The sequence below is a fragment of the Catenulispora subtropica genome, assembly GCF_039531675.1.
GTDB classification, from domain to species: Bacteria; Actinomycetota; Actinomycetes; order Streptomycetales; family Catenulisporaceae; genus Catenulispora; species Catenulispora subtropica.
Map to the genome: position 1 here is coordinate 305934 of NZ_BAAAQM010000001.1, position 56636 is coordinate 362569.

At 71.6% G+C, this 56636-nt stretch carries 52 protein-coding genes and 1 tRNA gene (1 of these 53 only partly in view); 33 read left to right on the plus strand and 20 right to left on the minus strand.

Annotation, left to right across the window (positions count from 1 at the left end; genetic code table 11):
• Positions 1–76: 76 nt before the first annotated feature.
• Positions 77–1354 carry a serine--tRNA ligase gene (gene serS, locus ABD466_RS01310; protein ID WP_344655010.1) on the minus strand — a complete coding sequence of 426 codons (1278 nt, stop codon included), beginning with the start codon at positions 1352–1354 and terminating at the stop codon, positions 77–79.
• A gap of 109 nt (positions 1355–1463) precedes the next feature.
• On the opposite strand from serS, the gene ABD466_RS01315 reads away from it, so the two are divergent.
• Positions 1464–1787 (plus strand): rhodanese-like domain-containing protein, encoded by a 324-nt coding sequence (locus ABD466_RS01315; protein ID WP_344655011.1) that lies wholly within the window; start codon positions 1464–1466, stop codon positions 1785–1787.
• Here ABD466_RS01315 and ABD466_RS01320 read toward each other — a convergent pair.
• Positions 1753–2472, minus strand: coding sequence for a glycosyltransferase family 2 protein (locus ABD466_RS01320; RefSeq protein ID WP_344655012.1), 720 nt, complete (start codon positions 2470–2472; stop codon positions 1753–1755). The genes ABD466_RS01315 and ABD466_RS01320 overlap by 35 nt on opposite strands.
• Positions 2473–2502: 30 nt before the next feature.
• On the opposite strand from ABD466_RS01320, the gene ABD466_RS01325 reads away from it, so the two are divergent.
• On the plus strand, positions 2503–3105 hold the full coding sequence (locus tag ABD466_RS01325) for a TetR/AcrR family transcriptional regulator (RefSeq protein WP_344655013.1): 603 nt from the start codon (positions 2503–2505) through the stop codon (positions 3103–3105).
• A 216-nt stretch (positions 3106–3321) separates the two neighbouring features.
• A complete protein-coding gene (locus ABD466_RS01330) occupies positions 3322–4506 on the plus strand; it encodes a hypothetical protein (protein WP_344655014.1) in 1185 nt (394 codons plus the stop codon).
• Positions 4507–4579: 73 nt separating this feature from the next.
• Here the strand turns inward: ABD466_RS01330 and ABD466_RS01335 are convergent, their stop codons facing one another.
• Positions 4580–5563, minus strand: coding sequence for a DUF5926 family protein (locus ABD466_RS01335; protein WP_344655015.1), 984 nt, complete (start codon positions 5561–5563; stop codon positions 4580–4582).
• Between the two features lie 277 nt (positions 5564–5840).
• Here ABD466_RS01335 and ABD466_RS01340 point away from each other — a divergent pair, with 277 nt between their 5' ends.
• Entirely contained in the window at positions 5841–7874 is a 2034-nt protein-coding gene (locus ABD466_RS01340) for an anthranilate synthase family protein (RefSeq protein ID WP_344655016.1), read from the plus strand.
• 21 nt (positions 7875–7895) lie between these two features.
• Here ABD466_RS01340 and ABD466_RS01345 read toward each other — a convergent pair whose 3' ends face one another.
• Both ABD466_RS01345 and ABD466_RS01350 read right to left on the minus strand, forming a co-directional pair.
• Positions 7896–8690: an ATP-binding protein gene (locus ABD466_RS01345; protein ID WP_344655161.1), complete on the minus strand. Its 795-nt coding sequence runs from the start codon at positions 8688–8690 to the stop codon at positions 7896–7898.
• 82 nt (positions 8691–8772) lie between these two features.
• On the minus strand, positions 8773–9618 hold the full coding sequence (locus ABD466_RS01350) for a glycerophosphodiester phosphodiesterase (RefSeq protein WP_344655162.1): 846 nt from the start codon (positions 9616–9618) through the stop codon (positions 8773–8775).
• Positions 9619–9978: 360 nt separating this feature from the next.
• On the opposite strand from ABD466_RS01350, the gene ABD466_RS01355 reads away from it, so the two are divergent.
• The 8 genes from ABD466_RS01355 (at position 9979) to ABD466_RS01390 (ending at position 16845) form a co-directional block, all read left to right on the plus strand.
• The gene (locus ABD466_RS01355; RefSeq protein ID WP_425558503.1) at positions 9979–10407 is read left to right on the plus strand and encodes a YbjQ family protein; all 429 of its coding nucleotides are present in this window, start codon (positions 9979–9981) and stop codon (positions 10405–10407) included.
• 75 nt (positions 10408–10482) lie between these two features.
• A complete protein-coding gene (locus ABD466_RS01360; protein WP_344655017.1) occupies positions 10483–10803 on the plus strand; it encodes a hypothetical protein in 321 nt (106 codons plus the stop codon).
• Positions 10804–10812: 9 nt separating this feature from the next.
• Complete coding sequence (locus tag ABD466_RS01365) at positions 10813–11460, plus strand: thymidine kinase (protein WP_344655018.1); 648 nt, start codon at positions 10813–10815, stop codon at positions 11458–11460.
• 53 nt (positions 11461–11513) lie between these two features.
• Positions 11514–11599 (plus strand) — tRNA-Ser (locus tag ABD466_RS01370).
• A gap of 277 nt (positions 11600–11876) precedes the next feature.
• Entirely contained in the window at positions 11877–13241 is a 1365-nt protein-coding gene (locus tag ABD466_RS01375; protein ID WP_344655019.1) for a serine hydrolase domain-containing protein, read from the plus strand.
• Between the two features lie 157 nt (positions 13242–13398).
• A complete protein-coding gene (locus ABD466_RS01380; RefSeq protein ID WP_344655020.1) occupies positions 13399–13935 on the plus strand; it encodes a hypothetical protein in 537 nt (178 codons plus the stop codon).
• A gap of 192 nt (positions 13936–14127) precedes the next feature.
• The gene (locus ABD466_RS01385; protein WP_344655021.1) at positions 14128–15750 is read left to right on the plus strand and encodes an ABC-F family ATP-binding cassette domain-containing protein; all 1623 of its coding nucleotides are present in this window, start codon (positions 14128–14130) and stop codon (positions 15748–15750) included.
• Positions 15751–15846: 96 nt separating this feature from the next.
• Entirely contained in the window at positions 15847–16845 is a 999-nt protein-coding gene (locus tag ABD466_RS01390; protein ID WP_344655022.1) for a MerR family transcriptional regulator, read from the plus strand.
• Here ABD466_RS01390 and ABD466_RS01395 read toward each other — a convergent pair.
• Entirely contained in the window at positions 16835–17509 is a 675-nt protein-coding gene (locus ABD466_RS01395; RefSeq protein ID WP_344655023.1) for a hypothetical protein, read from the minus strand. The two genes, ABD466_RS01390 and ABD466_RS01395, sit on opposite strands and share 11 nt — an antisense overlap.
• Before the next feature lie 108 nt (positions 17510–17617).
• Here ABD466_RS01395 and ABD466_RS01400 point away from each other — a divergent pair, with 108 nt between their 5' ends.
• The 7 genes from ABD466_RS01400 to ABD466_RS01430 all read left to right on the plus strand — a co-directional run bounded on the left by ABD466_RS01400 (position 17618) and on the right by ABD466_RS01430 (position 24908).
• A complete protein-coding gene (locus tag ABD466_RS01400; protein WP_344655024.1) occupies positions 17618–19237 on the plus strand; it encodes an efflux RND transporter periplasmic adaptor subunit in 1620 nt (539 codons plus the stop codon).
• Between the two features lie 125 nt (positions 19238–19362).
• Positions 19363–20055 (plus strand): ABC transporter ATP-binding protein, encoded by a 693-nt coding sequence (locus ABD466_RS01405; protein ID WP_344655163.1) that lies wholly within the window; start codon positions 19363–19365, stop codon positions 20053–20055.
• Positions 20052–21281, plus strand: a complete 1230-nt coding sequence (locus tag ABD466_RS01410) for an ABC transporter permease (RefSeq protein ID WP_344655025.1) — start codon at positions 20052–20054, stop codon at positions 21279–21281. The genes ABD466_RS01405 and ABD466_RS01410 overlap by 4 nt, the downstream gene beginning before the upstream one ends.
• Before the next feature lie 36 nt (positions 21282–21317).
• Positions 21318–21959 carry a DUF5666 domain-containing protein gene (locus ABD466_RS01415; protein WP_344655026.1) on the plus strand — a complete coding sequence of 214 codons (642 nt, stop codon included), beginning with the start codon at positions 21318–21320 and terminating at the stop codon, positions 21957–21959.
• An 11-nt stretch (positions 21960–21970) separates the two neighbouring features.
• Positions 21971–22672 (plus strand): response regulator transcription factor, encoded by a 702-nt coding sequence (locus ABD466_RS01420; protein ID WP_344655027.1) that lies wholly within the window; start codon positions 21971–21973, stop codon positions 22670–22672.
• Positions 22669–24297 (plus strand): HAMP domain-containing sensor histidine kinase, encoded by a 1629-nt coding sequence (locus tag ABD466_RS01425; protein ID WP_344655028.1) that lies wholly within the window; start codon positions 22669–22671, stop codon positions 24295–24297. The genes ABD466_RS01420 and ABD466_RS01425 overlap by 4 nt, the downstream gene beginning before the upstream one ends.
• A 38-nt stretch (positions 24298–24335) precedes the next feature.
• The gene (locus ABD466_RS01430) at positions 24336–24908 is read left to right on the plus strand and encodes a DUF6924 domain-containing protein (RefSeq protein WP_344655029.1); all 573 of its coding nucleotides are present in this window, start codon (positions 24336–24338) and stop codon (positions 24906–24908) included.
• Here the strand turns inward: ABD466_RS01430 and ABD466_RS01435 are convergent.
• Positions 24902–26542 (minus strand): AMP-binding protein, encoded by a 1641-nt coding sequence (locus ABD466_RS01435; RefSeq protein ID WP_344655030.1) that lies wholly within the window; start codon positions 26540–26542, stop codon positions 24902–24904. The two genes, ABD466_RS01430 and ABD466_RS01435, sit on opposite strands and share 7 nt — an antisense overlap.
• Positions 26543–26594: 52 nt before the next feature.
• On the opposite strand from ABD466_RS01435, the gene ABD466_RS01440 reads away from it, so the two are divergent.
• The 3 genes from ABD466_RS01440 (at position 26595) to ABD466_RS01450 (ending at position 29027) form a co-directional block, all read left to right on the plus strand.
• Complete coding sequence (locus ABD466_RS01440) at positions 26595–26831, plus strand: hypothetical protein (protein WP_344655031.1); 237 nt, start codon at positions 26595–26597, stop codon at positions 26829–26831.
• A gap of 145 nt (positions 26832–26976) precedes the next feature.
• Positions 26977–28284: a sensor histidine kinase gene (locus ABD466_RS01445; RefSeq protein ID WP_344655032.1), complete on the plus strand. Its 1308-nt coding sequence runs from the start codon at positions 26977–26979 to the stop codon at positions 28282–28284.
• Between the two features lie 98 nt (positions 28285–28382).
• The gene (locus ABD466_RS01450; protein ID WP_344655033.1) at positions 28383–29027 is read left to right on the plus strand and encodes a response regulator transcription factor; all 645 of its coding nucleotides are present in this window, start codon (positions 28383–28385) and stop codon (positions 29025–29027) included.
• Between the two features lie 3 nt (positions 29028–29030).
• On the opposite strand, the gene ABD466_RS01455 is transcribed toward ABD466_RS01450, so the two are convergent.
• The gene (locus tag ABD466_RS01455; protein WP_344655034.1) at positions 29031–29627 is read right to left on the minus strand and encodes an FtsB family cell division protein; all 597 of its coding nucleotides are present in this window, start codon (positions 29625–29627) and stop codon (positions 29031–29033) included.
• A gap of 28 nt (positions 29628–29655) precedes the next feature.
• Complete coding sequence (eno, locus tag ABD466_RS01460; RefSeq protein WP_344655035.1) at positions 29656–30942, minus strand: phosphopyruvate hydratase; 1287 nt, start codon at positions 30940–30942, stop codon at positions 29656–29658.
• 171 nt (positions 30943–31113) lie between these two features.
• Between eno and ABD466_RS01465 the strand changes: the two genes are divergently transcribed.
• Positions 31114–32463: a sensor histidine kinase gene (locus tag ABD466_RS01465; protein WP_344655036.1), complete on the plus strand. Its 1350-nt coding sequence runs from the start codon at positions 31114–31116 to the stop codon at positions 32461–32463.
• Positions 32451–33095 carry a response regulator gene (locus tag ABD466_RS01470; protein WP_344655164.1) on the plus strand — a complete coding sequence of 215 codons (645 nt, stop codon included), beginning with the start codon at positions 32451–32453 and terminating at the stop codon, positions 33093–33095. Before ABD466_RS01465 ends, ABD466_RS01470 begins: the two co-directional genes overlap by 13 nt.
• 32 nt (positions 33096–33127) lie before the next feature.
• Here ABD466_RS01470 and ABD466_RS01475 read toward each other — a convergent pair whose 3' ends face one another.
• The gene (locus ABD466_RS01475) at positions 33128–34822 is read right to left on the minus strand and encodes a DUF885 domain-containing protein (protein ID WP_344655037.1); all 1695 of its coding nucleotides are present in this window, start codon (positions 34820–34822) and stop codon (positions 33128–33130) included.
• A gap of 385 nt (positions 34823–35207) precedes the next feature.
• Between ABD466_RS01475 and ABD466_RS01480 the strand changes: the two genes are divergently transcribed.
• Positions 35208–36137 (plus strand): hypothetical protein, encoded by a 930-nt coding sequence (locus ABD466_RS01480; protein WP_344655038.1) that lies wholly within the window; start codon positions 35208–35210, stop codon positions 36135–36137.
• A gap of 55 nt (positions 36138–36192) precedes the next feature.
• Here the strand turns inward: ABD466_RS01480 and tatA are convergent, their stop codons facing one another.
• From tatA to ABD466_RS01495, 3 genes are all read right to left on the minus strand, one after another.
• Positions 36193–36456 carry a Sec-independent protein translocase subunit TatA gene (gene tatA / locus ABD466_RS01485; protein ID WP_344655039.1) on the minus strand — a complete coding sequence of 88 codons (264 nt, stop codon included), beginning with the start codon at positions 36454–36456 and terminating at the stop codon, positions 36193–36195.
• A 90-nt stretch (positions 36457–36546) separates the two neighbouring features.
• The gene (locus ABD466_RS01490) at positions 36547–37599 is read right to left on the minus strand and encodes a nucleoside triphosphate pyrophosphohydrolase (RefSeq protein ID WP_344655040.1); all 1053 of its coding nucleotides are present in this window, start codon (positions 37597–37599) and stop codon (positions 36547–36549) included.
• Positions 37596–38264, minus strand: a complete 669-nt coding sequence (locus ABD466_RS01495; protein ID WP_344655041.1) for a TetR/AcrR family transcriptional regulator — start codon at positions 38262–38264, stop codon at positions 37596–37598. Before ABD466_RS01495 ends, ABD466_RS01490 begins: the two co-directional genes overlap by 4 nt.
• 86 nt (positions 38265–38350) lie before the next feature.
• On the opposite strand from ABD466_RS01495, the gene ABD466_RS01500 reads away from it, so the two are divergent.
• On the plus strand, positions 38351–39076 hold the full coding sequence (locus ABD466_RS01500; RefSeq protein WP_344655042.1) for a VC0807 family protein: 726 nt from the start codon (positions 38351–38353) through the stop codon (positions 39074–39076).
• A 46-nt stretch (positions 39077–39122) separates the two neighbouring features.
• Positions 39123–40127, plus strand: coding sequence for a glycoside hydrolase family 113 protein (locus ABD466_RS01505; RefSeq protein WP_344655043.1), 1005 nt, complete (start codon positions 39123–39125; stop codon positions 40125–40127).
• A gap of 12 nt (positions 40128–40139) precedes the next feature.
• Here ABD466_RS01505 and ABD466_RS01510 read toward each other — a convergent pair whose 3' ends face one another.
• Positions 40140–40895, minus strand: a complete 756-nt coding sequence (locus ABD466_RS01510) for a hypothetical protein (RefSeq protein WP_344655044.1) — start codon at positions 40893–40895, stop codon at positions 40140–40142.
• A gap of 35 nt (positions 40896–40930) precedes the next feature.
• Complete coding sequence (locus ABD466_RS01515) at positions 40931–42205, minus strand: MFS transporter (protein WP_344655045.1); 1275 nt, start codon at positions 42203–42205, stop codon at positions 40931–40933.
• A 65-nt stretch (positions 42206–42270) separates the two neighbouring features.
• Between ABD466_RS01515 and ABD466_RS01520 the strand changes: the two genes are divergently transcribed.
• The gene (locus tag ABD466_RS01520; RefSeq protein WP_344655046.1) at positions 42271–42870 is read left to right on the plus strand and encodes a CGNR zinc finger domain-containing protein; all 600 of its coding nucleotides are present in this window, start codon (positions 42271–42273) and stop codon (positions 42868–42870) included.
• Between the two features lie 35 nt (positions 42871–42905).
• Here the strand turns inward: ABD466_RS01520 and mfd are convergent, their stop codons facing one another.
• The gene (gene mfd / locus ABD466_RS01525; RefSeq protein WP_344655165.1) at positions 42906–46400 is read right to left on the minus strand and encodes a transcription-repair coupling factor; all 3495 of its coding nucleotides are present in this window, start codon (positions 46398–46400) and stop codon (positions 42906–42908) included.
• Between the two features lie 271 nt (positions 46401–46671).
• Here mfd and ABD466_RS01530 point away from each other — a divergent pair, with 271 nt between their 5' ends.
• The 4 genes from ABD466_RS01530 (at position 46672) to ABD466_RS01545 (ending at position 49993) form a co-directional block, all read left to right on the plus strand.
• On the plus strand, positions 46672–47682 hold the full coding sequence (locus ABD466_RS01530; RefSeq protein WP_344655047.1) for an SMI1/KNR4 family protein: 1011 nt from the start codon (positions 46672–46674) through the stop codon (positions 47680–47682).
• A 194-nt stretch (positions 47683–47876) separates the two neighbouring features.
• The gene (locus ABD466_RS01535) at positions 47877–48503 is read left to right on the plus strand and encodes a hypothetical protein (protein ID WP_344655048.1); all 627 of its coding nucleotides are present in this window, start codon (positions 47877–47879) and stop codon (positions 48501–48503) included.
• Between the two features lie 71 nt (positions 48504–48574).
• Positions 48575–49036 carry a hypothetical protein gene (locus ABD466_RS01540; RefSeq protein ID WP_344655049.1) on the plus strand — a complete coding sequence of 154 codons (462 nt, stop codon included), beginning with the start codon at positions 48575–48577 and terminating at the stop codon, positions 49034–49036.
• Positions 49037–49450: 414 nt separating this feature from the next.
• Complete coding sequence (locus tag ABD466_RS01545; RefSeq protein WP_344655050.1) at positions 49451–49993, plus strand: hypothetical protein; 543 nt, start codon at positions 49451–49453, stop codon at positions 49991–49993.
• A gap of 594 nt (positions 49994–50587) precedes the next feature.
• Here the strand turns inward: ABD466_RS01545 and ABD466_RS01550 are convergent.
• From ABD466_RS01550 to lepB, 4 genes are all read right to left on the minus strand, one after another.
• Complete coding sequence (locus ABD466_RS01550; RefSeq protein WP_344655051.1) at positions 50588–51307, minus strand: hypothetical protein; 720 nt, start codon at positions 51305–51307, stop codon at positions 50588–50590.
• A 105-nt stretch (positions 51308–51412) separates the two neighbouring features.
• Positions 51413–51739 (minus strand): hypothetical protein, encoded by a 327-nt coding sequence (locus ABD466_RS01555; protein ID WP_344655052.1) that lies wholly within the window; start codon positions 51737–51739, stop codon positions 51413–51415.
• A 123-nt stretch (positions 51740–51862) separates the two neighbouring features.
• Positions 51863–53923 (minus strand): phosphocholine-specific phospholipase C, encoded by a 2061-nt coding sequence (locus ABD466_RS01560; RefSeq protein WP_344655053.1) that lies wholly within the window; start codon positions 53921–53923, stop codon positions 51863–51865.
• Between the two features lie 127 nt (positions 53924–54050).
• Entirely contained in the window at positions 54051–54998 is a 948-nt protein-coding gene (gene lepB / locus ABD466_RS01565; RefSeq protein WP_344655054.1) for a signal peptidase I, read from the minus strand.
• 219 nt (positions 54999–55217) lie between these two features.
• Here lepB and ppc point away from each other — a divergent pair, with 219 nt between their 5' ends.
• On the plus strand, positions 55218–56636 hold the 5' portion of the coding sequence (ppc, locus tag ABD466_RS01570) for a phosphoenolpyruvate carboxylase (RefSeq protein WP_425558504.1). It continues 1359 nt past the right edge of the window; 1419 of the gene's 2778 nt are visible here — the first part of the coding sequence; its start codon is at positions 55218–55220; its stop codon lies off the right edge, out of view.

Genomic DNA, 56636 nt, shown 5'->3' on the forward strand with positions numbered 1-56636 from the left:
GCCCTCCCCCGGTCGTATTCTGTCGCACCGCCCGGTGTCGGCGACACCGGGCGGCGGCGGACGGTCGTCCCGCGGCTCAGCCCGCGACCGGCTCCAGCTTCTCGCGGCCGCCGAGGTACGGGCGCAGCGCCGCCGGCACCGTGACCGAGCCGTCGGCGTTCTGGTGGTTCTCCAGGATCGCGACGATCATCCGGGGCATGGCGCACAGCGTGCCGTTCAGCGTGGCCACCGGCTTCACGCCGTCGGCGTCCCGCATGCGGATCTGCAGACGGCGCGCCTGGAACTCGGTGCAGTTCGAGGTGGAGGTGACCTCGCGGTACTTGCCCTGGGTCGGGATCCAGGCCTCGCAGTCGAACTTGCGGGCCGCCGAGCTGCCCAGGTCGCCGGCCGCGACGTCGATCACCCGGAACGGGATCTCCAGGGCGGTGATGAACTCCTTCTCCCAGTCCAGCAGGCGCTGGTGCTCGGCCTCCGCGTCCTCGGGCGCGACGTAGGAGAACATCTCGACCTTCTCGAACTGGTGCACCCGGATGATGCCGCGGGTGTCCTTGCCGTAGCTGCCGGCCTCGCGGCGGTAGCAGGACGAGTAACCGGCGTAGCGCAGCGGCAGCTTGTCGGCGTCCAGGATCTCGTCCATGTGGTACGCCGCCAGCGGCACCTCCGAGGTGCCGACCAGGTACATGTCGTCCTCGGCGAGGTGGTACACGTTCTCCGCGGCCTGGCCGAGGAAGCCGGTGCCCTCCATCGCCTCCGGCTTCACCAGCGACGGGGTGATCATCGGGATGAAGCCGTACTTCGCCGCCTGGGCGATCGCCATGTTCATCAGCGCGATCTCCAGCAGCGCGCCGACGCCGGTCAGGTAGTACTGGCGCGCCCCGCCGACTTTGGCGCCGCGCTCCAGGTCGATGGCGCCGAGCAGCTTGCCGAGCTCGACGTGGTCGCGCGGCTCGAAGCCGGCGGCGGTGAAGTCGCGCGGGGTGCCGACGGTCTCCAGCAGGACGAAGTCGTCCTCGCCGCCCTCGGGCACGCCGTCGACGACGACGTTGGACAGGGCCAGCTGCAGCCGCTTCAGCTCGGCGTCGGCCTCGTTCTGCTCGGCCTCGGCCGCCTTGACGTCGTCGGCGAGCTTCTTGGCCTGCTCCAGCAGGGCGGCGCGGTCGTCGCCGGCGGCCTTGGGGATCTGCTTGCCGAGCAGCTTCTGCTCGTTGCGCAGGGTGTCGAAGCGGGAGACCGCGGCGCGGCGCGCCTCGTCCGCGGACAGGAGCGCGTCGACGAGAGTGGGGTCTTCACCTCGGGCGCGCTGCGAGGCGCGGACACGCTCCGGGTCGGTACGGAGGAGACGCAGGTCAATCATGGACCAAGGCTAGCCGGTCGGCACGGCCGCTCCGTAATGCTTTGATGGATGTCCGGCACCGGGATCCACCCGACACGCCCGACCAGCCCAGAGAAGCCTGGAGTACCCCATGCTCGCCACGACCGACGTGATCTCCCTGCCCGAGGACGGCCTGCTGCTGGACGTCCGGGAGGACGACGAATGGACCGCCGGGCACGCTCCGACCGCCCGGCACATCCCCATGTCCGTGTTCGTCGCGCGCAAGGAGGAGATCGGCACGCCCGAGGGCCCGGTCTACGTGATCTGCCGGGCCGGGAGCCGGTCGGCGCAGGTGGCGACCTACCTGAACCAGAACGGCGTCGAGGCGGTCAACGTGACCGGCGGCATGCAGGCCTGGGCGGCCGCGGGCAAGCCGGTCGTCACCGACTCCGGCGACGCCGGAACCGTGATCTGAACCTGGATCTGAACATCAGCGCCAGCCACACGTCGCGGTACTGGCGGGCCCGGTGCAGCTGGGCGCGCCAGTCCGTGCCGGTGACCCGGTGGCGCAGCTCCGCGGGGACCTCGGCGACCCGGTAGCCGGCGCCGATCAGGTCGACGGTGAGGCCGACCTCGACGCCGAAGCGGGGCGCGTAGCGGACCGCCCTGGCCGCCTCCGCCGTCAGGCAGCGCTGGCCGGACAGCGGCGCGGCGGCTTCGAAACCCGTCAGCTTCCTGATTCCGTCGCGCGCCAGCCGGACCACGAGGCCGTGGCCGCCGCCCGGCTGCGGCGGCGGGACGGCGACGGCCATGGCGCAGGAGCCGGAGCGGACGGCTTCGAGCAGCGGTGCCGCGTCGGCCGCGCTGCCCTCGAGATCGGCGTCGAGGAAGAGCACGTACCGCGTCGTGGCCGGAAGCGCGGCCACGCCGGAGGCCAGGGCGGCCCCCTTGCCGCCGCGCCGGGTCCGGGTCACGACCCGGGCACCGGCCTCCCGGGCGCGCCGGGCGGTGGCGTCGCGGGAGCCGTCGTCGACCACGACGACCGGCGCGATCCGCGCGGCCGCGCCCACCGTCGCGGCGATCCGTCGTTCCTCGTTCCACGCCGGGATCACGACGAAGACCTCGCGGCTTGTGACGTCTGTGACAGATTCGGGCCCCATGCCCCGATGCTAGATGTAGCTTTACGAGGGATGGACCGCAGCCGACACAGCGACGACAAGATCCTGGACGCCGCGCAGACCGCGCTGATGGACCTGGGCCTGCGCAACACCACCCTGGCGGAGGTGGCGCGGCGGGCGGGGGTGTCCCGGATGACTCTGTACCGCCGCTACCCCGACATCGACGCGCTGCTGACCGAGGTGCTCGGGCGGCAGCTGATGCGCGTCGTGCGGCGGAACGCCGGGCTGAAGGAGGTCACCGGCGCCGACCGGACCGCGCGCGATCTGCTCGTGACCGGGACGGTCGAGGTGGTGCGGGCGTTCCACGGCGATCTGCTGATGCACAAGGTGCTGGACTCCGACGCCGAGTTCCTGCTGCCGTATCTGACGCGGGAGTTCGGCGGGTTGCAGCACTACGCGCTGGACCTGATGTCGGTGCGGCTGGAACAAGGGCACGAAGACGGGTCGATCCGGTCCGGGTCGGTGGCGCTGCAGGCGCGGACCGTGCTGCTGACGGCGCAGTCGTTCGTGATCTCGGCGCGGGCGGCGGGACCGGTGCCGATGGACCGGTTGCTGGAGGAGCTGACGCAGATGCTGGACGCGTATCTGCGGCCGACGCCGCGGCCGACCGGCTGAAGATCGTCTCCGTGATCACAGAAGCCCGCTGAGTAATACCCGCAGCCCCGGTGACGGATAGACGCCCGGGCGCTGGCGACGGGGGATGCACCAGCGACCGGGCTGTTAGCACCCTAACCACGACGATGGTTCAACGCAAAACTACCTGTTCGAGGCACGCGGCGGCGGCGTTCGAAATGCCGGGTCCCGTGAGGTTCGTGCGATTTGATGGCCGCCATGGCTTTTACATGCACGGGCCGTCGGTGGCGCTCCGGAGTGGTCGCCTCGGCGGCGGCCGCGGGCGGGGTGGCGATCGCCGGGACGGGATCGCTGTTCCCCGGGGAGCCGGCGCAGGCGGTGACGGTGGCGGTGCCGGTGCCGGTGCCGGTGCCGGTGCCGGTGACAACCGTGGCGGACAGCACACTCGTGAACCTCACCATCGACGACGTCCCCGCGCTGGGACTGACGGCCTTCCAGGGCAAGTACGCGACCAGCGGGGTCGCGCAGAACGGCGGCGACGACGCCGCGGACCCGGCGCAGGATCCGGACGGGGTGCTGAAGCACCTGACGATCACCGGGCCGACACAGGCCGAGACGCATTCGGATGCTGCGAAGAACTCGGCGCTGGCGCGGTTGGGCGCGACGCCCGCGCTCTCGTACTCCCTGCACGGGAAGCCGATCTACACGATCGGCGCGCTGGACACCGACGCCGGCTGCACCGAGGCGCACGTGCACGCCGACCCGAACGCGGTGAACGTGCTGGGCACGACCGTCCCGCCGGGGAAGACCACCACGATTCCCGTGACCGGAGCACAAGTCGGGGTGACGGGTGTGGATCACGGAAGCCTGACGGTCGGTTACACGACGACCGCCGCCCCGCCGACGGGGACGATGCCCGCACGCGCGCACATCGATCTGAGCCTCACCGGGACCTTCTACGACTCCACCGGGAAGGAGCTCTACAGCGGACCGATGCAGAAGGCGCGGTTCGCGGACGTGCAGGTGACGTGTGAGAACACCTCGACGCCGACGCCCTCCGGCACGGCATCGGCGTCGGCGTCGCGGCCTTCGACGACGTCGTCGGCTGCGCTCCCGCCGGCGATGCCCGGCGGTCCGGCGGCGCCGGATGCCGGAGCCGTGGCGGAACCGCCGCTTCCCAGCACGATGACGAGCCCGGGCGACGCGTCGGCGAACGGAGGCAAGGCACCGCACCACGCGCGCCATCCCCTGCAATCACGGGGAGCACGCAACGGTCCGACCAGCCCGGCGGAGGGGCCCATGCAGCCGGTGGCCCAGACCGGGGCGCTCCCGGCCGACCAGGGCGGAGATGCGTGGTGGTGGGCCGTCCTGTCAGCACTCGGACTCGGCGGCGGCGTGGCAATGTACTTCGCCACCCGGCATCGCGGCAAACACCAGCAGTAGGCCCGCACACAACGGAAGAGCGGGAGTCCGAAGACTCCCGCTCTTCTCCGTCACCGCGGCCGGAGGCCCCGCCTTAGCGCAGCGTCACCTGACGGCTGACCAGACCGGCCCGCGCGCGCCGTTCCTCGTTGGTCAGCGGGGTCTCGTCGGCGAGCGCCTTGGCGAGCCGCTCGGCGAACTCGGCGGCCGGCTTCTCGATCTCCGAGGCCTCCATCTCCTTGGGGAGGTCCCACACCGGCACCACGAGGCCGCAGGCGCGGAAGGCGCCGACGTACCGGGTGCCCTCGCCGAGGGCCGACTGCTTGGCGGCGTGCAGCCGCGCCAGCGCGTCCATCAGCTTCTCTTCCTCGTAGGGCATCACCCAGCGCAGGTGGCCCTTCTCGCGGATGCGCGTCCAGTACGCGGAGGGCACGGACTCCAGCTTCTTGGTGGGGTACGCGGCGGCGTTGGCGTGCTCCAGCGACAGCTGGGCCTCGGCGGAGACGTCGGCGCCGTCGATGATCCAGAAGCCGAAGTCGTCGTGGACGGTGATGTCCAGGCCCTCGCCCGAGGTGTCCAGCAGGTCCCGCAGGCGGGGGCCGTCCGGGGCCGGGGTGGCCGAGTCGACGACCGTGCCGGGCGTGCTGTCCAGGGCGCGGAGCAGCGCGTCGGCCAGGTCCCGGTCCGGGTCGCCGGAGGTGGCGAGGGTCTGGAGCGCGAGCATGATCTCGCCGGTGTCGCGGTGCACCGCGGGGGCCGCCATCGGCAGCACGGTGGCCAGCGTGACCTTGCGGTCGGCGTGCTCGCCGACCAGCTTCAGCGGCGCGGTGGCCGCCGGGACCAGTTCGCGCATCGCGACGATGTCGGTCTCTCCGGGCAGCCCCTCGAAGGGCCGCTTGGCGGCGGTGACCTCGGCGGCCTGCTGCTGCGCCGCGGCGGAGGCCTCGCGGCCGTGGCAGGCCTTGTAGCGGCGACCGGATCCGCACGGGCACGCCTCGCGTGCGCCGACGACCGGGATCTCGCCCTCGACAGACTTCGGTGCGCCGGCCTTCGCGGCCCTGCTCGACTTCTTGCCCATGCCGGCCCTTCCTACCTCTTGGTGGTTGCTCCGGGCCAGCCTAGTAGGCCCGGAGGGTGAGACGAGCCGACACCGCCGGGTGACACCCTGCTACTGTGCGGGCATGCGCTCGTACCCACAGCAGTGGTGGTGGTCCGCCCCAGGCGGACCCCGGTAGCAGCGCACCCACGCTCCGAACCGGCCGCCTTGAGAGGCGGCCGGTTCTGGCTTCTCTGGAACTCTCCAGAGGACTCCCGGTGAGCCTCATGGAGAGCGGCCTCTACAGAGAGGCATCGCCATGGCAGACCTGGACCACCCGAGTGGCATTCCCGACGGACCGTTCGCGCTGATCAGACGCGGCGCCGACACGGATGTGGAACTTCTCACCGGGGCGGCCTTCGAGCAGTTCCCCGCGTTGGCGGATCTTCCCACCGAGGACACGTTGCTCGTGCTCGTCCCCTATCGGCAGCTGACCGAGCGCGGCGACGAGTGTCACGACGACCACGCGCCCCTGTTGGCGCTACGGGTGACCGGCCGATCCCGGCTGCCGATCTCCGAGTTGCCGCCCGCCGTGCCGCCGGTGCTGCGGGACGGAGCCTTCGACGTGGACGACGAGGCGTACGGGGCCTCGGTGAAGCGGGTGCTGGACGAGGAGATCGGGGCCGGGGAGGGCTCGAACTTCGTGGTGCGACGGACGTTCGTCGGGCACTGCGACGCCGCGCGGGAGACGGCGTACGGGGCGTTCCGGGCGTTGCTGGCGAGCGAGAAGAACGCTTACTGGACCTTCCTCATCGACACCGGGGAAGGGCTGCTGGTCGGGGCGACACCGGAGCGGCACGTGTCGCTGGCGGACGGGGTCGCGGTGATGAACCCGATCAGCGGGACGCTGCGCGAGGCTCCGGCGACGGCCCCGCGGGAGCGGGTGCTGGAGTTCCTGGGCGACGCCAAGGAGCGCGAGGAACTCGCGATGGTCGTGGACGAGGAGCTGAAGATGCTGGCCGAGGTGGGGGACCTCGGCGGGCGGGTGCGGGGGCCGTTCCTGAAGGAGATGACCAACCTCGCGCACACCGAGTACTACATCGAGGCGCGGACCACGATGGATCCGCGCCTGATCCTGCGCACCACGATGTTCGCGCCGACCGCGACGGGTTCGCCGATCCGCAACGCGTTCCGGGTGATCAAGCGGCACGAGCGGGGAGGCCGCGGGTACTACGCGGGGGTCGCGGCGCTGATCGGACGTGACGCGGCGGGGTCGCCGACGATGGACGCGCCGTTGCTGCTGCGGGTGGCGTACCTGGACTACGACGGCACGGTGCGGGTGCCGGTCGGGGCGACGCTGGTGCGCGGTTCGGATCCGTACGAGGAAGTGCGGGAGACGTACGCGAAGGCGGCCGGGGTGCTGCGGGCGTTCGGGGTGCGGTTCGGGGCGCGGAACGCCGGGATCGAGGGGATCGGGGACGCGGCGGGCGGGCCTGGACCCGCCGGTCTGGACGGTCTGGACGGCAGCCTGGACGGTCTGGACGCGCACGACGCCGCAGCCGACTACCGCGCGGCCAGCCCCGCCGCCAGGACGGCCGCTGCGGCCTCGGCCCACTCCGCGAACTCGGCGCACTCCGCGAACTCTGCGAACTCTGCGAACGCGGCGCCGGCCCCACGCGAGGCGCCGTGGTCCGACGACCCCGAGGTCGCCGCACTGCTGGCGGCGCGCAACGAGACCCTCTCGCCGTTCTGGCTGAGCAAGCACGACCCGGCGGACCTGGTGGACCCGCTGCTGGCCGGACGCAGGGTCCTGATCGTCGACAACGAGGACGCGTTCACCTCGATGCTGGCGGTGGAGCTGCGGGCGCTGGGCCTGGAGACCCTGCGCGTCGCCCATGACGAGGTACCGGACCTGGACGCGTTCGACCTGGTGCTGCTCGGGCCCGGGCCGGGGGATCCGCGGGATGTGGGCTCGCCGCGGATCCGGGCCGTGCGGACCCTGGCCAAACGGCTGATCGACCTGCGCAAGCCGACGCTCGGGCTGTGCCTGGGGCACCAGGCGCTGGCCGGCGAGCTCGGGCTGGACCTGGTGCGGCTGCCCACGCCGATGCAGGGCACGCAGGTGGAGCTGGACCTGTTCGGCAGCGTCGAGCGGGTGGCGTTCTACAACTCGTACGCGGCCCGGATGCCGGAGTTCCTGGTGCTGGAGACCGTGCGGATCCCGGAGACCGGACTCACGGCGGCGCTGCGCGGGCCCTCGTTCACCGGCCTGCAGTTCCACCCCGAGTCCGTGCTCACCCTGGACGGACTCGGCATCCTCGGCCGCGAGATCCGGCGCCTCCTGGAGCGGTGAAGGAGGGCCGGATCAGCGACCTCACGCCCCGGTCATCCGGACCCCCGCCGGGTACCGGGGCACCCAGGCGGTATCGGACCCCGCGGCGCCCGCGTCGCCCTGTCCACCCCGGGCCTGGCCGAGCCGGGCGCCGCCGAGCCGGGCCCCGCGCATCCCGCGGATCCGGCCGGGGCCCGGGAACCGCGCCAGCGCCGAGCCCAGCCGGCGCCACCAGCGGCGCGGCGGGTCCTGCGGAGGCGGGGGCGCGGCGGCGTGCCGGGCGTGCAGACGGACCGCCGCCCACACCGTCTTCGGGGCGCCCGGATCGTCCGCGCGCACCACCCGGCCCTCCTGCGGGAGCGCCTCGACGCCCCAGGCGTCCGCCAACAGCCCCACAATGCCGAGTCCGCGGCCGTCGACCGCGGACTCGTCTACGTCGTCCAGGTCCACCGCTTCCAGGTCCGTGCTCTCCGGACCGGAAGCGGCCCTCCCCGCTCTCTCAGGATGCTGACGGCCACCGTCCGTCACCGCGATCCGCAGGACTCTGCTGTCCTCCATCCACCAGGCCACCCGGATGGTGCCGCCGGACAGCGGCAGCGCGTGCCGCAAGGCGTTGCTCACCAGCTCCGAGAGGATCAGGACCGCGTCGTCCGCGGCCGTCGACGCCACGCGCATACGCTGAAGTGCCGCGGACAGCGCGTGGCGTGCCATCCCCACACTCTCGGGCGCGTACGGGAAATCCGTCCCGATCTCGCCCGCCGGTCGCGGCGCCTGCCCGCGCTCGACCGATTCGGATATCTCCGCCGATTCCCGGGGACTCTCCGGTTTCACCGACATGACGACCCCCACGGCTCCCTCCCTGCCGACGAGGAGCTACTCGCGGTAGATGCCCGGTTCGTCCTCGGAGAAAACTGGAACCTCAGGGTTTATCAGGGTTCAACCCGATGACGCCGGGATGAGCTTCCGCCGACACCCGCGAGCCGCCGCGCCCCAGCCTGGCCAGTACCGCCTGGGGCCGGTTGGAGATGATCGCGTCCACTCCGAGCTCGACGCACAGGTCGATATCCGAGGCTTGATCCACGGTCCAGACATGGACCCGGTTTCCCATCGAATGCGCCCGCGCCACGTATTCCGGATGGGTGCGCAGAATATGGATTCCGGGGCCCGCGATACGCGCGCCGCGGGGCAGCGATCCGTCACGGAAGCGCAGGGGCACGCGGTCCAGCAGCAGCACGGTCTCCAGGGACGGCGCCAGCCGCCGGATCCGCCGCACCGACATCGCCGAGAACGACATCACCCGGACCGGGGAGCGCTCGCCGAGCCGGGGGTGGGCCAGGCCGAACCGGTCCAGCAGCGCCACCAGGTGCTCCTCGACCAGGCCGGCGTAGCGGGTCGGGTGCTTGGTCTCGATCGCCATCTCCACCCGGCGCGGGTGGTCCACGACCAGCTCCAGCAGCCGCTCCAGGGTGAGCACCCGGTGCGCGCCCTCGCGGCGCAGGTCGGGGACCTCCACGTATTCGGAGTCGCCGGGCGGCTGCTTCCAGGACCCGAAGTCCAGTTGCCGCAGTTGCGCCAGCTCCAGGGTGGAGACCACGCCGCGGCCGTTGGAGGTGCGGTTCACCCGGCGGTCGTGGACGCACACCAGGTGCATGTCCGCGGTCAGGCGGACGTCGCACTCCAGACCGTCGGCGCCCTGGAACAGCGCGGCCTCGTAGGCGGCCAGGGTGTGCTCCGGGACGTCCTCGGAGGCGCCGCGGTGCGCGATGACCGGGATGTCGGCGGCGGCCCGGCGGGGCAGCGCCGGGCCGGAGGCGCCGGTACGGAGGCCGGCGTGGCCCGGGACCTCCTGGGCGGCCGGGGCGGCCGGGGCGGGCTCGGAGCGGCGCGATGCGCTGGGGCGCGGGCCGGTCGGCCGCGGCTCGGGGCGGCGCAGTGATTGCACACTCCGAATCTTTCCAGACTTCCGGCGGCGCGCCGCCGGAAAGACGCCCGATATCCGCCGTATTCAGCTGGCTTTCACCGCGACTTCAAGGAGCGGCCATCCTCTCTGCCCAGACCGTGGGGTGGTTGTCGTATCGTCATACCGACGGACCACTATCACCGATCGCCCATCTCAGGGGGGACCATGAGCCAGCAGCCTTACGGACAGCAGCAGGGCTACCAGCAGCCGCCGCAGCAGGGCTACCAGCAGCCGCAGCAGCAGTACGCCCCGCCGCCGCAGCAGCAGAACTTCCTCTGCGTCACCACGAACGACGTCCCGGGCTTCCGCATCGACGTGGTCTACGGCGAGGTCTTCGGCCTGACCGTCCGCAGCCGCAACGCCTTCAGCCAGATGGGCGCCGGCCTGAAGTCGATGTTCGGCGGCGAGCTCAAGGGCATGACCAAGGCGCTGGTGGACAGCCGCAACGAGGTCATGCAGCGGATGATCCAGGAGGCGCTGAACCGCGGCGCCAACGCGATCGTCGGCATGCGCTTCGACACCTCGGAGATGGGCGACGTCTGGACCGAGATCTGCGCCTACGGGACCGCGGTGAGCATCAGCCGCCAGGGCTGAGCCGGACCCGCACCACGCCGGGCGCGGACCCCTTCCCGGGTCCGCGCCCGCGGTGTTCCCGGCTATCGTGACCGGGTGATCCGACGCTCGCTGAACGCACTGGCCGCGGCCGCCGGCGCCGAGCTGTGCTGCGCCGCCGGCAGCCTGTTCCGCGTCGTGCGGCTGGTGGCGCGCGTCGACCGGGTGTCGGTGTGGACCGTGCTGAACACCCGGCGGAACGTGGCGTTGACCGCGTGGCGGTCGGCGCTGACGCCGGGCGACCGGCTGCTGTTCGCCGGCGTCGGGGTGGCCGCGGCGGCCGGGGTGCTGGCCGCGCCGCTGCTCGGCCCCCTCCTGGCCGCGTCCTCGGCCCGGATCCGCGCCACGCTCGCAGCGCACACCACCCGTAGGGGATAATCAGCGACCATGGCCGAGCTCGTCTTCTTCACCGGAACCATGGACAGCGGCAAGTCGACCCTCGCCTTGCAGCTCGACCACAACCACAACGCGCGCGGCCGGGCCGGGCTCATCTTCACCCGCGACGACCGCGCCGGCAGCGCCACCATCTCCAGCCGGCTGGGCCTGAAGGCGGCCGCCGTCGAGGTCGAGGACGACACCGACCTGCTGAACCACGTGGTCCAGATGATGTCGGCCGGCGGCAAGGTGGACTACGTCGTGGCCGACGAGGCGCAGTTCTACACCGAGGACCACATCGAGCAGCTGGCGCGCATGGTCGACGAGCTGTCCATCGACGTCTACGCCTTCGGCATCACCACCGACTTCCGCACCCGCCTCTTCCCGGGCAGCAAGCGCCTGATCGAGCTCGCCGACCGCATCGAGGTGCTGCAGGTCCAGACCCTGTGCTGGTGCGGCGCCCGCGCCACCCACAACGCCCGCACCCTGCGCGGCGAGATGGTGCTGGAGGGCGAGCAGGTGATGGTCGGCGACACCGCGATCGAGGACGAGATCGGCTACGAGGTGCTGTGCCGGCGCCACCACCGCCGCCGGCTGACCGCCGCCCGCTCCGGCGCGGCCGCGCTGAGCCCGGACACGCTGCCGTTCGGCGCCGCCTGACCCGGACCGGCCGGTTGTGAGAGACTGCTGCCGCACGGACGCCGGGCGTCCGAGGAGGATTTGCCTAGCGGCCGAAGGCGTTGGTCTTGAAAACCAAAGTGGTGATGAGCCACCGTGGGTTCGAATCCCACATCCTCCGCTGTCGACAGGCTCTTGACCTGCACTCTTATCCTTTGTAAGAGCGAGTTTCGCAGCACAGATCGACTTCCACCGCCTGCGGTCTCCGAACTCGCCTCAACCCTGGCGAAGCGACCTTGTCGTGCGGCAGAGGACCCCGCCGGCGGCACCGCACCGCGCCTGCGCCACAAATCGGTTCCCCACACCGGGATTCCGGCCGGTACGGTGCGAAGGGGTGTTCTCGTGGGACCGCAGTCTCGCAGGCCTCTGACACCATACCGACCGGAAGTGAGTGCCGGATGACCGACCGTACGACCTCCTGGCCCGATCGCCTCGCCGACCTCGCGAATGAGCACGGCATCGTCGGTGCTTCACTGGCCGTCCTGCACCGCGGCGAGATCGTCGTCGAGGCGGCCGCCGGCGTGACGAACCTCGCCACAGGCGTCGAAGTCACCACCGAGACGCTCTTCCAGATCGGCTCGATCACCAAGGTGTGGGTCGCGACCATGGTCATGGCCCTGGTCGACGAGGGAGTCCTCGATCTGGACGCGCCGGTGGTCTCGATGCTGCCCGCGTTGCGGCTGAAGACCGACGAGCTGACCGCGGGCGTCACGATCCGCCACCTGCTGACCCACACCAGCGGGATCGACGGTGACCTGTTCATCGACACCGGCCGGGGCGACGACTGCGTGGAGAAGTACGTGGCGCTCCTGGCCGATGCCGCGGTGGTCCACCCGCTCGGCGCGACCATGTCGTACTGCAACGCCGGCTACATCCTCCTCGGCCGGGTCCTGGAGGTCGTGACCGGCGTGCAGTGGGATGAGCTGATGCGGGAGCGGCTGTTCCGCCCGCTCGGGCTGACGCACACGGTCACGCTGCCCGAGGAGGCGCTGCTCTTCCGGACCGCCGCCGGGCACGAGAGCCAGCACGGCGAACCGCTGAAGGTGGTGCCGCGCTGGAGCCTGATGCGCTCGACCGGCCCGGCGGGGCTGATCTGCTCGACGCCGCGCGAGGTGCTGACCTTCGCCAAGCTGCACCTGGACGGCGGGACGACCGCCGAGGGCATCAAGATCCTGTCACCGGAGAGCGTCGCCGCCATGCAGCGGCGCCAGGTCGAGCTGCCGGACCATTACCGTGCCACCGGCTGGGGCCTGGGCTGGATGCTGGACGAGTGGGACGGCACGCCGGTCGTCGGCCACAACGGCGCGACGATCGGACAGAACGCCTTTCTGTCGATCCTTCCGGAGCACGGACTCGCGATCTGCCTGGTGACCAACGGTGGCGACATGCGCACGTTCCGAGGTGCCGTCTTCGGCGAGATCGCCAGGGAACTGGCCGGCGTCACGATGAAGGCGGCGCCGATGCCGGCCGCCGAGCCACCGCCCTTCGATCCGGCGGACTTCGTAGGCGTCTACGAGAAGGCCGGGACCCGCATAGAGATCGTCGACAACGAGGGCGTCCTGTCTGCGGTCTTCACCTCCACCGGCGAACTCGCCGACCTGTCGCCCGACCCCGAGATCTGCGAGATGCGGCCCCTCGGGCCCGACGCCTTCGTCATCCAGTGGCCGGGGGAAGCCGGCTGGATGCCGATGACCTTCTACCAGCTCCCTGATGGGACGTCGTGCCTCTATTGCTCGGTGCGTTCGATACCGAAGGTCGGTTGAAACCGCTGGAAAGGATCCGGCTTCGCCCGAACGCTCCCTTCGTCCTGAAGGACGATCCCGAGTTCGCGTCCGCTGACCGCCTCCCACCTCACGTCGCCGAGCGCGCGGTGCACCGCGACGGCTTCGGTCAGGAAGCGAGCTCAAGGCATCGAACGTCGTGCAGAGCTTCGACCTGTTGCAGGGTGAGCCCAAGGGCGACCGGCCGGCCGCGCTGTACCGTTCGACGAGCGGCACGACCGTGCACCAGGAAGGCATCTCTCCGGTCACCTACAAGGTCGCCGTCTACGACAAGGACGAGGCGCACCAGGTCACCGTGACCAAGGCCGAGCTCGGCTACTTCTCCGGCAAGGACGCCGCCATCCCGTCGAACCCGGCCGACGGCTGGCTCGTGTTGAGCGTGACGGACCGCAGCGACGGATACTCGACCTGCGTCACACCGGCGTCGGCGTACACGTTGAAGGACGCGGCAGGCAAGGAGTACAGGCCGTCCGACGCGGCCACGTCGGTGCCGTCGAAACCGGAGTCGTTCGGCGACACGCAGTCGGTCGTCGCCTTCGAGGTGCCGGCCGATTTCGCGCGGGGCACACTGACCATCGCGCCGAACACCGCGGTGTGCGAGAAGGGCACGATGAACTACGTGCCGCTGCCGGTGCACAGCAACGCGACAGTCTCGGTCTCGCTGCCGACCGCCTGAGTGTCGACGGACTGTTTCCGACCCGCATCATGCGAGATGCCGTGTTACGGTGTTGAACAGTCTCTACGAGGAGTGCGACATGTTGGGTGAGGACGACATCTCCGGCTGAGCCGCCGGTGTGTGTCTTCGTCTTCCCCACTGATCTCTCCCGTATCGAGCTGAAGCTCTGCGGGCTCCTCTGAGGGCTTATCTGTGTCCATCTCCCCCATCGTCGTCGCCGACCTGTCTTTCTCCTGGCCCGACGACGTGCCGGTGTTCCACGACCTCACCTTCAACGTCGACGCCGAGCGCGTCGGGCTGGTCGCCCCCAACGGCGCCGGCAAGAGCACGCTGCTGAAGCTGATCGCCGGGGTGCTGACGCCGCGTTCCGGGTCCGTCTCGGTCGCCGGCGTGCTCGGCTACCTGCCGCAGGACCTGCCGCTGACCGCCGAGCGCAGCGTGGCCGAGGTGCTCGGGATGGCCGGCGTCATCGCCGCGCTGGACGCCATCGAGCGCGGCGACACCGACGAGCGCCACTTCACGGCCATCGGCGACGACTGGGACGTGGAGGACCGGGCCCGGGTCGAGCTGGAGCGGCTCGGCCTCGGGCAGGTGTCGTTGCGCGACCCGCTCAGCACGCTGTCCGGCGGGCAGGCGGTCTCCCTCGGCCTGGCCGCGCAGCTGTTGCGGCGGCCCGACGTGCTGCTGCTCGACGAGCCGACCAACAACCTGGACGGCCCGGCCCGGCGGCGCTTGTACGACGTCCTGGAGAAGTGGCGCGGCTGCCTGCTGGTGGTCAGCCACGACCGGGAGCTGCTGGAGCGCGTCGACCGCACCGCGGAGCTCGACGGCAGCCGGATCCGCTTCTACGGCGGCGGGTTCAGCGCGTATCAGGAGGCTGTCGAAGCCGAGCGCGAGTCGGCCGAGCGCCGGCTGCGCAACGCCGAGCAGGAGCTCAAGCGCGAGAAGCGCGAGATGCAGCAGGCGCGGGAGCGGGCCGAACGCCGGGCCGGGAACGCGGCGCGGAACCTGGACAACGCCGGGCTCGCGCGCATCGTCGCCGGCGGGCTGAAGCGCAGCGCCGAGAACGCCGCGGGCAGCGCCCGCCAGATGCACGCCTCCCGGGTGCAGGACGCGAAGGAGCGGGTCGACGACGCGGCCCGGGCCGTGCGCTCGGACCAGCAGATCGCCCTGGAGCTGCCGGCGACCCGGGTCCCGGCCGGCCGCACCCTGTTCGTCGGCGAGCATCTGCGCAAGCGCTACGGCGACCGCGAGCTGTTCGCCGGCGACGGCGCGGACCTGACCGTCCGCGGCCCGGAACGGATCGCCCTGACCGGCGCCAACGGCGCGGGCAAATCGACGCTGCTCCGGCTGGTGGGCGGCGAGCTGGCGCCCGACGGCGGCACCGTCCAGCACGCCGACGGCCGCACGGCGTACCTGTCGCAGCGCCTGGACCTGCTGGACGAGGACCGCACGGTCGCCGAGAACCTGGCCGCCGCGGCCCCGGCGCTGCCCGACGCCGAACGGCTGCACCTGTTGGCCCGCTTCCTGTTCCGCGGCCAGCGCGTCCACCTGCCGGTCCGCGCCCTGTCCGGCGGCGAGCGGCTGCGCGCCACGCTGGCGTGCGTGCTCTACGCCGAACCGGCCCCGCACCTGCTGCTGCTCGACGAGCCGACGAACAACCTGGACCTGGTGAGCGTCGCGCAACTGGAGAGCGCGCTGAACGCGTATCAGGGGGCGTTCATCGTCATCAGCCACGACGAGCGGTTCCTGGAAGAGATCAAGGTTGAACGGCGGCTGGAACTGGTAGATGGGAGGTTGACCGAGGCGCGATAGCAGAGGGCTGAGAATGCGCGGGGCGATCGGCTCCTCGTGATCTACCAGCCCCGACTGCTTGACCTTGCCCCCGGGGTCAACGTTTACGGTCGTCCCATGAAGATCGGCGAGCTGGCCCGCGACGCCGGCGTCACGACCAAGGCCGTGCGGTATTACGAGTCCCTGGGCCTGCTGACCCCGGACCGGCTGGCGAACGGGTACCGCGACTACACCGCCCACCACGTCCGGGTGGTCCGCGAGGTGCGCCGGCTGATCGGCCTCGGCATCGCGGCGGAGCGTACCCGGCCGTTCCTGGACTGCCTGGCCGACGGCGGCGAGGTCGACGACTGTCCGTCGTCGCTGGCCGGGTACCGCGACGCCATCGCGGACCTCGACCGGCGCATCCGGGACCTCGGCGAGCGGCGGGACGCCCTGGCGAAGCGGCTCCGCGAGGCGGCGTGCCGGCGGACCCAGGACACCGCGCCCGCACCCGGTGCCGTGCTCGCATCCGGCGAAAGTGAGGAGCCATACGTGGACGACCTTTACTCCCTGCCCTTGGATCTGCCCGTCCCCGCGGACGATGGCGCCGCCGACCATCTGCCGGGCCGTCCTGTCCCGGACGTGTGGCTCCTGAGTACGGCCCAGGAGATCATCGGCCTCGATGCTTTGGGCCCCGGCCGCACCGTCCTCTACGTGTATCCGCTCTCCGGACGGCCCGACGTGGACATCCCCGACGGCTGGAACGCGATCCCCGGCGCACGCGGCTGCACCGTCGAAGCCTGCGGCTTCCGCGACCACCACGCCGAACTGCTCGCCGCCGGGGCCGGCCGGGTCTTCGGTCTGTCCAGCCAGGACACGGCCTACCAGCGGGAGCTGGTCGATCGTCTCCGCCTGCCGTTCGCCATGCTGTCCGACCCCCAGCTGCGGCTGGCCGGGGCACTGAACCTACCGACCTTCGAGGCTCACGATCGTGTCCTCTACAAGCGCCTGACGCTTGTCGTGCGCGACGGCGTGATCGAGCACTGTTTCTATCCGGTCTTCCCGCCGAACCTCCACGCCCAGCAGGTACTCGCGTGGCTTGAGGAGAACCCCGTGTCCAGCACCCTCAGCGGGTGAGCGCCGCGATGTCGTTTCTGGCGGTGTCGAGGTCCTGATTCACCTTGGCGGCCGCCGCGTCCAGATCCGCTTGGCCGAGCGAGCCTTGCTGGTACCGCGCGGCCGCCGCGACCCAGTCGCCCAGATCCCCGCGAACCGCGGTCATGTCGTTCGACCATTGATTCAGGGCTTTCGGCCGGCCTCCGTACGCCGCGGCGGCGCGGGCGGCGGCGTTCAGGTACGACGAGTCGCCCTGAGGATTCGGCGCCATGCGGAACTTGGCGAACGCCGCGGCCGGCGACTTCGGGTCCGTGTAGGCCTTGTCGTACGCGGCGATGTCCGCGTAGCGGGTGGTGCCGACGATCTTCTGGCCGGCCGCGAGCAGGTCGGCGTAGTGCTGGATCGACTCCCGCAGCAGCTCCGCGGCCTTCGCCGAGCCCTTCAGGCCGGCCGCGCCACCCGCTGAGGCGTCGGTGTTCGGATCCGTCCCGCCGCCGGCGAGCGCCGGTCCCGGATCCTTGGGATCGTCGTCGAAGCCGCCGAGCATGGTGACGACGGCGAGGAGCACCATCACGGCGGCGAGGCCGGACAACACGATCAGCCCCTGCCGCTGGCCCATCCCCAGCACCCGGCGCAGCGGCCGGCCGCGGCGCCCCAGCCCGGGGGTCCAGTCAATCTTCGGCACCCTCCAGAAGCTATCGGGGATCGCCGCCTGTTCACCAGGGTGTCGAATAACGCGACCTGACGTTCTCCTTCACCTTCGCTTCAGCCGCAGGGGGAAACCTCTGGCGCCATGACCGATAGCCCGCGACTCCCCAAGGGGGTCTGGATCAACACCTCGCTCGCCGTGGTCGTCGCCGCCGGCGGTGCGGGCGCCTGGGCCCTGCTCGGCTCGTCGTCGACCGGCAAGGCCGCCTCCAGCAGCCGCACCGTCACGGTGCAGCGCGGTGACGTGACCGCCCAGGTCTCCGCCTCCGGCAACGTCACGCTTCCGGCGCAGGACAACCTCGCGTTCACCGCCTCGGGCACGGTGACCGAGGTCGACGTGAAGGTCGGGGACCAGGTGAAGGCCGGCCAGGTGCTGGCCAAGGTCGACCCCACCGAGGCGAACCAGCAGCTGACGGCGGCGCAGGCGCAGCTGACCACCGCGCAGGCCCAGCTGGCGAAGCTGCAACAGGGGCAGACCCCGCAGCAGGCGGCGCTGAGCGCGCAGCAGCTGAAGTCCGCCTCGGACAGCCTGGCGGCGGCCAAGACCTCGTATTCGGACGCCCAGAACGCCATATCCGTCGACGCCGCCAACCTGGCGGCGGCCGTGGCCACCGCGAAGAACACGCTGGCCGCGGACCAGGCGGCGCAGACCAAGGACTGCGCGACACCGGCCAGCCAGGCGTGCACCACCGACACCAACAAGGTGGCGCAGGACCAGAACGCGCTGACGCAGGCTCAGAACGCGCAGAAGACCGGCGCGCAGAAGGACACGCAGTCGCTGCACCAGGCCCAGAACTCGCTGACGCAGGCGCAGAACTCGTACAACACCTCGGTGGCCCAGCAGGCGGTCTCCGCGGCGCCGGCCACGCCGGACCAGCTCGCGCAGGCGAACCAGGCCGTCGTGAACGCCCAGAACGCGGTCTCGGCCGCCCAGAAGGCGGTGGCGGGGACCACCATCACCGCCCCGACGGCCGGCACGGTGCTCTCGGTCGGCGGCGCGGTCGGGGACTCGGTGAGCGCCGGGTCGTCCGGCTCGTCGGCGGCTTCCTCGTCCTCGGGCTCCTCCGGGGCGTCCGGGGGGTCCGGAGCGTCGGGCGCGTCGAGCTCCTCGTCCTCCAGCACGGCCAAGTCCGGCAGCGGCTTCGTCGTGCTCGGCGACATGAGCACGCTGACCGTGCGGGCCCAGTTCGCCGAGACCGACGCCGCCAAGCTGAAGGCCGGCGAGGCGGCGCAGGTCTCGATCAACGCGGTGCCCGGCTCGGCGCTGACCGCCACGGTGCAGTCCGTGGACCCGACCGCGACCGTGGTGTCGAACGTCGTGGAGTACGGCGTGACGCTGCAGTTCACGGCGGGCCAGCAGGACCTCGCGGCCCTGAAGCCGGGGCAGACGGCCTCGGTCTCGGTCGTCACCGACAAGGTGACGAACGTGCTCTACGTGCCCTCCTCGTCGGTGACCACGGTCGGCGGCCAGAGCCTGGTGACCCTGGTCAGCGGCAAGACCCAGACGCCGACCCCGGTCCAGGTGGGCGTGGTGGGCGACGCCACCACCGAGATCACGTCCGGCCTGAACGAGGGGGACCAGGTGCTGCTCTCCTCGCGCACCACCAGCGGGTCCACCACGGGCAACCGCGGCGGGTTCGGCGGCGGCGCCGGAGGCGGTCTGGGCGGCGGCCTCGGCGGCGGCCGGGGCGGATTCGGCGGGTGACCGGCATGGGTGGAACAGCCGGAGCGGGCGGCACCGGAAGCGGCGGCGGCGACGGCCCGGGCGACACCCTCGTCCTCGGCCCCCAGCCGGTCATCCAGCTCACCGACGTCCGCAAGACCTACGGGATGGACGGCACCGCCGTCCACGCCCTGCGCGGCGTGACCCTGACCGTCCCGGCCGGCGACTACGTCGCCATCATGGGCGCGTCGGGCTCGGGCAAGTCGACGCTGATGAACATCGTCGGCTGCCTCGACGTACCGACCTCCGGCCGCTACCTGCTGGACGGCATCGAGGTCGAGCACCTCGCGGACCGCCAGCTGGCGCTGGTCCGCAACCGCAAGATCGGCTTCGTCTTCCAGTCCTTCAACCTGCTGCCCCGCACCACCGCGCTGGACAACGTGGAGCTGCCGCTGGTGTACGCCGGCGTGGGCACCGCCGAGCGGCGGCGCCGGGCCCGGGCCGCGCTGGAGCTGGTGGGTCTGGGCGAGCGCCTGGACCACAAGCCGAACGAGCTCTCCGGCGGCCAGCAGCAGCGGGTGGCCGTGGCCCGGGCGCTGGTGACCGCGCCCTCGCTGATCCTGGCCGACGAGCCCACCGGCAACCTGGACAGCAGCTCCTCGGCCGACGTGATGGCCCTGTTCGACCGGCTGCACGCGGCCGGGCGCACCATCGTCCTGATCACCCACGAGCACGACATCGCCGAGCACGCCCGGCGCGCGATCCGGCTGATGGACGGGCAGATCGTCTCCGACCGGCGCGACGGCGCCCGGGCTCGGTCCTCCGAACTGCACAGTGCTAGGCACGGGAGCGCTTCATGAGAATCCGCGAGGTCTTCCGCTTCGCGTTCGCCGGGCTGCGGGCGAACAAGCTGCGCTCGGCGCTGACCACCCTGGGCATCCTGATCGGCGTCGGCGCGGTGATCCTGCTGGTGGCCGTGGGCAAGGGCTCCGGCGCCCAGGTGCAGGCGAACATCAACAAGCTGGGCACGAACCTGCTGACCGTCTCGCGGCAGGCCGGCGGCTTCGGCCAGCGCGCGGCCCGCAACACCGGCACGCAGAGCTCGGTGTCGGCGCTGACCACCGCCGACGCGCAGGCGCTGGTCGACCCGACGAACGCGCCGGACGTGCTGACCTCCTCGCCGGTGGTGACGGCGAGCCCGACCGCCACCTACTCCGGCGCCACGCACCAGATCGCGCAGCTGGTCGGCAGCGTGCCGACGTACTTCCCGGCGACCAACTGGGAGCTCTCCGAGGGCTCGCTGATCGGCGACGACGACGTGGCCCAGGCCCGCAAGGTGATCGTGATCGGCCAGACCGTGGCCACCGACCTGTTCGGGACCGCGGACCCGGTCGGGCAGCGGCTGCAGATCAACAGCGTGCCCTACACGGTCGAGGGCGTGCTGAAGGCCAAGGGCTCCACCGGGCTGAACGACGCCGACGACTTCGCGGTGGCGCCGCTGACCACGGTGCAGAACTCGCTGACCGGCTTCGGATCGCTGAACCAGATCGTGGTGGAGGCCAAGTCGGCCTCGGCGACCACCGCGGCGCAGGACGAGATCACGTCGATCCTCACCGCGCGGCACCACCTGGCGGCCACCGCGTCGCCGGACTTCCGGGTGCTGAACCAGCAGTCGCTGCTGGCCACCTCCGACTCCACGACCCACACCTTCACCGTGCTGCTCGGCGCGGTCGCCGCCATCTCGCTGGTGGTCGGCGGCATCGGGATCACCAACATCATGCTGGTCACGGTGACCGAGCGGACCCGGGAGATCGGCATCCGCAAGGCGCTGGGCGCGCCGCGCGCGGCCATCCTCGGGCAGTTCCTCATCGAGGCGGTGCTGCTGTCCCTGATCGGCGGCGCGCTCGGCGTCGTCGCCGGGCTGATCGGCACCCGCTTCACGGTGGCCGGGGTGAAACCGGTGATCGTGCCCGCCTCGATCGCGCTGGCCTTCGCGGTCTCGGCGCTGATCGGACTGTTCTTCGGGTCGTTCCCGGCCAACCGGGCGGCCAAGCTGCACCCGATCCAGGCTCTGCGCCACGAGTAAGCACCCACGAAGCACGAGACCAACAGAGGATCACTGATGTCTGAGAACGAGGGCGCCAAGCCCGCCGGCACCGGCAACAACGAGGAGTTCGAGCTCCTGTCCTCCGCCCCCTCCGCGCCGGACATCTCCGGCCAGCTCAAGCCGCGCGGCGGCGCCGGGCTGCCGAAGGTGACGCTGGCCCTGGCGGGCACGGTGCTGGCGGTCGGCGGGTTCGTCGGCGGGATCGCGGTGGGCAAGTCCAACGCGGACTCGTCCGGCAAGAGCACGAACCCGGCGGCGGCCGGCACCACCGCCCGGGCCCGCGGCCAGTTCGGCGCCAACGGCGGCCAGACCGGCGGCGCGGCCGGCGGGCAGAACGGCCAGTTCGGCCGCGGCGGCACCGTCGTCGGCACCGTGACGGCGGTCGACGGCTCCACGCTGACCGTCACCGACTCCACCGGCAAGCAGGTGACGGTCGACACCAACGGCCAGACCACCGTCACCATCGGCAAGACCGGGACGGTCTCGGATCTGGCGAACGGCTCGCAGGTGACGGTGATCGGGACTCCGGACGGTAGCGGCAAGATCACCGCGCGTTCGGTGCTCAGCGGGATCACGAACTTCGGCGGGTTCGGCGGCGGCCGCGGCAGCCGCACCCCGGCGCCGAACGCGTCTTCGCCGGGTGGGTCAAACGGGTGATACTGGACGGGATGGACACCGGAGAATCCCGCAGCCTGCTGGTCGTCGACGACGACACCGAGATCCGCGACGCGGTCGCGCGGGCGTTCCGCCTGCAGGGCTACCGCGTGCGCACCGCCGCCGGAGGCCTGGCGGCGCTGGAGCAGATCGCCGCCGACCCGCCGGACGCCATCGTGCTGGACGTGATGATGCCGGAGCTGGACGGGGTGGAGGTGGTCCGGCGGCTGCGCGGCGTCGGCGACCACACCCCGGTCCTGCTGCTGACCGCGCGCGACGCGGTCGGCGACCGGGTCGCCGGACTCGACGCCGGCGCGGACGACTACCTGGTGAAGCCGTTCGCGCTGGCCGAGCTGCACGCCCGGGTGCGGGCGCTGCTGCGGCGCGCGGACTACGAGCCGCTGCCGGAGTCCGAGCGGCTGGTCTTCGAGGACCTGGAGCTGGACCCGGAGTCCCGGCTGGCGTACCGCGCCGGGCGCTCGATCGAGCTCACCCGGACCGAGTTCGCGTTGCTGGAGCTGCTGATGCGGAACTCCGGCCGGGTGCTGCCGCGCGAGGTGATCTCGGACCGGATCTGGGGCTACGAGCTCGGACCGGAGTCCAACTCGCTGGAGGTCTTCGTGTCCTGCATCCGCCGCAAGACGGAGGCCGGCGGCGAGCCGCGGCTGGTGCAGACGGTGCGCGGGTTCGGGTACACGCTGCGGGTTCCCGCGTGAAGTGGGGATGGCTGCGGCGGCGGGCCGCGATGGGTGTGGGGGTCGGTGCCGGGGTGGTGACCGGAATGGGCGGGGCGATGCCGTTCGAGGCGGCGTCCGATGCAGTGATCCCGGCTTCGCCCTCGCCCTCGCCCTCGGTCTCGCCCTCGCCCTCGGTCTCGTCCTCGGAGCCGGCTGGGTCCCGGGACGACACCGGCCGGCCCCGGCGCCGTTCCCCCGCCGCCGTCTGGCGCGACATGCCGCTGCGGGCGCGCCTCGCCCTGGCCGCCACCATCGCGGTCGCCGCGGGCGTCGGCAGCGGTGTCGGCTTCTCCTACGTGGCCGTGCGACACGAACTCATCCAGCACGTGGACGATGGCCTGTACAGCCAGGGCCAGCGCATCCAGGGCCCGCTGAAGCACGGCTTCCTCCGCCTCCCCGACCGCCCCGCGCTGTTCGGCGAGCAGCAGGGCAAGTGGCAGTTCATCGACGCGACCGGCTCGCCGCTGAGCCTCAAGCAGCACGACGAGCACACCGCGAGCCTCGTCCCGGCCCAGCAGCGCGTCATGCCGATCTCCGACCAGGACGCCGCGGTGGCCGCCGGGAGTCTGGAAGACCACGTGGCCTCGGTGCACATGGGCGACGACCACCTGCGGATGCTCACCCTGCCGATCGGCAACGGCCGCGCCATCCAGATCGCGTTCTCCCTGGCCGGCGTGGACCACCAGCTGTCCACGCTGGGCTGGGAGCTGTTCGGCGCCGGCGGCGCGGGCATCGTGCTCGCCGCGGGCCTGGGCTGGCTGGTGACCCGCACCGCTCTGCGCCCCGTGGCCGAGCTCACCGGCGCCGCCGAGCGCATCGCCACCACCCACGACCTGGCGCACCGCATCCCGGACGCCCGCAGCGGCGCCTCCCGCGACGAACTCGGCCGGCTGGCGGCCAGCTTCAACACGATGCTGGACGCGGTCCAGGAGGCCACCGACCGCCAGCGTCAGCTGGTCGCCGACGCCTCGCACGAGCTGCGCACCCCCCTGACCGCGCTGCGCACCAACGTGGAGGTGCTGGCGAACGCCCGCCGCCTGGAGCCCGAGGACCGCGACGCCCTGGTGACCAGCATCATGAGCGGCCTGGACGACCTGACCGCGCTCGTCACCGACACGGTCGAGCTGGCCCGCGGCGAGGAGCAGGCGGACCTCCTCGAAGAACAGCGCCTCGACCTCCTGGTGGACCGCTGCGTGGACCGCGCGGCCACGCACTGGCCGAAGGTCGCCTTCAAGACCGACCTGTCCAAGTGCGAAGTCGTCGGCGTCTCCGACCGCTTGGCCAAGGCGATCCGCAACCTCCTCGACAACGCCGCCAAGTTCTCCCCCGACGCCGGCCTGGTCGAGGTCCGCCTGACCGTCGCTTCCGGCCGGGCCACCCTGACGGTCCGCGACCACGGCCCCGGCATCCCCGAAGCCGACCTCTCGCGCATCTTCGACCGCTTCTACCGCGCCGCGAGCGCCCGCGACCTGCCCGGCTCAGGACTCGGACTCGCGATCGTGGCGCAGGTGGCGGCCGGCCACGGCGGCGGGGTCACCGTGGCGGCGGCCGACGGCGGCGGCGCGGAGTTCCGGCTGACGCTGCCGACGGCCGCCTCCGCCTAGGTCGCGGAGTTGTCGGTACGGCTGACTAAGGTCGCACCATGGAAAGACCAGGGGACACTCGGGCGATACGGGTTTGGCTGCGGCAGAACGGGGTGGAGATCTCAGACCGCGGTCGCATCCCCTCCGATCTCATGGAGAAGTACGAACGGGCCCACGGCATAGAACCGATCCCCGACGATCTGGGCCGCGCGCTTCCGCTCCTGCCACACCATCGAGACGGTGCGCTGGTCGTCCGCACCGACTTCCGCGACGACGAAGCCTGGCGCGCGGTTGTCGCGACGGCGGGGGCACCGACCAGGGACGGGTTCCAGGCCTACGTTCTCACCTGCGAGGACCGCGCATTCGCCGGCCTCACGCCGGGGCGGCTCATGGCCCATCTGCCGACCAGACACCGGCATCGCGTCCTGTTCGTGGCTGATGCGATGACCATGGAGAACCCCGAGCACCCGCTCATCGCCCTCAGCGTCGACGAATACGAGTCGCCCGGCGACGTCCTGCGGGCTGTCCCGTCCGCCGTGCAGGCGATCAGCGACAACCTGGACATCGCCAACATGAGGTTCCACGACTTCGTGCTCCAGGCCGACCCCGACGGCGTGCTGCGTCTCTACTGATCCGCCGCGAGCACCTCGTAGACGAGCTCGCGCCCCGGCCGCGTCCACACCGCGTCCTCGCCGACGTCCCACCATCCCTGCTCGCGCAACGCGTAGCGCGACACCTTCTCGGTCGCGGTGGTGACCAGCGTTTCGGCGATCCGCACGAATCGCGGCGCCATCTTCGTCCCCAGATCCGCCTGGGCGGCCAGGAACTTCGCGAACGCGGCCGCGTCGAACGCGGAGCCCTGCCTCAGCACCAGGACGCACATCACCGCGTCGCCGGTGACCTCGTCCGGGACCGCGTACGCGGCCACCGCCTCGACCGGCTCCCAGCGGGCCAGGATCGCCTCCAGCAGGGCGACGGAGATGTTCTCGCCGTCCACGCGCATCCGGTCCGCTTTGCGGGCGGCGAAGTACAGCCAGCCGTCGGTGTCGGCGTAGAAGAGGTCGCCGCTGTGGTAGCGGCCGTCGGAGTAGCGTTCGGCGTCGGCGGCGGGGTTCTTCCAGTAGCCGGTGAAGGCGCCGGGGCCGGTGCGGACGAGTTCGCCGATGGCGTCGGCGCCGTTCAGCAGACGGCCGGCGGAGTCGAACGTGCCGGGTGGACAGGGGGCGCCGGTTTCGGGGTCGACGATGGAGAGGGTCTCGTCGGCGCGGCCGACCGCGGCGCCCCGGGCCAGGACCGACGCCGGGAAGCTGCGCGGCGCGACGATGTTGATCCCGCCTTCGGAGGCGCCGTAGCCCTCCGACAGGTGGCATCCGAAGCGGCGTTCGAAGCGGTCGCGGTCCACCGGGCCGGCCTCGGTGCCGAAGCCGGCGCGCAGGGTGTTGCGGGCGTCGTCGGGGTGTTCCGGCGTGGCCAGGATGTAGGAGATCGCGCGGCCGACGTAGGTGAAGTACGTGGCCTGATAGGCACGGACGTCCGGCAGGAAGCCGGAGGCCGAGAACCGGTCGCGCAGGGCCACCGCCGCACCGGCCACCAGCGCCGGGCCCCAGTTGGCGAGGATCGCGTTGCCGTGGAACATCGGCATCGGGATGTAGCAGACGTCTGACGCCGACAGGCCGAACCGGTCGGCCATCATCGTCCCGGCGGCGGCCAGGCGGCCCTGGCCACAGGTGACGGCCTTCGGCGCGCCGGTGGAGCCGGACGTGAAGTAGAGCAGCATCCGGGTGTCTTCGGTGACCGGTGCGACCGGGTCCACCTCTTCGGGCGCGACGCCCTCGAACGGCGCCAGGGCCTCGCGGTAGCCGGGTTCGTCCATGACCAGCAGCGGCGGGCCGTGACCGTCGGAGCCGGGCCCGAGCCCCGCCCCCGCGAGCAGCGGGAGGTACGACCGGGACGTCACCAGCAGCTCGCACTCGGCGTGCCGGATGTCCCGCGCCAGTTCCGCGCCCCGCCTGGTGGGGTTCACGCCGACCAGCGCCGCCCCGGCGAGCGCGGCGGCCTCGAGCCAGAACACGAACTCGTCGCCGTTGTCCGCCAGGATCCCGATATGCGGCTCGATGCCCGTCCGGTGCCGCCGCCGGAACAGCGCCGCCCTGCTCGCCGCGCGCGCCGCGATCTCCGCGTGCTGATACCGCACCCCCGCCGGGCCCAGCAGGCCGACGCCGGCGCGCCGGGTCTGGGCGCCGACCAGCTCCGCGACCGTCACCATGCGTGTATAGAAGGCCATCCCGCGTGAGGCCGCAAGAGGTTACTCTGAGTACGTGGACGTGAACGTATCGGCGACGGTCAAAGTCCGGGTGACCGTCGATGCCGACCGGTGGGCGGTCGCCCGCGGCGTGGAGTCGGTCCAGGCGAGCGCGTCCCTGGCGACCGCGCTCAGCGCCGCTCTGGAGCACTTCTCCGATCTCGTGCCGGAGCTGGACCTGGCCGGCGGTGAGGCGAAGGTGGAGAAGCTGACCTGGACGGCCTCGACGACGAACACCGTGTTCCCCTCCTGACCCGGACGCCCCGGCCGCCCCACCCGGATCCGGGAATCCGCCGCGACCTGCGGGCCACCGGACGTTCATGGTAGGGATAACCGGGGGTCGAAGTTCACGGGCCGCACCGTGGGACGGGCGGCCATGATCGGCAAGACTTTCTTCCATGAAGCGTTTCCTGTTGAGCCCGGTGTCCGCGCGGACCGGCGGCCAGTATCTCTACGCGCTCGTGTCCGCGCCGCTCGGGTTCGCGGGCTTCGTCTACGTCGTGGTCACGCTGGCCGTCGGCGGGGCGCTGAGCTTCACGTTCGTCGGGCTGCCGCTGATCGCCCTGGCGATCTACCTGGCCCGGCAGTACGCCGGGTTCCAGCGCGGGATGGCGCGCAAGCTGCTGGACCACGAGATCGAGACGCCGCCGCCGAACCAGCGGTGGGCGGCGGCGCACGGGGTGCTGGCCAAGCTCGGCGCGGCGCTGGGCGATCTGTCGGCCTGGCGGTCCCAGGCCTACCTGCTGGTGCGGATGCCGCTGGCCGTCGGGTACCTCTTCGTGCTGGGCTTCGGCGTCGTCGAGGGCCTGATCATGACCACCTATCCGATCTGGTGGGCGCTCGCCGATCCGGAGAACCGGGACAGCAAGGGCGTCCTGCACCATTCGGCCCTGCAGCTCGGCGACGGGTTCTACTTCGACTCCTGGCCGCGGGCCCTGCTGGTCACCGTGGGCGGCCTGGTCTGGCTGTACGCCGCGGTGTGGGTCATGAAGGCGCTGATCTGGTTCGACACGGTCCTGATGAGCGCGCTGCTGGGCCCGACCCGCGCCGAGCGCCGGGTCGAGGAGCTGACGACCAGCCGGGCGCACGCCGTCGACGACTCGGCGGCGGCCCTGCGGCGCATCGAGCGCGATCTGCACGACGGCGCGCAGGCCCAGCTGGTGGCGCTGGCCATGCAGCTCGGCGAGGCCAAGGAGAACCTGGACGCCACCGGCGAGCCCGGCCGGGAGCTGGACCTGACCGAGACCCGCATCCTGATCGACAACGCGCACCGCAACGCCAAGCAGGCCATCAACGAGCTGCGGGACCTGGCCCGCGGCATCCACCCGGCGGCCCTGGACAACGGCCTGGGTGACGCGCTCGGCACGCTGGCGGCCCGCTCGGCGATGCCGGTGACGGTGTCGGTGGCGCTGGGCGAACGGCCCTCCGGGGCGATCGAGACCATCGCGTACTTCTGCGCTGCGGAGCTGCTGACCAACGCGGCCAAGCACGCCGCGCCGACCCGGGCGGCGCTGTCGGTGGTGCAGGAGTCCGGGAAGCTGGTGCTGACAGTGGAGGACGACGGACGCGGCGGGGCGCGGGTCGGGTACGCCGGGGGACTGGCGGGGCTGTTCGACCGGGTGCGGACCGTGGACGGGTCGCTGGCGGTGGACAGCCCGGTCGGCGGGCCGACGCGGGTGGTGGTGACGCTGCCCATGCGGGTGTGATCCGGCACCCCGGCGACACCCTGACAGCGCCGGTTAGAGCGGGCGTGGCGGCCGAACCTTCCTGGTTCGGCCGCGGCCGGCCGTCCGCCTGGGCCAGAATGGAGCCCGTGCGCATCATGATCGCGGAAGATTCGGGCGTCCTGCGGGACGGACTCGTCCAGATCCTCACGAAGCGCGGGCACGAGGTGCCGGCCGCGGTTCCCGACGCGGAGGCGCTGCTGGAGGCCGTCGCCGCCGAGCCGCCGGACGCGGTGGTACTGGACATCCGGATGCCGCCCACCCACACCGACGAGGGGCTGCGCGCGGCGCTGAAGCTGCGCAAGAGCCACCCGAAGGTGGGGGTGCTGTTGTTCTCGCAGTACGTGGAGACGCGGTACGCCAGGGACCTGTTCTCCGGGAACGCGTCGGGCGTCGGCTACCTGCTGAAGGAGCGGGTCGCGGACGTCAGCGACTTCGTCCAGGCGCTGGTGACCATCGCCGGCGGCGGGACGGTGCTGGACCCGGAGGTCGTGGTGCAGCTGCTCGGGTCGCATCCCACGGACGCGCTCACCGCGCGGGAGCGGGAGGTGCTGGCGCTGATGGCCGAGGGGCGGTCGAACGCCGCGATCGGGAAGCAGCTGGTGCTGGCCGACAGCTCGGTGGAGAAGCACATCAGCAACATCTTCACGAAGCTGGGGCTGCCGCCGGCCGACGAGGACCATCGGCGCGTGCTGGCGGTGCTGAAGTACCTCGGGGTGAACTGAGCTTCAGTGCTTGGTGGCCGGCGATGGCGACGTCGTCGGCGCTGTCGGCGCTGTCGGCGCTGTCGGCGCTGTCGAGCTTGAAGGCGTCGTCGCCGCCGACGTCACCGAAGTCCACAGCTGGGAGTACCAGGCGTCCGGGCTCTCGTTCTGAGTTGACGTCGGGTTCTGGACACCCGTCGCGGCGTCACCGGAGCCGAGCAGGCGCAGTCCGGTCTCACCGGGCAGGACGTAGTGGAGCCGGCTGCGCGCCTGGATGCGGACGTAGTCCGGGTCCTGCCAGCGGTCCAGTTCCTGACGGAGCTGTGCGACCTGGAGGCGCTTCTCCGCGTTCTGCTTCTTCAGCTTGTCGATCTGTGAGCTTTGCGAGAAATACTGCTGGAGCGGGTACGCCAGGGCCAGGACCAGCGCGCAGAACACCAGAAGGAGGACCGCGGCGCGGGCCGTGTAGCGGGTGCGGCGCTTCACGGGAGGCCGCGGGCCGGAGCCCTTGCCGCCGCCGCCCTCCTCGCCCGAGCGCGACGGTCCCGACGCAGCGTCCTGCCGCTGCGTCGGGACCGCGCTCAAGCGCCGAGGTCCGGTGCCCTCGGCCTCCGATCTCATGAGTGACGACGATACCCCGTCGGGCCGGTCAGCCCTCGTACTGGAACCGCGGGAACGCCGAGCGGCCGGCGTAGCGCGCGGCGTCGTCCAGCTCCTCCTCGATGCGCAGCAGCTGGTTGTACTTGGCGACGCGGTCCGAGCGGGCCGGGGCGCCGGTCTTGATCTGGCCGCAGTCCACCGCGACGGCCAGGTCGGCGATCGTGGTGTCCTCGGTCTCGCCGGAGCGGTGCGACATCATGCAGCGGTAGCCGTTGCGGTGGGCGAGCTGCACGGCGTCGAACGTCTCGGTCAGGGTGCCGATCTGGTTCACCTTCACCAGCAGCGCGTTGGCCTGGCCGCCGGCGATGCCGCGGGCCAGGCGCTCCGGGTTGGTGACGAACAGGTCGTCGCCGACCAGCTGGACGCGGGCGCCGAGGCGGTCGGTGATCTCCTTCCAGCCGTCCCAGTCCTGCTCGTCCAGCGGGTCCTCGATGGAGACCAGCGGGTAGGCGTTGACCAGCTCGGCGTAGTAGTCGATCATCTCGGCGGCCGAGCGGGACTTGCCCTCGAACTCGTAGGCGCCGTCCTTGTGGAACTCGGTGGCGGCGACGTCGAGCGCGAGCGCGATGTCCCGGCCCGGGACGTAGCCGGCCTTGTCGATGGCGACCAGGATCAGGTCCAGCGCGTCCCGGTTGGACGGCAGGTCGGGGGCGAAGCCGCCCTCGTCGCCCAGGCCGGTGTTCAGGCCCTGCTCCTTGAGGACGGACTTCAGCGCGTGGTAGACCTCCGCGCCCCAGCGCAGCGCCTCGCGGAAGCTGCCGGCCCCGATCGGGGCGATCATGAACTCCTGGATGTCGACGTTGGAGTCGGCGTGCGCCCCGCCGTTCAGGATGTTCATCATCGGCACGGGGAGCGTGTGCGCGTTCGGCCCGCCGAGGTAGCGGAACAGCGGCAGCTCGGCCGAGTCCGCGGCGGCCTTGGCCACGGCCAGCGACACGCCGAGGATGGCGTTCGCTCCGAGCCGCGCCTTGTTCGGCGTGGCGTCCAGGTCGATCATCGCCTGGTCGATCAGCCGCTGGTCGGAGGCGTCCTCCCCGACGACCGCCGGGTAGATCTCGTCGAGCACACCCTGCACGGCGTTCTCCACGCCCTTGCCGCCGTAGCGCGCGGTGTCGCCGTCGCGGAGCTCGACGGCCTCGAAGGCGCCGGTGGAGGCGCCGGAGGGGACCGCCGCGCGGGCGAAGCTGCCGTCTTCGAGGAGGACCTCGACCTCGACGGTGGGGTTGCCGCGCGAGTCCAGGATCTCCCGGGCGTTGATGGCTTCGATGGACGCCACGTCGCATCTCTCCTTCAGGGGATTTTAGTGTCGGGATGAGGATATCTCGGCGCAGGGAAGAGATCTTGGAGTGTCTCAGCGCCCCGCGGGGCCACCCACCCCCCGAACGGTAGGGCCACCCCCATCGGAATCCCGGCAGGCTTCGCTCATCCTGGACCTATGATCACGACTATGGGGAGCAGGGCGGGCGCGGGCCGCACAGCGCGGAGCGGGGCGCCGGAGGTCGGGCCGGGAGTCCTGCTCCGAGGGCCGTTCACCGGGCGGGCGCTGCGGCAGCAGGGGTATCTGCTGGCGTCCTTCCTGCAGGCCTTTCCCCTGCTGTTGGCGATGATCATCACCGTGTCGGTCGGGTCGGCCCTGCTGCTGGTGGTGGCCGGCCTGCCGGTGCTGCTGCTGGCGATGGTGCTGCTGCGGGCGTTCAGTCAGCGGGCCCGGCGGCGGATCCTGGACCTGACGGGGGAGCAGGTCCCCACGCCCTACCGGACCGCACGGCCGAAGGGGAAGCTGGGTCCCCGGCTGCTCGCCTACGTCACCGATCCCGCCACGTGGCGGGATCTGGTGCACCTGCTGCTCGCCGCCGCGCTGGGACTGGCCTGGTTCGTCATCGTCGTCGTCACCTGGGCCATGGTGCTGGGCTCCGTCTCCGTGCCGTTCTGGTACCGCTACCTGCCGCATCACCGCATCCCGGTGACGCACATGAACGGCAGCGAGTTCTACGTCAGCACGTTGCCCGCGGTACTCGCCTACGCGGGGATCGGGTTCCTGTTCGCGTGGTTCGTGGGTCCGGTGCTCCTGGAGCTGGCGACGCGCGCGCAGACCGGGATCGGGCGCGGGCTCCTCGGGCTCACGCGACCGGAGCTGGACCGGCGGGAGGAGGACCTGCGCACCACGCGGCGCCAGGCCGTCAGCGCCGCCGAGGCGGAGCGGCGGCGGATCGAGCGGGACCTGCACGACGGCGCGCAGCAGCGGTTGGTCGCCCTGGCCATGGATCTCGGCATGGCCAAATCGAAGCTGAAGTCGGGGAACGAGGCCGACTCCGAGGCGGCCGCCCGGCTGGTCGCCGAGGCGCACGAGGGCGTGAAGCTGGCGCTGACCGAGCTGCGCGATCTGGCGCGGGGCATCCATCCCGCGGTGCTCACCGACCGGGGGCTGGACGCCGCGCTGTCGGCGCTGGCCGGACGGTCGCCGATCCCGGTGGAGGTGGACGGCGGCCTTCCCGGGCGTCCGTCGCCCGAGGTGGAGTCGGCCGCCTACTTCGTGGCGTCGGAGGCGCTGGCGAACATGGCCAAGCACTCGCAGGCTTCGCGGGCGTGGATCGACCTGGGGTACCGGGCCGGATCCCTGCGCATGATCGTGGGTGACAACGGCGTCGGCGGGGCCGAGGCGAACGCCGGCGGGGGGCTGGCCGGGCTCGGCGACCGGATCGCCCCGCTGGATGGCATCCTGTCGGTGAGCAGCCCGGTCGGTGGGCCGACCCAGATCATCATGGAGATTCCGTGCGAGATCCCATCCGTGTCCTGATCGCCGAAGACGCGGTCCTGCTGCGTGAGGGGCTGGCGCGGCTGCTGGCCGACTCCGGGTTCGACGTCGTGGCGAAGGTCGACGACGGCAAGGGGATGGTGGAGGCCGCCTCGGCGTACCGGCCGGACGTGATCGTCGCCGACGTGCGGATGCCCCCGACGTTCACGGACGAAGGCCTGCGGGCCGCGGTGGAGGTCCGGGCCGAGTACCCGGACATGGCCATCCTGGTCTTCAGCCAGGCGGTGGAGGCCGCGTACGCGCAGGAGCTCTTCTCCAGCAGCGCCAACGGTCTCGGCTATCTGCTCAAGGAGCGGGTCGCGGAGGTCGAGGAGTTCGTCGACGCGCTCAAGCGGGTGGCCGCCGGGGGGACCGCGCTGGACCCGGAGGTCGTGGCGCAGCTACTGGGGCGGCGCAAGAAGAACGACCCGCTGGAGACGCTGACGCCTCGCGAGCGGGAGGTCCTCTCGCTGATGGCGGAGGGGCGCTCCAACTCGGCGATCGCGGCGTCGCTGTTCGTCACCGAGAAGGCGGTGGAGAAACACACGTCGAGCATCTTCACCAAGCTCGACCTCACGCCGGCGGCGGAGGACCACCGCCGGGTGATGGCGGTCCTCCGCTACCTGAACGTGTAGGCGGCTGGCCGCGGTTCGCAGTCCTCAGTCCCCTACAGGGCCAACAGTTCCCTGAGGTACCGCACCGCCGGGGAGCCATGGCCCAGGACGGCGTCGTGCAGCTGCCGCTCCGTCCAGTCGGGGTGCGCCGCCCGCAGATCGCGCACCAGGTCCGAGACCTCGGTGTAGCCGACGTAGTACGTGGACAGCTGCGCACTGCTGAGCAGCGCGCGGCGCCACTTGCCGGCCGCCTCGCCCTCCTCCTGGAAGCCGCGGTCCATCATCAGGGCCATGGCCTCGTCCTCGGTCATGCCGTGGCCGTGGACGCGGCCGTCCAGGATGGTGTTGATGATCATGCGGAGCTGCATCTTCAGCTGCTGCAGGCGGACGCCGGCGGGGTCGCCGGCGCCGGGGTAGCCGTGGCGGGCCATCAACTCCTCGGCGTAGACCGCCCAGCCCTCCACGAAGGAGCCGGACCACAGGGCGGCGCGGATCGGCGTCGGCGACTCGAAGCGCTGGGAGTGCTGCAGCTGGAGCAGGTGGCCAGGCATCGCCTCGTGGACCATCAGATTGTGGACCATGTGCAGGTTGTACTCGCGGAAGAAGGAGTCGACGCGCTCCTGGGTCCAGTCCTCCGGGGTCGGGGAGATCGCCAGGATGGTCTGCACCCCGGCCTCGGCCGGCTCCAGCGGCCCCGGCGGGTCGCAGTACGCGACCGCCACCCCGCGGTGGACCTCCGGCATCGCGACGACCTCGTACGGGTCGTCGTACACGGTCATCAAGTCGTGGCCGCGGACGAAGGCGATCTGCTCGAGGACGGCCGAGCGCGCGTACTCCAGGACGGTGTCGTCGTCCGGGACGGCCTCGGCCAGGCGGTTCAGGACCCTGCGGACCAGCGCGGAGCGCTCGGCGGCGTCCTCGGGCACCGCGACACCCTCGTAGTCGGCCGCGGCCTGCGTGATCTCCTCGGTCACCCGCTCCAGATCAGCCTCGGCGCGGGCCAGGATCGCGGCGGCGTCGGCCTCGGCGTCCAGGTGCAGCGACAGCTTGCGGGCGAACAGCTCGGCGCCGATGCGCGGGTCGCGGAAATCCTCCTCCCCCGCGTCGCCGGCGGCCAGGCGCTCCTTGAGCCACGCGATGTGGTCGCGCAGCGCCTCCAGCGCGGCCGGACGGACCGCGTCGATGGCCGGGCGCACCTCCTCGGCCTCCTCCAGCGCCGCTTCGAGTTCGCCGCCGAGCAGGTCGACCGTGCCCTCGAACTGGCCGATGGCGAGCTCCAGGTGGATCCGCGACAGCTGTTTGCCCGCGAGCAATACGCGATTCGCCGTAAGCGCGGCGGGGACTTGCCGCAGACGCCCGGCGAAGGCGGTGAGGCGAGTGGCCACCGGAGCGTAGTCGCGGGCCAGCAGCGTGTAGAGGGCGACACCCGGGTTGGCCTCCGCGGGGTTCCACTCGTACTCGTGCAGGTCGTCGAGGAAGAACCGCATCATGCGCAGCCTGGTGGCCAGGATCGCGGCGTCCACGCGGTTCTGCACGGACAGCTGCGCGATGTCGACCTCGGCGAGCTCCGCCGCACGCTCGGCCAGCCACGCTGACTCCGCGGCCAGGCCTTCGGCGGAACGGTCGGAGAGCCGCGCGTCGTGCTCGTGGAGACCGAGGGTGCTGGCCCAGTCCGGGTAGTGGAACCAGAAGCCGTCCAGGATGGTGGCGGCGAGCCGCTCGAAGGCGATGTCAGGGGTATCGGCCATGGTTTCGACCATAGCCGAGGTGTTCATTAGTGGATTCGGCACAGGGCCTCCACTTAAGTCATCTGCACTCCCTATGCTGTCGGCTATGTCGGAGCAGCCACCTTGGGAGACCCATATACAGCCCGGGTGGGGGACACCACCCCAGCCCCCCCAACAACAGCCGCAGCCGCCGCAGCAAGCGCCGCAGCAAGGTGGGGGTCGGAACCAGGGTCCTTCCATGCCGTCGGCTGCGTCGGAGCAGCCGCCCTGGGAGACCCATATACAGCCCGGGTGGGGGCCCCAGGTCCCGCCCCAGCAGCAACCGCCGCAGCAGCCGCCTTATCCTCAGCAGCCGCCGCAGCAGCCGCCTTATCCTCAGCAGCCGCCGCAGCAGTACTCGCCGCAGATGCCGCCGCCCTCCAACAGCGGCGTGGCCCAGTACCCCGGATTCGGAGGCCAGCCGCCGGCGCCGCCGCAGTTCACTCCCCCGCAGATGCCGGGGCAGCAGATGCCCGCGGGACCGCCGCCGGCCAAGGGCAGCCGCCGCAACATCCTGTTCATCGTCCTGGGCACGGTAGCCATCGTGGGCGTCGCCGCGGCGATCTACTTCATGACGAACGGCAGCGACGACAAGAAGGACGACAAGGCGAAGAACTCCGGCACCACCGCGGCGACGACGTCGGCGGCCACTCCGGAGCAGACCGCGAGTTCGTTCCCGGACAACAGCTACACCAGCTCGGCGTCCAGTTCGGCGTCCAGCTCCGCCACGCCGGCCGCGCCGCCGTCCTCGGCCGCCGCGCCGGGCGGGGCGAACCTGGACAAGGACTCCACCGACAAGACGCCCTTCACCCAGGCCGGGATGGTGTCCACCACCTTCACCGACAGTAAGAAGGTCGTCTACACGCTGAAGGCCGCCGGGCCCAAGCCGTGCGACAAGGTCGGGGACGCGGTGGTGGAGCCGATCGTGAAGTCGGCCAAGTGCACCGAGTTCATGGCGGCGTCCTGGACCGACCCGGACAACCGGATCATCGTCAGCGCGATGATCATCCCCTACCCGGACGCGGCGACGGCGCAGAAGGTCTACCAGAAGCTGAGCGCGGCGCACACCGGCGACTACAACCAGTGGTGCCCGCCGGCCGGGCAGCCGGGCGCGGACGCGTGCACCAAGCTGGCCAAGGCCGGCAACGTCACGCGCGAGGGCAAGTTCGGCAACTTCCACCGCTACCTGCTGATCACCACCGCGGTCTACGCCGACCTGCGTAACGACGACAGCCAGAAGGACTGGCTGAACGCCGCCGCCGACGGGGCGTTCCAGAACACGCTGCCCGGTCAGTGAGACGAAGCGAGGCGGTCCCCGAAGGGGCCGCCTCGCTCGAACGGATCGGGGAAGCTCAGCTGGTGTGCTGCTGCTTCTGGGCCGCGTCGGCGACCGGGGCGGTCGTGGTGTTCTCCACGGCGGGGGTCACGGTCGCGGCCTCACGGGCCTGCTGGACGACCTCCTCGGTCTCCTTCTGGCCCTGCCGCATCTCGGACTTGAAGATGCGCAGCGACTGGCCGACGGAGCGCGCCATGTCAGGCATCCGCTTCGCGCCGAACAGCAGGAACAGGACGACGAGCAGCACGATCAGGTGCCACGGCTGGAGTTCGCCAAACATAGTGGATTCTCTTCTCCCGGTCAGGAACAAGTCATGAGGAGAAGTCGGCCGGTCCGCTTCGCCTACCACGCTCAGAGTAACCCGGCACCCCTACCCCCTGGCTAGCTCCTCCTCGGCCGTAATGATCCGGTTACGGTACCTTCGTGCGGCCGTCCGCAAAGCTTCCTCCGGATCCCATCCCGCGGCGGAGGCGGCGACGGCCAGCGACAGCAGGCGTTCGCCCAGTTCATCGGCGGTGTCCGGGAGATCCGGGACGGGGCCGGCCGGCACCGCGAGATCCGCTTTGCGCGCTTTGGCCGCGAGTTTCGCGGCGAGCGCCAGCGCCGGCTGTGTCATCGGCACGCCCTCGGTCACCGAGCCGCGCTTCTTCTCCTCGGCCTTGATGACTTCCCAGTTCGCGGCGACGTGCTCGGCGGTGGGCGCCTCGACGTCCCCGAACACGTGCGGGTGGCGGCGGATCAGCTTGGCGACGATGCCGTCCGCGACGTCGTCGATCGAGAACGGGTCCTCGTCGTGCTCCTCGGCGATGCGGGAGTGGAACATCACTTGGAGCAGGACGTCGCCGAGCTCCTCACGCAGCGCGTCGCGGCCGGGGCCGGGCGTCATGGGGTCGCCGTCCTCGATCGTCTCGACGGTCTCGTAGGCCTCTTCGAGGAGGTACTTCACGAGCGAGGCGTGGGTCTGCTCGGCGTCCCAGGGGCAGCCGCCCGGGGAGCGCAGCCGGTTCATGACGTCCACCAGGTCCAGCAGCCGGGCGCCGGGCAGGTCGTAGGAGCCGGGCAGGACCTCGATCTCGGGCAGGGCCGCCGGCCGGGCCCCCACCAGGCGGTTGCCGAGGGCCACGGCGAGTTCGCCGTCGTACTCCTCGTCCTCGGTGAGCCAGACGACGGTGCGCGCCGGCGTGACGGCCTCCAGCAGGCGCTCGGCGGCCATCGCCGGGCTGTGGTCCGGCAGCGCCACGACGGCTCCGGTGGCCTGCTCCACGTAGGGCAGCTGCGGGTGGCCGGAGTCGCCGGCGAAGACGACGTCGGCCGCTCGCAGCGCCTCCCACGCCGGCCACGACAACAGGCCGAGCGCGACGCGCGGGGAGGTGGCGAGGAACACGATGCGGCCGGCGGTTTCCGGGTCCGGGGCTTCCGTCATGAGGTAGATCGTAGGCGGGGGCGGGGATCGAAGCCGCTGAGGTCCGCGGTCAGCAGGTCGAAGGCGCGGTGCGCGGCGCGGCCGAGGGCGTCGGCGAGTTCCGGCGCCGGCATGCCGTTCAGCAGCATGCGGCGGGCCGTGAAGTACAGGACCCGGTAGGTGCCGCCGATCTGGGCCGCGATCACCCGGGCGGCCAGTTCCTCGTCGGGCCGGGCCTGGGCGACGAGCACTTCGGCGAGCGCCTCGATGCGCTGGTCCTGGATCTGCCGCTCGCGGGCGACCAGGGCCGGGCTGGCCTCGACCATGCGGGCGAAGGAGGCGCCGAGGTGGCCGAGGGTGGGGTCGCCGGCCGCCAGCGACGCGGCGAAGTAGCGGCGCGCGGCCGCGAGCACGGGTTCGCCCCGGGGCCGTTCGGCGACGGCGTCGGCCAGGCCGCGGACGATGTGCTCGGCACGGTCGAAGACCAGGTCCTCCTTGAGCGGGAAGTGGTTGGTGACCGTCATCTTGGCGACGCCGGCGGCCGCGGCCACGTCGGCGATGGTCACCTGCTCGAAACCGCGTTCGGCGAACAGCGCTGTGGCCACGGCTGAGATCTCCTCGCGGGTCTGCCGCTTCTTGCGCTCCCGGAGGCCGGTCGTGCTCTCGGTCGTCCTGGTCGTCTCCATGCATCAATCTTAGGCTTGACCTATCAAGTTGGTCCAACCTAAAGTTAGGTCCGACCTAAGCAGGACGTCTTCGGGGAGGATCCGCCATGACCACCACCACGGAAGTCACCGCCACCCACGCCACCGCCGGCGCAGCCACGGCCACCGCCACCGCCACCGCCACCGCCACCGCCGACACCGCACACCCGTTGAAGCAGACGCTGGCCCCGCTGGCCATCGACGTGGCGGTCCCGCTCGGCGGCTACTACCTGCTGCACGCCGGGTTCGGCGTCGCCACGGTCACGGCGCTGGCGGTCACGAGCGTGGTGCCGGCCGTCCGCACCGTCGTCGGCTTCCTGGCCAAGCGGGAGGCCAACGCCCTGGCGACCCTGATGCTGACGGTGAACCTGGCGGCGATCGGACTCACCTTCGTCTCGGGCGACGCCCGGTTGATGATCGCCAAGGACTCGGCGGTCAGCAGCCTGATCGCGCTCGGGATCCTGTGGTCCGTGCGGTCCGGCAAGCCGATGATGACCGCGGGGCTGAAGCCGTTCATCACCAAGGGGAAGGCGGAGCGGGTGGCCGCGTGGGAGGCCCTGAAGGACGACCCGGCGTTCCGGGCGAAGGAGAACCTTTACAGCCTGATCTGGGGCGCCGCGCTGCTCACCGAGTGCGTGGCCCGCTTGATCGGGGCGTTCACGCTGGCGCCGTCGACGATGGCCTGGCTGGGCACCGTCCTGCTGATGGCGGCGATCGGCGGGGCGTGCGTCCTGGGCGGCGCGGCGGTCGAGCCGCTGGAGAAGCTGATCGCCGCCGAGACCGCAGACCACTGATACGATATATCGCGTCTGACATCCCGGACTCCACGGAGGGCACACCATGCGCGGCAAGGGCGTCAACTACGACACCGGCTTCTTCCCCGGGGGCACCGACTCCCGCCCCGACTTCCTTCCCGAGACCGCGCGCAAGGAGCTGCGGATCATCGCGGACGACCTGCACTGCACCGCGGTCCGGATCTCCGGCGCGGTACCGGATCGGCTGGAGGCGGCGGCCCGGGCGGCGGCCGAGGCCGGCCTGGAGGTGTGGTTCGCGCCGTTCCCCTGCGAGATGACTCGCGGGGACCTGCTGGAGTACCTCGCCGACTGCGCCCGGCGCGCCGAGGCGATCCGCGCCGCCGGTACCGAGGTGGTGTTCGTGGCCGGTTGCGAGACCTCGCTGTTCTGCCCCGGCTACTTCGACGGCGACGACTCCTACGCCCGCATCAATACGCTCAGCACCGGCGGGCCCGCGCTGTGGAGCCAGTTCCCGGTCATCCTGGGAAGGCTGAACGCGTACCTGGCCGAGGCCGCCGCGGTGGTGCGCGAGCACTTCCACGGCAAGGTCACCTACGCCGCCGGGCCGTGGGAGTACATCGACTGGACGCCGTTCGACTTCGTCGCCGTGGACGCCTACCGCGACGCGGGCAACCGGGACTCGTACCGCGAGCACGTCAAGGAGTTCTTCAAGCACGGCAAGCCGGTCGTGGCCACCGAGTACGGGTGCACCACGTACGTCGGCGCGGGTGACCGCGGCGGGATGGGCTGGGCGATCCTCGACCACTCCGAGGAGCCGCCGGTCGTCGCCGGCGACTACCTGCGCGACGAGGACGAGCAGGCCCGATACTTCACGGAGCTCTTCGACGTGTTCGAGGAGACCGGGTTCGACAGCGCCTTCTGGTTCACGTTCGCGACGTATCAGGCCCGGCACGACGCCGGGGACCCGCGCAAGGACCTGGACCTGGCGGCGTACGGCACGGTCAAGATGACCGGGCCGGACGCGCCGGAGCTGAACTGGGAGCCGAAGAAGGTGTTCCGTGCGATCGCGGAACGGTACGCGGCCTCCTGAGAATCAGGCTGCTCACTGCGCCTGCTGCATCTGCGCCATCGCGTCGGCGAGCTGCTCCTTGGTGGGGCGGATCCACGAGGTCGCGGCGGCGACCACCTGGCCGGAGCCGCTGTCGTACGAGCCGTAGCGCGGCGAGACCTTGACGTCGATCTCCTTCGCCGCCTTGGTCAGCGTCTCGACCAGCGCCTGCCGGAGCTGCGGGCCGGTGCTCGGCACGGTCAGGTCCGACGGCACGTGGAGCTTGGCGGCCTGGCCGGCGATGACCGAGTCGTACAGCGCCTTGTAGTGGACGTAGGCCGGCACGCCGCTCGGGGCCACGATGTAAGAGTTCTGGGACAGGGCGTCGTACAGCGCCACCGCCTCGTTGTCGCTGCCGTGGAAGTTCGGGAACCTCGAAGGCAGCTCCTGGCGCGCCGCCGTCACCAAAGCGGCGCGCTTCTGGGCGTCGGCGTCCGGGCCGACGGTCAGGCCGAGGTCGTCGGCGGCCCGCTGCCACACCGCCTCGTCCACCAGATGGCTGACCTGGGACTTGGCCACAACGGAACGCGCGCTGGTGGTGAACACGGACTCCTGCGCCGCATGGTTGTCCACGAGCAGCGACACGAATCCCTCCACCTGGCTCTGCACCTGGCGGTCGGTGGTCCGCTGGCCCTCGACCACGGCCGCGGCCCCGGCCTGCATCGGACCGCCGCACGCGGTGGTGGCGAGCGCGACGGCCCCACCGAGGACGACGACGGCGGCGAGACGGACGGAGCGGGCCTGGATCACGGTGCTGAACCTTCCTGGCGGCAGATCAGATCGACTCAGATCGACACCGCATCGTAGCGTTCCGCCACAGCGTTTGTGGAGTGGATCACACCAAGATCATCCCCACCCCCGCCGACACGGCGCGCCAATCCGGGCTGCACCACGACCATGACCCCGCACAGACCGGCCGTCACAGCCCACAGCGACGCCACGCCCGACACGCCGATCAGCCAGGTGGCGGCGAGCGGGGCCAGCAAGGTGGCGACGCCCCAGCTGAGTCCGTAGACCGCGAGGTAGCGCGCGGAGGCCGCGGGCGGGGCCAGCTCGCTGACGAGCGCGAAGGACCGGCCCATCACGAGGAGATTGCCGACGCTGTACAGAGCGGTCGGCGCGCCGAGGGTGGGAAGCGTGTGCGCGAACGCGTAGCCGAGAAGCCCGGCGCCCATCAGCGTGTAGCCGAGGATGAAAGTGGCCGGGTGCGAGAGATCGCTCAACAGAGCGGTCCGCAGGAGCGGACGGACCAGGACGAGGGTCGCGGTGGAAACGGCCATGATCAGCCCCGCGTCGGAGGGCCTGAGGCCGACCTCGCCCAGGGAGATCGGCAAAGCGACCAGGACCAGCATCGAGATCAGGGCGAAGACGGTTCCGGACGCGGTGACGGCGAGGAGGGCCCGGTCGCGCCAGGGAGCCGAGGCCGGCACCGGCGGCCGCTCGGCCCCTCGCCGGCCGGGCGCGTCGGGCGCGTCGGGCGCGTCGGGCGCGTCGGGCGCGTCGGGCGCGTCGGGCGCCAAGGCGATCAGGACGATCATCGCGCACGCGATCCCGGTCGCGGCGTCGGCGACGAACAGCCAGCGCAGACTCCAGCGTCCGACGACGTCGGCGATCAGGCCGGCGCCGAGACTGCCGACGGCGATCGCGGTGGTGAGCAGCCCGAACGCGGAGGCGCGGTCGCGGGCCGGGACCGCGTCGGCGATGAGGGACTGGCTCGGCGGTTCGAAGAGCTCGAAGGCCAGGCCGAGCAGGATCGCGCAGAGCGTCGCGGTGAGGAGGTCCGGGGCGGCCGCGAGACCGAGCTGCGCCGCCGCGCAGCCGAGCAGGCCGGCCACGATCGTGCGCCGCCGGCCCCAGCCGTCGGCCAGGCGCCCGCCGAGGAGCCGGCTCGGGATCGTCGCCAGGCCGAACGCCGCCGAGACCACGCCCGCGAGCGTCAGGCCCGCCCCGAAGTCGTCGGCCAGCAGCACCGTCAGGAACGCCAGCGAGAACCCGCCGAGCTGGTTGACCGCGCGCGCCAGGATCAGCACCCGCACCGCGGTCGGCAGCCGTCCCGCCATCACACCCCCCTCGCGTGACCGATGAATCGACTATGGTTGGTCACATCACGGTAGGCGCGACGGAAGTGACCAGTCAAGTGCTGTTCGATAGTCACGTGGAGCTGCTGCTGGACGCGGCGGTGTCCTTCGTCAACGAGCTCACCGACGGTGAGCGGCGCGGCAGGCCGTACACGGCGCCGCACGGCACCGACCTGCCCGCCGGGGCGCGCCGTGCCGTGCCCGAGACCGCGCGGAGACTGCCCGAGTTCCTGCCGGACCAGGACGCGGAGCTCCTCGCCCACGCCGCCGGGGTGATGCGCGGCGTGTTCGAGGCGATGGAGGACGGCCGCGTCGACGACGCCGCCGAGGCCGTGAACCGGCTGCTGCGGGAGACCGGGGCCCGGCCGCAGCTCGACCGGGTGCCCGGCGAGCCGTGGGCGGTGCACTTCCACGGCTCCGACGACTCCTACGCGATCGGATGGACCGCCGGCTGCGCCACCGCGCTGGCCCTCGCGGTCGGCAGCGAACTGGCCGGGCGCCTCGGCGTGTGCCGGGCGCCGCACTGCGACCGCGTCTACGTCGACATGTCGAAGAACTCGGTCCGTCAGTTCTGCTCGGCACCCTGCCAGAGCCGGGTGAAGGCGGCGGCGTTCCGCGCCAGGCGGACCGCCGCCGCGAAGCCCTGAGCGGACCGCCGCCGCGAAGCCCTGATCCCCGGGACCTACATCTTGAGCACGGCGTCGATCAGGTCCCGCGCCCACCCCAGCAGCTCCTGGTCCCGCAACGGCTGTCCCCCGACCCGCGCGGTCATCGGCTTCGGCACCAGCATCGTCTCGGTCGCGGCCTTCACCAGGGTCTTCGGGTACAGCCGCAGGAGCCGCATCTCCTGCGACTCGCGCAGCCTCACCGGCCCGAACTTCACGAAGTTGCCCTGCACCGCGATCTCGGCCAGCCCGGCCGCGCGGGCGTCGATCCGGAACGCCGCCACCGCGAGCAGGTTCTCCACAGGCTGTGGAAAGCGCCCGTAGCGGTCCACGAACTCCTGCCGGACCTCGGCCAGCGCCTCGTGCGTCGCGGCGCCCGCGATCCGCTTGTACGCCTCCAGCCGCAGCCGCTCGCCGGGGATGTAGTCGTGCGGCAGGTGCGCGTCAACCGGCAGGTCCACGCGGATCTCCACCGGTTCCTCGACCTCGCGTCCCTCGGCCTGCGCGCGGTACTGCTCGACCGCCTCGCCGACCATGCGGATGTACAGGTCGAAGCCGACGCCCTCGATGTGGCCGGACTGCTCGCCGCCGAGCAGGTTGCCGGCGCCGCGGATCTCCAGGTCCTTCATCGCCACGTACATGCCGGCGCCCAGGTCGGTGTGCTGGGCGATGGTCGCGAGCCGCTCGTGCGCGGTCTCGGTCAGCGGCTTCTCCGGCGGGTACGTGAAGTACGCGTACGCCCGCTCGCGCCCCCGGCCGACGCGGCCGCGCAGCTGGTGCAGCTGCGACAGGCCGAAGTTGTCGGCGCGCTCGACGATCAGGGTGTTGGCGTTGGAGATGTCGATGCCGGACTCCACGATCGTGGTGCACACCAGCACGTCGAACTCCTTGTTCCAGAAGTCGACGATCAGCTTCTCCAGCACGTGCTCGTTCATCTGCCCGTGCGCGGTGGCGATCCGCGCCTCGGGCACCAGCGCGCGCAGCCGCGAGGCCGCGCGGTCGATCGACTCCACCCGGTTGTGGATGTAGAACGCCTGGCCTTCGCGCAGCAGCTCGCGGCGGATCGCGGCGGCGATCTGCTTCTCCTCGTACGGCCCGACGAACGTGAGCACCGGATGCCGCTCCTCCGGCGGCGTCTGGATCGTCGACATCTCGCGGATGCCGGTGACGGCCATCTCCAGCGTCCGCGGGATGGGGGTCGCGGACATGGTCAGCACGTCCACGTTGGCCCGGGTCTGCTTCAGCTGCTCCTTGTGCTCGACGCCGAAGCGCTGCTCCTCGTCGACGATCACCAGGCCCAGGCGCTTGAACTTCACCGAGTTGGCCAGCAGCCGGTGGGTGCCGATGACCACGTCGACCGAGCCTTCGGCAACGCCCCGCAGCACTTCCTCGGCCTCCTTGTCGGTCTGGAACCGGGACAGGCCCTTGAGGGTGATCGGGAACTGCGAGTAGCGCTCGGCGAAGGTGGAGAAGTGCTGCTGCACCAGCAGCGTGGTCGGCACCAGCACCGCCACCTGCTTGCCGTCCTGCACCGCCTTGAAGGCCGCGCGGACCGCGATCTCGGTCTTGCCGTAGCCGACGTCGCCGCAGATCAGCCGGTCCATCGGGACCGGCTTCTCCATGTCGCCCTTCACCTCGTCGATGCACGCCAGCTGGTCCGGCGTCTCCACGTACGGGAAGGCGTCCTCCAGCTCCCGCTGCCAGGGCGTGTCCGGCGCGAAGGCGTGCCCGGGCGCGGCCATCCGCGCGCTGTACAGCCGGACCAGGTCCCCGGCGATCTGCTTGACCGCCTTGCGGGCCCGCGACTTCGCCTTCTGCCAGTCCGCGCCGCCCAGACGGTGCAGCGAGGGCGCCTCGCCGCCGACGTACTTGGTCACCTGGTCCAGCTGGTCGGTGGGCACGAACAGCCGGTCGCCGGGCTGGCCGCGCTTGGCCGCGGCGTACTCGATGACCAGGTACTCGCGGGTGGCGCCGGCCACGGTGCGCTGCGCCATCTCCACGTAGCGGCCCACGCCGTGCTGCTCGTGCACGACCGGGTCGCCGGCCTTGAGCTGCAGCGGGTCGATGACGTTGCGGCGCCGCGAGGGCATGCGCGACATGTCCTTGGTGCCGACGCGCTGCCCGGAGATGTCCTGCTCGGTGAGGACCTCGAGCTTGAGCTCGGGGGCGGTGAAGCCGTGCTCGACGGTGGCGGTGGCGACGGTGGCCAGCGCCGGGTCCGGGGGGCCGGTGAGCTCCGGGACGTACCGGGCGCCGATGTCGGCGCCCCTGAGCACCTCCACCAGGCGCTCGGCCGAACCGTGCCCCTCGGTGACCAGCACCACCCGCCAGCCCTCTGAGATACGGGCCCTGATGTCGGCCAGCGCCCGGCCGGTGTCGCCGCCGTACTGTTCGGTGTCCCGGATCGGGCTGACCTCGGTCTGGTCCTCCCCGGGCAGCAGCTCCAGGTCCGGCGCGAACGGCGTCAGCGACCACCAGGGCAGGTTCAGCGTGATGGCGTGCTCCCGGACCGCGGCCAGGTCCTGCAGCGAGGCCGCGCCGAGGTCGATCGGCGTCCGGCCGCCGCCGGCCGTGGCGGCCCAGGAGGCGTCCAGGAACTCGGCGGAGGTGGCGACCAGGTCGGCGGCCCGGGTCCGGATCCGCTCGGGGTCGCACAGCACCACCGGCGAGCCGGCCGGCAGCAGGTCGATCAGCAGCTCCATCTCGTCGACCAGCGCCGGGGCCAGCGACTCCATGCCCTCCACGCCGACGCCCTCGGACACCTTGCCGAGGATGTCGGCCAGCTCCGGGTGGTCCTCCATCAGCGCCGCGGCCCGCTTGCGGACCTCGTCGGTGAGCAGCAGCTCGCGGCACGGCGGGGCCCACAGGCCGTGCTCGGCCACCTCCAGCGAGCGCTGGTCGGCGACCTTGAAGTACCGGATCTCCTCGATCGAGTCGCCCCAGAACTCCAGCCGCAGCGGGTGTTCCTCGGTGGGCGGGAAGACGTCGACGATGCCGCCGCGCACGGCGAACTCGCCCCGTTTCTCCACCAGGTCGGTGCGGGTGTAGGCGGCCGCCGCGAGCCGGTTCACCAGATCGTCCAGGTCGATCTCGTCACCGGTCCGGGCCGCCACCGGCACCAGCTCGGCCAGCCCCTTCACCTGCGGCTGGAGCACCGAGCGGATCGGCGCCACCACCACCTGGACCGGGCCGGCGCCCTCGGTGGCGGCGTCCGGGTGCACCAGGCGGCGCAGCACCGCCAGCCGGCGGCCGACGGTGTCGCTGCGCGGCGAGAGGCGCTCGTGCGGCAGCGTCTCCCAGGCCGGGAAGTCCACGACCGTGTCCGGATCCAGCAGGCTCCGCAGCGCCGCGGCCAGGTCCTCGGCCTCACGGCCGGTCGCGGTGACGGCCAGCACCGGCCGGCCGGCCGCGGCCCGGGCCCGGGCCAGCGCGGCCAGCGCGAACGGCCGCACCGAGCGGGGCGCGGCCAGATCGAAGGAGGTGCGGCCGGCGGTCGCGCCGGCTTCCAGCAGCGCGGCGACCCCCCGGTCCCGGGATACGACGTCAAGAAGTCCGGACAGGCTCACAGAAGCCACCCTTCGCGCACGACGAACAGCCCGGGCCGAGAACCGGCACCGGGATGTCTCCAGGGTACGCCCCGGCGCTCGCCGGCATTTCGGGATTTTCCGGGACGAACCTCGCCCAGGGCGATCGACGTGCGCAGGCTCCATACCCGCAGGCCCGACGGAGCCGGTACCTTTCTACCCGGACCCTACAGAAATGAAGGCCGGAGCGAGACCTCACATGGCACAGGCATCCGCACAGCGGCACGGCATACCGAACGGCCAGTTCGCCGGACGGATCATCGAGTTCAGCGACCCCGAACTCGACCGCAAGTTCCCGCACGGCATCTACCTGACCATGCACGGATACCCGGAGTTCGCGGTCTACGCACGGCACACCGTGCAGATCGCCGACCCGCCCTCCGGCCTGTCCGTGGACGAGATCCGGGTCACCGACACCATCGCCGCCAACCTGCTGGCGGCCGGCACCGGCGACCCGCTGTGGGAGGGCCGGCCGAGCACCGCCACCCCGCAGGGCTGGACCTGGGCGCACGCCGCCGAGTCGCGGATGCTGCACTGCGTGCCGGTCGAGCTGCACGGCGCCTTCCGGCACCACGGCGGCATGGCCACGCTGAAGGCCGACCGCAACCGCTCCGGCCTGTTCACCGAGGGCATGCTGGAGCCGGTGGCCTTCGAGCGCAGCGGCTCGGTGCCGGAGGAGGCGATGAAGCAGCTGGAGCAGCACCTGGGCTTCCCGCTGCCGCCGTCCTACCGGCGGTTCCTGGCCGGCACCGACGGCGGCCGGCCGATCAGCCCGGCGGTGAACCTGGCCGGCGGCTTCATCGCCGACCAGTGGCTGTTCGGCCTGCGCCGCGAGGACCCGCACCAGGACCTGGTGTACGCGAACCAGGCGCTGTACGACCGGTTCACCGAGGAGTTCCTCGGCATCGGCTACGTGCAGGGCGGCATGCTGGCGCTGAAGATCCGCGGCACCGACCCCGGCTCGGTCTGGCTGTTCGACGACGACGACCCGCGCGACTCCGAGAGCCGCGACGCCGTCAGCGTGTGCGCGGAGCTGCTGAAGAAGGTCGGCAACGACTTCGACGACTTCGCCCGCCACCTGGTCGCGCTGCCCCAGCAGATCGTCGACATCGCCCGCTCGGCGGTGGACTCCGGGCACGCCAAGGCGGTCACCGACGTGGAGCACCTGGGGGCGGCGCTGCCGGCCGCGCTGAAGGCCCCGGGGCAGTAGGCCGGGGCGCCCGGCGGGACCGCCGGGCACGGCCGGACCGTGCGGTTCGTCAGTCCTCTGATATCAGCCGCACCGGGGCTTTTTGTTCTGTCCGGGTCCACGCCACCCGAATGCCGTGTCCTGCGTGACCTGCTGATCTCTCATCGCGTTGAAGGGCCGTTCCCCCCTTCCGAACACGATGAGAGGAGTCGGCGATGCGAAAGATCCTGTCCTTCGCCGCTTTGGCCTTGTCCTCCGGTGCCGCGGTGGTCGCGGCCGGCGGGTCCGCGCAGGCCAGCAGCTCGCACAACTGGTGCGCCGCCCCGGCGAGCGCGGTGAAGGTCGACGCGGCCTGCATCACCAACCACGGCTCGATCCACGTCGGCCTGCACGACACCGACCTGGACGACAACTGGTGCGTCGGCGCGTTCTCCGCTCTGGTCGACCACTGGTCCGCGCCGGCGATGAGCTGCAACGACAGCCACCCCGCGATGGGCGGCCACGAGCCGGTCGGCAAGCCGGACTGTGACGACGCCTGCAAGCCGCACATGCCCCCGCCGCCGCACCGCCCCTGCCCGCCTCCGCCCCCGCCGGTGACGCACTGCCCGCCCGGTGAAGACCTCCAGGCGATGGCCAAGCCCGAGACCGCCGCGCCCATGGCGAAGCCCGAAGCCGCCGCGCCCATGGCGAAGCCCGAGACCGTCGCGCCCATGGCGAAGCCCGAAGCCGTCGCGCCCATGGCGAAGCCTGAGGCCGTCGCGCCCATGGCCAAGCCCGAAGCCGCCGCGCCCGTGGCGGGTGGCCTGCCGATCCTCGGCGACGCCCTCGGCGGCCTGCTCTAACCAGCGATGACCCGATGACGGATCCGGCGTCCGGGGCCGGTTCTCGTCATCCGACGTCAAGGGAGTGGAAGATGCCTTCCCGCGCGATCCTGACGGTGGCGGCGACGACCGCGGCGACCCTCGGCGGAGGTCTGGCCTCGGCCGGCACCGCCGCGGCCGCCACGGCCCCGCACGCCGCCCGGGTGCCGCCGGCCGTCCGGGCGGCGGCGGGCGTCCCCCCGACCGCCCCGCCGCCGGGGATCTTCGGCATCGACGACGACCTGGACGTCGCCGACAACTGGTGCATCAGCCCCCTGAGCTGGTCCGGACCGGTGACGTCGGCGATCCTTCCGACGGCCGCACGGGCCTGCGACCGCAAGCCCGTGCGCGCCGACGGCGGGACGCACGTCCTGGACGGTCTGTGCCTGGCACCGATCGCGCTGGACGGGCTGCCGGGCTCCGGTCCGGGAGCACCGTGCGGCACCCCGGACGCGAAGGGGCCGGTCTCGGCGCTGCGCGGCTTCTCGGTCGCGGGCGTCCAGGTCACCTACTGACCGGGCGATCGGACGTCCGCACCGCGGCGGGAAAACAGTTCCACTGATAGCAGGACTGGTTGGTCACCACAATTGGAAACGGTCGCCGGGATGACGGGTTCGCCGGTGCGCCGTGGAAGATGGGATATAGTCCGTCGGTGACGCCCGGCATCGTCGAAATCCGCGACGAAGAGCTGTCGGCACAGCGTTCGACATAGTGTTTGACCAGCTCGAACGCCGCGTTCAGACGGTGGATGACACAAAGAATATCGTCTGATCAATCACCCGTCAGTGTCTTTATCCGCATGGCGTCGTTGTCAGTTATACGACTCTCTGCGAATTGCAGTATGGTTCAAGGGCGACAGGGTGACCGACCATAGGCATCCGCGCCTGTCGGAAAACACCGATCCACATCGACAAGAAAGAACGATCAACATGGCATTTCTGAAGCACGCCACCGTTGTCGCCGTCCTGGCGAGCGCGGGTGTCATGGGCGGCGCCGGCATGGCCTCCGCCGCGGCCGACACCGCCTGGAACGGCGGCGCCGAGCACCACGAGGTCGGCGACAACGGCGTCGGCCAGGGCGGCGTCATCCCGGTGAACGCGCTGAACAACGTCAACGTGGCCCCGAACCTGGGCTGCCTGGTGGACCAGCCGCTGAACGACCTGAACGTCGAGGGTCTGATCGGCCTCGTGCCGTTCGGCGTGAACCTGAACCACCTGCTGCAGAACCCGAACCTGAACGTTCTGGCCAACGGCAACGTCACCACCAACACCTACGACTACTCCTGCACCTCGAACCAGGGCTCGTCGCAGGCCGGCAACAACAGCCACGGCAGCGTGGGCGCGGGCGACAGCACCAGCTCGCACAACACCGCCGACGGCGCGGGCTCGCAGAACGCCGGCGCGGGTGCGGGCGCGGGCGGCCTGATCGGCTCGACCGGCATCCTGGGCAAGGGCGGCCTGGACCTCGGCTGAGGCCCGGCACGTAGTCCGGCATAACTCTTCGGAGTGACAGCCGGACCACGGAACAGCCAGACACGAAAGGCCCCGCGGAACTCGACCTGCGGGGCCTTTCGCCTGCACCTCTTCAGATATCTCTCTCCCCGGACGCCCGCCCGCGCGATCACCGCGGACGGACGCCCGCCGGAGCCGGCCGGATCGGAATCGGCCCCCAGAACCACCTCCGGTCGGCGCTTCGGTCGGCGCTTCGGTCAGCGCTTCGGTCGGCGCTTCGGTCGGCGCTTCGGTCAGCGCTTCGGTCAGCGCCCCGAGGGCGGTCGGTGCTTCGGTCGACGCTCGATCGGCCCGGTCGGGCCGGGCAGTCGGGCCGGGCAGTCGGGCCGGGCAGCTCAGTCGGCTCAGTCGGCCCGGTCAGCTCGGTCAGCTCGGCCAGCCCAGTCAGCTCGGCCAGCCCAGTCAGCCCAGTCAGCTCGGTCGGCTCGGTCGGCTCGGTCGGCTCGGTCGGCTCGATCCGGTCAGCCACGTCAGCCCTCGGACAAGGCTGCCGGCCCGCGAACCGACCACCGTCGGCGTGCCGGGCGTCCCGACCCGGCGCGCCGACGGTCCGGATCAGCCCTGGCCGCCGCTCTTCGTGTCCTTGAGCGCGTCCCGGACCTTCTTGGCGTCGGCGACCGCCTTACGCAGGTCGTCGCGCGCGGTCTTCGCCGAGCCGCTGATCGCCTTGACCGCGTCGGACAGCGCCTTGCCGTCCGGACCGGGCTTCAGGCCGAGCAGCGCCTGGTCCTTGCCGTCCACGGCCGAGCCGGCGGCCTTGAGCTGCACGGTGATGTCGGCCAGCAGGTCCTTGTTCGCCTGGGTGTCGGCCTGCGGGTCCTTCGCCAGGCGGTCGGCCAGTTCGTCGTGGACCTTGGTCAGCTTCACGATCGCGTCGCCCTCCGCGGACAGCGCGTGCGTGAGGTGCACCTTCGGTGCGACCAGGATGTAGACGCGGTAGTCGTCGACCATCGACTTGCCGTCGGCGCGGACCGCGGCCACCGTGGTCTCCCCGGCCACCTTGGTCTTCAGCGCGGTCAGGCCGCTGATGTCGGAGGACAGCAGCGAGGTGAGGGTGCCGCGGGCGGCGTCCGGGATGTCCTTGTAGCCCGCCAGGCGGCCCTGCAGGTCGGTCAGCGTGGTCAGGCGGTCGGTGATGCCGTCGGTGACGGCGGCCTTGGCCTTGGTCAGCGCGGCGGCGTCGGTCCCGGTGGCGGCGTGCGCCGGCAGTGCGGCGGCGCCGACGGCGAAGACGGCCCCGAGGGCGGCGGCGCTGAGACGGGTGCGGATGGACATGATCGGTCTCCTGACGGATACGGTTGCGGATTCGGCTTCGGATTTCGCTTCGGGCCGCGAGCCCGGGTCCGGATACGGGCCCCGCCCGGGTGCCGCCTTCGGCGCTCAGCCGTTGTCGTCGGCGGTGTGCGTCGGTTCGGCCGAGCCCAACGCGCCGTCGATGTCGGACAGCTGCTGATCCAGCGACGACAGGTCGCCGTCGGGGTCGCCCGGGACGCTGTGCGCGTCGGTGCCCGGGGTGGCCCGCGAGCCGGAGGTCCCCGTGGCGGCGCCGGCGGGGGCAGCCGCGCCGGCCTTGCCGGCTGAGGACGATGAGACGCCCGCCCCGGCCGGCGACGTCCCGCCGGTGCCGGACGAGCTCTTGCCCGAGCACGCGCTCAGGGCGGCGACGCAGGCCAGGACGGCCAGGGCCGAGGCGATTCGCGACTTCATGCTTCGATCGTCGCGGCAGCGGGGTAGGCGCCCGATCAATAAGGAATCCGTTAGCGCCCGTGAACGCCACGCGGCCGGCGGACCGTCCCCACGGTCCGCCGGCCGCGTCTTCGCGGAGCCGGGTCAGTCGGTGATGATCGCCGGGTCGCTGACGCTCGGGCGGCCGTCCTCGATGTGCCCGGCGAAGCGGCGCACGAACGCCGCGTCGCGGTCGGAGGTGACGGTCACGTCGTACCAGCCGCCGGAGGCCTGCGCGTGCACGACGTGCGTGACGTGCTGGCCCGGGCGCAGACGGTGGGTGGACGGGCGGTCTTCGCGGTACGCGTCGGTGACGGTCAGCGTCACGGCGGCGTCGCCGGCGTTGGTGAGCGTCAGCTTCAGCGCGTGGCTCTCGCCGACGTGCACGGCGACGGCCTCCGGGCCCGCGGCCGCCGAGCCGCCCTTGAACTCCCGCAGGAAGCCGTTCGCGCCGCGGACGTCGTACTCGTAGGCGCCGGCCACCTTCCAGGTGCCGCTGAGGCTCTGGCCGGCGCCCACGGTGTAGCTCCAGGGGCCGGTGGCGTCGGTGGCCGAGGTGACCACGAAGTTGGCGCCGGCCCGGCCGTGGCTGGCGAACGCGACCGTCAGCGCCCCGCCCGCGAGACGGCCGTCCGCCGCCAGGTCGTACGGCAGCGCGCGGGCGGGGCGCCGGCCCGGCTCCTGCTTCGGCATGACCGCGCTGGCCGGCAGGGTCACCGGGTAGCTGTCGTGCCGGGCGTGGTCCGGCGGGACGTAGGCGCCGGTCGAGGGCAGCGCCGGGACCGCGGTCTCCCGCTTGCCGAAGTCGAAGGCGCTCGTCAGGTCGCCGCACACGGCGCGGCGCCACGGCGAGATGTTGGGCTCGTGCACCCCGAAGCGCTGCTCCAGGAACTGGATCACCGAGGTGTGGTCGAAGGTCTGGGAGTTCACCCAGCCGCCCTTGCTCCACGGCGACACCACGAACATCGGCACCCGCTGCCCGAGGCCGTAGGAACCGGCCGAGAAGCCGTTGCCGCCGGGGAAGTACTCGGTGGAGGCGTCCGCGGTGGAGGCGCCGCCGACCGGGCCGCCGGGTGCGAACGGCGGGACCACGTGGTCGAAGAAGCCGTCGTTCTCGTCGTAGGTGATGAACAGCGCGGTCTTGGCCCACAGCTCCGGGTCGGAGGTGAGCACGTCCAGCACCTGCGCGATGTACCAGGCCCCGTAGTTCACCGGCCAGTTCGGGTGCTCGCTGAAGGCCTCCGGCGCGGTGATCCACGAGACCTGCGGCAGCGTGCCGTTCTTCACGTCCTGGGCCAGCACCTCGAAGTAGCCCTGGCCGGCCGCGGCGTTGGTGCCGGTGCGCGCGTTGTCGTACAGCGGGTCGCCGGGCTTGGCGTTCTGGTACTGGTGGAAGTACAGCACCGAGGTGTCGCCGTAGTTGCCGATGAAGGCGTCGTCGGTCCAGCCCCAGGAGCCGTCGGCGTCCAGGCCCGTGCCGATGTCCTGGTAGATCTTCCAGGACACCCCGGCGGCCTGCAGGCGCTCGGGGTAGGTGGTCCAGTCGTAGCCGGCCTCGGCGTTGTTCAGCACCGGACCGCCGGCCTTGCCGTCGTTGCCGGTGAAGCCGGTCCACAGGTAGTAGCGGTTCGGGTCGGTCGAGGTCATCAGCGAGCAGTGGTACGCGTCGCAGATGGTGAACGCGTCGGCCAGCGCGAAGTGGAACGGGATGTCGTCCCGCTTGAAGTGCGCCATCGTGCCGGGGCCCTTGGCCGGGATCCACTTGTCGTAGTTCCCGTGGTTCCAGGCCGCGTGTCCGCCGTTCCAGCTGTGGTCCAGGCCGTCCAGGAACTTCAGGCCGAGGTCCGGCACGCCGTCCGGGTGCCACGGCAGGAACTCGTGGCCCGCGCCGTCGGTCTGGTGCCACACGGTCTTGCCGCCGGGCAGTTTCGCCGGACGCGGGTCGCCGAAGCCGCGCACGCCCTTGAGCGTGCCGAAGTAGTGGTCGAAGCTGCGGTTCTCCTGCATGAGGATCACCACGTGCTCGATGTCCTGGATGGTGCCGGTGCGGCGGTTCGGCTGCACCGCGGCGGCTCGGGCGATGCTCGCGGTGAGCATGGGCAGCGAGGTGGCGGCGGCGGTTCCTCCGGTGATCTGGAGGAAACGGCGGCGGTTGACGGCTGTCATGACAGCGGACTCCTGTGTCGGCCTGGGGTGGCCCCCGTGGTGCAGTGGCCAATGACATGGCCCGACACAGTGTCCGCGCAGCGTTCGGAACGCTCGGCTACGACGAAACGAATCTTGGACGAAGGCCCTACGAACCCGCGGGATGGTCGTCGCGCAGCCAGGACACGACGCCGACGACGTGCCCCACGACGTTGCCGGTCGGCACGAACCCGGCGTCGCCGCCCTTCTTGATGTAGTTCCACGACGAGTCACCGGAGTGCTCGCGGTTGTCACCGAGGACCCACAGGTTCCCCTTGGGGACCGTGACCGTGTAGGTGCCGTTGGCGCAGGGCCGCCCGGCCTTGCCGTTCATGATGTACGAGGACTCGTCCAGCGCCACGCCGTTGCGGTAGACCGGGCCGTCGGCGCTCTTGCACTCGATGGTGTCGCCCTCGACGCCGATGATGCGCTTGATGAGCAGGTCGTCGTGCTGGTCCGGGAGGATGCCGACGGCGGCGAGCATGTCCGGGATGTTCAGCGGGCCGCCCTGGGCGCCGGCGGAGCTGAGCATCCAGTTGTGCGGGTCGTGGAAGACGATGACCTGGCCGCGGGTCGGGGCGCCGCCGACCCAGGTGGAGACCTTGTCCACGAAGACCCGGTCGCCCTTGTAGGTGGTGGGTTCCATCGAGGGCGAGGGGATGTAGTACATCTGGACCAGGAACGTCTTGATCAGGGACGTCAGGGTCAGCGAGACGACGACGTAGCCGAGGATCTCCAGCCAGGCGGGGACGCGGCGGCGCTTGGCCTTCTTCGCACGGCCGCCGCCCCGGGTGGGAGTGGGGTCGGCGGGCTCGGGGAGTTCGCGGACCGGGGCCGCGGCGTCGTTGTACGAGCCCCCGTTGTACGAGCCCTCGTTATAGGAAGCCCCGTTGTACGAGCCCCCGTCGTAGGGAGCGTCATGGAACGGAGCGCCGTTGCGCGCTGCGTCGGCTGTCCCGAAAGGCGAGACGGCGGGGTCGAAGCTCGGGACGGCGTCTCGGGAGTCCGGGACGCCCGGCTCCGGGCCCACAGCCGCGTCGGGTTCGGTAGCGGCCACGTGCGGCCCCCCGTTTCTGGTCCTGGCGTTATCGGTTCACCTTATGGCCGATCCCGGATCGGTGGAAGAGTCCACTGGCCGGACAACAGATCGGTCGGCGTTCCGGCCCAGCTTAGAGTGGGCAGGAATCGGGACGATCCAGCCAGCCACCAGGAGGCCGCCGTGTCCGCCCTTCCGTCGCCCAAGTCTGAGGACGCCGCTGGAGAGGACGGTGGTTCCGTGACTGCTACTCCTTCAACTCCTTCGTCGGCGGACCGGGTTCCCGGGACTCCCCCGCGCGACGGCGACGACACCGAGCTGCGCGCCGCGATCCGCCGGTTGGGGGATCTGCTGGGCCAGACGCTGGTACGCCAGCACGGCCCCGAGCTGCTGGAGCAGGTCGAGGCCATCCGGGCGCTGGGCAAGCAGGGCGCGGACGTGTCGGAACTGCTCGCGGCGGTGGACCCGGAGCAGGCGATCAAGCTGGTGCGGGCCTTCACCGCGTACTTCAACCTGGCGAACACCGCCGAGCAGGTGCACCGCGGCCGGGAGCTGGCGGCGACGCGCGCGGCCGAGGGCTCGTGGCTGGGCCAGGCGGTCGACCGGATCCAGGCGGCCGGGCTGGCGGGCTCCGCGGCCGACGCGGTGCGGCACCTGTCGGTGCGGCCGGTGTTCACGGCGCACCCGACGGAGGCGGCCCGCCGCACGGTGCTGGCGAAGCTGCGGAAGGTGGCCGAGCTGTTGGAGGCGCCGCAGACGGCGGCCACCGAGCGGCGGCTGGCCGAGACCGTCGAGCAGCTGTGGCAGACCGACGAGCTGCGGATCACCCGCCCGGAACCGGTGGACGAGGCGCGCAACGCCGTCTACTACCTCGACGAGCTGGCCGCGCACGCCGCGCCGGAGGTGCTGGAGGAGCTGGCCTTCGAGCTGCGGCGGCTGGGGATCGAGCTGCCGCTGACCGCGCGCCCGCTGAGCTTCGGGTCGTGGATCGGCGGCGACCGGGACGGGAACCCGAACGTCACGCCGCAGATGACGCTGGACGTGCTGGATCTGCAGCACGAGCACGCGATCCGCTCGGCGCTGGCGACCATGGACACCTTGCGCGAGCTGCTGTCGACGAGTGAGCGCATCGCCGCGCCGACGGCGGAGCTGCGGGCATCGCTGGACGCCGACCTGGAGGCGCTGAGCGAGATCCCGAAGCGGTACCGGCGGTTGAACGCCGAGGAGCCGTACCGGTTGAAGGCGACGACGATCCGGCAGAAGCTGATCAACACCCGGGAGCGGATCGCCGAGGGGCGGCCGCACGATCCGCGGCGGGACTACCTCGGGACGGCGGAACTGCTGCGCGACCTGACGCTGATGCGCGACTCGCTGCTGGCGGACCGCGGCGAGCTGATCGCGTGCGGGGAGCTGGAGACCGCGATCCGCAAGGTCGCGGCCTTCGGGTTGCACCACGCGGTGCTGGATGTGCGTGAGCACTCCGACGCGCACCACCACGTGCTGGCGCAGCTCTTCGACCGGCTGGGGGACCAGCCGTGGCGCTACGCGGACCTCCCGCGGGACTACCGGACGCGGCTGCTGGCGAAGGAGCTCGCGTCGTCGCGGCCGCTGTCGCCGTTGGGCCAGGTCCCGGCGGAGACGCTGCTGGACGCGGCCGGG

Excerpts from the sequence above, each read along its gene's own strand:
- serS (WP_344655010.1), bottom strand. The coding sequence starts at position 1,354 with ATGATTGACCTGCGTCTCCTCCGTACCGACCCGGAGCGTGTCCGCGCC.
- ABD466_RS01375 (WP_344655019.1), top strand. The coding sequence starts at position 11,877 with ATGACCGACCGTACGACCTCCTGGCCCGATCGCCTCGCCGACCTCGCG.
- ABD466_RS01455 (WP_344655034.1), bottom strand. The coding sequence starts at position 29,627 with ATGAGATCGGAGGCCGAGGGCACCGGACCTCGGCGCTTGAGCGCGGTC.
- ABD466_RS01515 (WP_344655045.1), bottom strand. The coding sequence starts at position 42,205 with ATGGCGGGACGGCTGCCGACCGCGGTGCGGGTGCTGATCCTGGCGCGC.
- ABD466_RS01550 (WP_344655051.1), bottom strand. The coding sequence starts at position 51,307 with ATGTCCATCCGCACCCGTCTCAGCGCCGCCGCCCTCGGGGCCGTCTTC.
- ABD466_RS01415 (WP_344655026.1), top strand. The coding sequence starts at position 21,318 with ATGTCTGAGAACGAGGGCGCCAAGCCCGCCGGCACCGGCAACAACGAG.
- ABD466_RS01365 (WP_344655018.1), top strand. The coding sequence starts at position 10,813 with ATGGCCGAGCTCGTCTTCTTCACCGGAACCATGGACAGCGGCAAGTCG.
- ABD466_RS01530 (WP_344655047.1), top strand. The coding sequence starts at position 46,672 with ATGGCACAGGCATCCGCACAGCGGCACGGCATACCGAACGGCCAGTTC.
- ABD466_RS01435 (WP_344655030.1), bottom strand. The coding sequence starts at position 26,542 with ATGGTGACGGTCGCGGAGCTGGTCGGCGCCCAGACCCGGCGCGCCGGC.
- ABD466_RS01390 (WP_344655022.1), top strand. The coding sequence starts at position 15,847 with ATGAAGATCGGCGAGCTGGCCCGCGACGCCGGCGTCACGACCAAGGCC.
- ABD466_RS01475 (WP_344655037.1), bottom strand. The coding sequence starts at position 34,822 with ATGGCCGATACCCCTGACATCGCCTTCGAGCGGCTCGCCGCCACCATC.
- ABD466_RS01400 (WP_344655024.1), top strand. The coding sequence starts at position 17,618 with ATGACCGATAGCCCGCGACTCCCCAAGGGGGTCTGGATCAACACCTCG.
- ABD466_RS01540 (WP_344655049.1), top strand. The coding sequence starts at position 48,575 with ATGCCTTCCCGCGCGATCCTGACGGTGGCGGCGACGACCGCGGCGACC.
- tatA (WP_344655039.1), bottom strand. The coding sequence starts at position 36,456 with ATGTTTGGCGAACTCCAGCCGTGGCACCTGATCGTGCTGCTCGTCGTC.
- ABD466_RS01320 (WP_344655012.1), bottom strand. The coding sequence starts at position 2,472 with ATGGGGCCCGAATCTGTCACAGACGTCACAAGCCGCGAGGTCTTCGTC.
- ABD466_RS01340 (WP_344655016.1), top strand. The coding sequence starts at position 5,841 with ATGGCAGACCTGGACCACCCGAGTGGCATTCCCGACGGACCGTTCGCG.
- ABD466_RS01345 (WP_344655161.1), bottom strand. The coding sequence starts at position 8,690 with ATGTCGGTGAAACCGGAGAGTCCCCGGGAATCGGCGGAGATATCCGAA.
- ABD466_RS01410 (WP_344655025.1), top strand. The coding sequence starts at position 20,052 with ATGAGAATCCGCGAGGTCTTCCGCTTCGCGTTCGCCGGGCTGCGGGCG.
- ABD466_RS01450 (WP_344655033.1), top strand. The coding sequence starts at position 28,383 with ATGGAGCCCGTGCGCATCATGATCGCGGAAGATTCGGGCGTCCTGCGG.
- ABD466_RS01555 (WP_344655052.1), bottom strand. The coding sequence starts at position 51,739 with ATGAAGTCGCGAATCGCCTCGGCCCTGGCCGTCCTGGCCTGCGTCGCC.
- ABD466_RS01480 (WP_344655038.1), top strand. The coding sequence starts at position 35,208 with ATGCCGCCGCCCTCCAACAGCGGCGTGGCCCAGTACCCCGGATTCGGA.
- ABD466_RS01505 (WP_344655043.1), top strand. The coding sequence starts at position 39,123 with ATGCGCGGCAAGGGCGTCAACTACGACACCGGCTTCTTCCCCGGGGGC.
- ABD466_RS01495 (WP_344655041.1), bottom strand. The coding sequence starts at position 38,264 with ATGGAGACGACCAGGACGACCGAGAGCACGACCGGCCTCCGGGAGCGC.
- ABD466_RS01405 (WP_344655163.1), top strand. The coding sequence starts at position 19,363 with ATGGACGGCACCGCCGTCCACGCCCTGCGCGGCGTGACCCTGACCGTC.
- ABD466_RS01420 (WP_344655027.1), top strand. The coding sequence starts at position 21,971 with ATGGACACCGGAGAATCCCGCAGCCTGCTGGTCGTCGACGACGACACC.
- ABD466_RS01355 (WP_425558503.1), top strand. The coding sequence starts at position 9,979 with ATGAGCCAGCAGCCTTACGGACAGCAGCAGGGCTACCAGCAGCCGCCG.
- ABD466_RS01545 (WP_344655050.1), top strand. The coding sequence starts at position 49,451 with ATGGCATTTCTGAAGCACGCCACCGTTGTCGCCGTCCTGGCGAGCGCG.
- ABD466_RS01335 (WP_344655015.1), bottom strand. The coding sequence starts at position 5,563 with ATGGGCAAGAAGTCGAGCAGGGCCGCGAAGGCCGGCGCACCGAAGTCT.
- ABD466_RS01465 (WP_344655036.1), top strand. The coding sequence starts at position 31,114 with ATGGGGAGCAGGGCGGGCGCGGGCCGCACAGCGCGGAGCGGGGCGCCG.
- ABD466_RS01430 (WP_344655029.1), top strand. The coding sequence starts at position 24,336 with ATGGAAAGACCAGGGGACACTCGGGCGATACGGGTTTGGCTGCGGCAG.
- ABD466_RS01325 (WP_344655013.1), top strand. The coding sequence starts at position 2,503 with ATGGACCGCAGCCGACACAGCGACGACAAGATCCTGGACGCCGCGCAG.
- ABD466_RS01315 (WP_344655011.1), top strand. The coding sequence starts at position 1,464 with ATGCTCGCCACGACCGACGTGATCTCCCTGCCCGAGGACGGCCTGCTG.
- ABD466_RS01330 (WP_344655014.1), top strand. The coding sequence starts at position 3,322 with ATGGCTTTTACATGCACGGGCCGTCGGTGGCGCTCCGGAGTGGTCGCC.
- ABD466_RS01500 (WP_344655042.1), top strand. The coding sequence starts at position 38,351 with ATGACCACCACCACGGAAGTCACCGCCACCCACGCCACCGCCGGCGCA.
- ABD466_RS01490 (WP_344655040.1), bottom strand. The coding sequence starts at position 37,599 with ATGACGGAAGCCCCGGACCCGGAAACCGCCGGCCGCATCGTGTTCCTC.
- ABD466_RS01445 (WP_344655032.1), top strand. The coding sequence starts at position 26,977 with ATGAAGCGTTTCCTGTTGAGCCCGGTGTCCGCGCGGACCGGCGGCCAG.
- ABD466_RS01560 (WP_344655053.1), bottom strand. The coding sequence starts at position 53,923 with ATGACAGCCGTCAACCGCCGCCGTTTCCTCCAGATCACCGGAGGAACC.
- ABD466_RS01535 (WP_344655048.1), top strand. The coding sequence starts at position 47,877 with ATGCGAAAGATCCTGTCCTTCGCCGCTTTGGCCTTGTCCTCCGGTGCC.